We start from the raw sequence: 57,206 nt of genomic DNA, 5'->3' as shown, positions 1-57,206 counted from the left end.
GGGCCGACGGTGAACCTGGTGTTCCTCTTCGCGCCGGGAGGCCCGCGGCCGGTGCGGCCGGCGCTCTACTTCGAGTGGTCCTGAGCGTTCGGGCGGTCCTGAGCGTTCGGGTGGTCCCGAGCGCCGCCCCGCCGGGGTCGGCGGGGCAGCGGGCGCGGCACGGGGTGGGTCAGTAGACGCAGGGAATGCCGCCGTCGGACTGGGCGTCGACGCCGGGGCCCTGCATGGGGAGGTTGGCGGCGGGGTCGGCGGAGGCCGGGCCGGTGGGGGTGGTGGGCTTGTCGCCGGCCACGCCGGTGAAGGTGGTGCCGAGGGTGACGACGACGTGGTCGGCCGGGGTGGAGGCGGACTCGGTGGCGGTGACGCCGTAGCGGGCGGCGATCTGGTCGGCGGCCTCCTTGGCGCCCTTGCCGTAGGTGACGGTGGTGGTCTTGGGCCTGGTGGCCGCGGAGCCGGTCCGACCCTCCTTGAAGCCCAGGCCGGTCAGCGCCTTGGCTTCGGCGGTGGAGGTGACCCCGGCGGCCGAGGAGGCGTTGAAGACGTCCACGGTGACGGCCTTGGCGGCGGTCGGCGTCGACGTCGATGTCGGGGTGGGCGTGGCGGGTGCGGGCGGCGGGGTGGCGGCGTCGGTCGTGTCGTCGGCCGGGGCGGAGGGGGCGGCGGCGTCGGCGTAGCCGAACAGCTGCTTGACCACCTTCTGGATCTTCGCCGGGGTGACCAGGTTGACGTCCTGGCCGTTGCGGGTGGCGAAGCCGTCGAAGGTCAGGGTGTTGAACTCGACGTTGCCGCCGGTCAGCGCCGGGGCCTGCTGGGCGAAGTCGAGGATGTTCCACTCGTTGTCGATGACGAGGTCCTTCTGTATGACGCTCATCAGTTCCTGCATCTTGCCGAGGTCGCCGACGATGCCCTTCTGCTTCAGGTTGTGCACCACGGCGGAGATGAACGCCTGCTGGCGGTGGGTGCGGGCGAAGTCGCCGGAGTTGCCGTCGGGGCCGTCGAGGTTGTGGCGCTGGCGGACGAAGGAGAGGGCCTGGGAGGCGTTGAGGGTGTTGATGCCCTTCTTGAAGTCGGCTCCCGAGCCCTGGCCCTCCATGGCCGGGTCCTTGGTGTCGTGGGTGAGGCAGACCTGGATCGGCTCGACCGCCTTGGCGATGTCGTAGAAGCCCATCAGGTTGACCTCGGCGATGTGGTCGATGGGCTGGTCCAGGAACTTCTGCACGGTGCGGATGGTGGCCGCGCGGCCGATGTCGCGTCCGGCCTTCTCCAGGTCCGCGCCCTTGAGGCCCTTGGCCCGCAGGCCGGCGTCGGCCTTGTCCTTGGCGTTGCCGTAGGCCTCCTTGATCTTGCCCATGCCCATCTGGGAGCCGTCGGCGTTGTAGGTCATGACGTAGTCGTCGCGCGGGACGGACACCGCCTGCACCTTGCCGCCGCCCGCCGGTATGTGCAGCAGGATCAGGGAGTTGGTGTTGTAGCCGCCGACGTCGGAGCTGTAGCCGGCGTGCAGCTGGTCCTGGATGAACTGCGGCGGCAGGTCCGAGCCGTCCATGTTCTTGCGGCTGTCCAGGCCGATCAGCAGCAGGTTCACCGAGTTGTCGAGGTGCTTGGGGGCGTCCTTCTTCGTCTGGGCGATGACGTTGGAGGTGGTCATCCCGTCGGTGAGCTGCTTGTACTCGTACCAGACCACGCCGCTCGCCGCGAACACCGCGAACCCGGCCGTGCAGGCCACCACCCGGCCCGCGACCAGCAGCGGGGACCGGGTGCGGGCCGGGGGCGCGGGAGTGCGGCGGGCGGCGCGGCCGTCGGGCGGCGTGCCCTGGGGGCCGGGGCCCTGGCCGGGGCCGGGGTTCTGGCCGGGGGTGTGCTCGGCGTTGTCAGCCACGGTGCCTCCTCCGGTCCCGGACGACCCGGACCACGATCACCAGGAGGGCCGCCACCGCGGCCTCCGCCATCACGGGAAAGCCGTGCACCACCCATTTCGCGCCGCCGGTGGCCAGGCCCTTGCCCTGGTACAGCTCGCGGTTGGCCAGCAGCTCGGCGGCGGCCGTCACGCCCAGGACGACCAGCGGGGAGGCGGCGAGCACCCACCACCAGCCGTTGCGGGTACTCAGCGCGGCGGCCAGGCCGGTGCCGAGCACCGCGCCCACCGTGAACGCCAGGCCCATGCCCGGGCCGGAGAGTTCGCTGATCGCCGCGCCCACGACCGGCAGGCCGACGGCGGCCAACGCCGGGAGGGCGGGCCCGCCGGAGAAGGGGCGTTTCGGGCGGGTCGTCGGGCGGGCTGCCGAGCGGGCCGCCGGTCGGTTCGCTGCGGCCCGTCGCCGTGAGCCCTGGTCGGGCTGCCTCCGCTGGTCGGGCTGCCGCCGCTGGTCGGGCTGCCGTCCGTGGTCCGGCTGCTGCCGCTGGTCGGACTGTCGTCCACGGTCGGGTGACCGTCCTCGTTGCCCCGCCACGCACTCACCCCCGGTGTTCCCGTGTTCCCGGGCGCCACGGTGGCGCCCGCGCCGGTTGCCCGTCCGTAAGTTCGGTCGTGGCGCTGCCAGTTCTGGACGCCGGTGCCGCTCGGCTGGTTCCCGTGGTGGCCCGGGCGGCCCGTGAATCGGGGCCGGCGCTTCCGTTTTGCCTCTACACCGGTGTAGAGATCGTAGGCAGCATAGATCACGTGCGTCCGGTCGCAAGTCCGTTCGTAGTGGGGCCAGGATAAACTACACCGGGTAGTTTCTGAGAGTCGGCCGGTGGGCCGGCGGATGAGGAGTGGGCCGTGGCGGCGACGGGCGGAACGGGGCGGCCGGAGAAGCGCAACGCGATCACGCAGGCCGCGATGACGGTGTTCGGGCGCGAGGGCTACGTACGGGCCAGCATGGACGCGATCGCGGCCGAGGCCGGGGTGTCCAAGCGCACGGTCTACAACCACTTCGCCGACAAGGAGACCCTCTTCCTGTCGGTGGCCCTGCAGAACTCGGCGGAACTGACCGAGACCGTCCGGGCGTTGATGGCGAAGTACCTCGACCGGGTGGTGGACCTGCGCCGGGACCTGACCGACCTCGCCGTCGAGCGGGCCCGCGCGGTGCTGTCCGCCGGGGAGCACGGCGCGCTCGGCCGGGCGATCCGCGCCGAGGTGGCCAACATTCCGGCGGACGTCCTGGAGGCGTGGCTGGAGGCCGGTCCGATCGCCTCGCTGCGCGACCTCGCGGCGCACTTCGAGGCACTGGCCGGCCGGGGGCTGCTGGTGGTCGAGGACCCGGCGCTGGCCGCCGAGCAGTACACGCTGCTGACCTTCCACGGCATTGCCGAGCGCTCCTTCTGGGGCGCCGTCCCGGTGGCGGACGAGGAGGTGGAGCGGATCGCGGCGGTCGGCGTCGACGCCTTCCTGCGGATCTACGGCGCCCCGGCGCAGGCCCGGGCCTGACGGCAGGGAGCGGCTGGACGGGCCCGACGGCCGGGAAAGCCGGGAAGGCCGGCCGGGCCCCGGGCGGGAACGGCAGCGCGCCGCCCCCGCCCGGGGCCCGGCCGGGTCACTTCCAGTTGACGCCCTTGCCGAGGGTGTACGGGTCGCCCCAGTACTCGGCGCCCGCGACCTTCGACGCCTCCGGGGACATCGCCACCGCGCAGGAGGTGGCCGACTGGCCGTTGGTGAAGCCCTTGGGCAGCGAGTCGCTCTTGCACTTGGGGAAGGAGCCGATGATCAGCAGGTCCTGCGCCTCGGTGCCGTCCGCCAGCAGGCCCTTCATGTGGTCGACGCTGGTGAAGGACAGGTCGGTGCTGCCGGCGTTGGTGACCTTGTAGTGGATGTAGTACGGCACCAGGCCCTTGGCCTTGTCGCCCAGGTTGAGCGAGGCGAGGTCGGCCGGGTCGCCCTTCTCGATCGAGGTGACCGAGAGCGCGATGGTGCCCTTGGTGCTGCCCGAGCTGAACGGGATGGTCACGGCGTCGCCGACCTTGACCGTGGTGCCGGGCGCCGCGGTGGGGCCGGCCGGCGCGGGTGCGGCGGCCGAGCCGGAGGCCGCGCCGCCCGCCGGGGCGGAGGTCGGGGCGGCCGGGGTGATGGCGCCGCTGCTCGGCGACGCGGCGCCGGTGGCGGGCGCGGACGGCGCGGTCGACGGGGTCGTCGCGGTGTCCGAGGACGAGGCGTCGTCGTTGCAGGCGGTCAGGGTGAGCGTGCCGACCGCGGCCAGCGAGGCCAGCGCCAGGGCATGGCGATGGGTGCGGATGAGCTTCATGAGACGTCCCCCGTGTTCGCGGACCACCGTCCGGCGGTCCTACCGAAGGATGTTCATAGCGCAGTCCGGAGGTCGGGTGCCATCGCTTTGGCGCCGTCTTGACTCCACCGTGACGAGTTCCGCGCGGGTCCGTGACAAGGGATATCGAGCCGTGATCCCGGACAGGCCCCCTGGGCCCGGCCGGCCCTACGCCGTTCCGGACGCGCGGGCGCTCAGTACCAACTCGTTGTAGGTGGCGACGGTGGTGAAACCGAGTCGCCGGTAGAGCCGGATCGCCGGGGCGTTGTCGGTGCGGACGTTGAGGCCCAGGTGGTCGGTGTCGGCGGCGAGCCGGTGGCACAGGGCGGTGACGCAGGCCCGGGCGAGGCCGCGGCCGCGGGCCTCGGGGTGGGTGGCCACGTTGCCGAGGACGGCGACCCGCTGGGCGGGGGAGTGGACGTGCACCCCGGCGGCCGCCAGCAGCCGGCCGTTCTCGCGGACGCCGACGTAGCCGCCGCCGGACAGCATCCGCGGGTCGAACCAGGCCTCGGGGTAGGCCGCGGCCAGCAGGGTCCGCAGGTCGGCGAGGTCGGCCGTCGTCAACGGCTGTGCCTCGTACGGGACGTCGCGCACAAGGTCGGCTGCGGCCCGGTCCGGGAGGAGCATCCGGAGCAGCGGGGTGCGGCGTTCGACCGCGTAGTCCGGTGCGAGGGCCCGTTCGGCGCCGTCCGGCAGTCCGGCGGTGAAGCGGCGCGGCAGGAACGGCCGCAGGTCGCCGAGCAGGGCCTCCAGCGGCGGTACGTCGGCGGGCCGGGCGAAGGCGAGCAGGACGGGGGTGTCGCCGCCGCTGTAGAGCAGGGCGACCGGACCGTGGTCGGCGGAGGCGGTGTACCACGCGGTGTTGGGCCAGTGGGTGTCGTCCAGGTCGCCGAGCTCGAAGAGGTGCAGCGCCGGATCGGTGCGGAACCGGGCGGCGAGTGCGGCGCGGTCGTGCAGGCTGATGAGGGGCACCCGGTCGAGGATACGGAGCGGCCCGTCCGCTCGTCGGCGCCGACGAGCGGACGGGCCCGATGGTGGCTCAGCCCAGCAGCCAGCGCTGGGCCGGGTCGGCGGTGTTGCAGCCGGCCGTCGTGGTGTACTGGGCGACCCCGGCGGAGGTGAGGCACTGCCCGGTGGCCGCGTTGCGGATCAGGTACCAGCCGCGGTCCTCGTCGGTCAGCCGCCACTTCTGGTTGGCCTGCATCCAGTCCCCGGCCGGGCGGTTGAGACCGTCCCAGCCGCCGGGGGTGTCCCACAGCTGGACGGCGCCGGAGCGGGTGTCGAGGTCGACGACCTTGCCGTTGCCGCCGTGCGAGATGGCCGTGGTGCCGTCACAGTAGGCCCAGAACGACCAGGTCTGGGCGGTGGACTGGTCGTTCGCCGTGTAGACGCCGATCCGCTGGCCGTTGGCCTCGTTGTTGCTCGGCAGGTCCAGCACACCGGCGGAGCCGTTGTAGACCTTCTGGGGCGTCTGCAGCCCGGGCGCCAGGTCGCACGCGGCGGCCTGTGCCGCCTGCGCCGCCGGTGCACCGACGACGGCCGCCCCCGCGACGGCCGCGACGGCGCCCAGCGAGGCGAGGAGCCTGCGGGTACGGGTGGTGGTGTTCTGCGCGGTTCTCATCGTGGTTCTCCTTCTGGTGGGGTGGGTGGACGGTCCCGCGTCAGCCGCGCGGGACGGGGGTCGGCGTCAGCCGCGCGGGACCTGGAGCGCGGCCCACTGCTTGGGGCCGGGAATGCCGTCGGCGTCCGAGCCGGAGTCCCCGAGCTTGTGCTGCCAGTTGCGGAAGGACTCGCAGTCGGCGTCGGACCACTCGGGGCCGGGGCCCTCGGCGTAGGCGGAGCAGCCTTCGGCGACCAGCCGCTCTCCCATCCGGGTGATCACGTCGCTGTTCTGGCCGTCGTGGAAGAACTCGGCGCCGGGGAAGGGCTCGTAGCCGTCACCGGCGTCGCCGCCGCCACTGCCGCCGTCGGCCGCCGGAGCGCTGCCGCCGGCCGCGCCGTCGCTGGGGCTGTCGGTCGGGGAGGCCTCCTGCCCGAAGTAGAGCGCCCCGGCCCGGTCCTTCCACTCCGGGTCGGCGAGGACGACGCCCTCGGAGAACTCCGGGATGCCGTAGCCGTAGACCCAGTCCGAGCGGCGCTCACGGGTCTTCATGTAGACGCCGTCGCCCTCGGAGCTGCCGCCGTCGTTGGTGTTCGCCTCGACGGTGGTGATGGTGGAGGCGGTGTAGGCCACGCAGATGCCGGTGTGGCTGCCGCCGCCCGGGCCGAAGAAGACCTGGCCGCCGATCACCGGGTACTCGGTGAAGCGGTCGCGCTCCTTGAACCAGGCGACGCCCTCCGCGCAGGAGGCGGTCACCGGGAAGCGGCCGGCGTTGCCGGACTCCTGGGCGCACCAGGCGACGAAGGTGGCGCACCAGGCCTCGCCCTGGGACCACTCCAGGCCGGGGACGGCGGGTGAGAACTTCTGGATGTTGTTCCAGTGCCCGCCTTCGCGACCCTCGTGGTAACCGACCTGGTCACGGGCGACGTTGATCAGGTCCGCCGCGTTCGAGGACATGGGTGTGGACTCCTTGCTGCTGGAAGGCTGGAAGGGTGCCGAATGGCGCCGAAAGGCGCCGGGCGGGGGCTCAGCCCTGGCCGAAGGTCTGCACGTAGCGGCCCCAGTTGCCGCGCTGGCGCGGCGCGTAGCCGATGCCGATGGCGTTGTAGGCGGTGCCCAGGATGTTGTCCCGGTGGTGCGGGCTGTTCATCCACATCTGCATGGCCTCGGCGACGCTGTTGCCCGGGGTGACGTTCTCGGCGGAGGCGCGGGAGACGAAGCCGGCGTCACGGATGCGGTCCCAGGGGGAGCTGCCGTCGGTGCCGTCGTGCTGGGTCAGGTCGTGCGAGGCCATGTCGTTGGCGTGGCGCTGGGCGGCCGCGCTGAGGCGGTCGTCCAGGCGCAGCGCCGGGGCGCCGACGCGGCCGCGCTCGGCGTTGACGGCGTTCAGCATCTCGGTGCGGAAGTCAGCGCCGCCGGGCTGCGGCTGCGGCTGCGGCTGGGGCTGCTGCTGCTGGCCGCCGCCGCTGATGCCGCCGGCCGGGACGAGCTGCCAGCGCTGCGCCGGGTTGCCGTCGTCCTGCCGGGTGAGGGTGAGCGGGGAGCCGGGGGCGGAGGCGGTGAGGAAGAGGGTGCCCTCGTCGCCGCGGGTGGTGCGGATGCGGATCCAGTCGTTGTCGACGGGCTCGAAGCACCAGTGCTGGTTGGGCTGGTTGTGCTCGTTGAACAGCCAGGCCTGGCCGATCGAGTAGTTGTAGTCCATGACCATGGCCTGGCCGCCGGGGTGCTTGCCGGTGGTCAGCTGGGTCTCCAGAAGGAAGCTGCCGTTCTCCTTGGCCCAGAAGGTCCAGCCCTGGGCGGTGGTGCCGTTGGAGCCCCAGGACTGGATGGCGGTGCCGACGGCGGTCTGGCTGGAGCGGACGTCGGCGACCGTTCCGTTGGCGGACTTGAGGGTCCAGGTCTGGCCGTGCTGCGGGAGCGTGGGCATGGGGTGCGCCTCTCGTCTGAAGGTGCCCCGGGCCGGGGACACATGGCGACCCGGGGCCTGACGAGGAAGACGTTCCTTCAATGCGGTAGACGGCCGGTCAACGCGCGTAGCGAGTCGGCCCGTTGACGTGCCGTCTACCGGTCCGGGGAGACCCTGCCTACCGGTTCAGCAACCCCCTGACCTGCGCCGATTCCTCGGCGATCCCCAGCCGCTCGTACAGCTCCAGGGCGTCCGCCAGACAGGCCCGGGCCTGGCGCGGCCGGCCGAGGCCGTCGAGCGCCGTGCCGAGGGTGCGCAGCAGGCCGGCCTCCAGGGCGGCGCTGGTTCGGCGGGCGAGCGGGAGGACGGCTTCGGCGGCGTCGACGGCGAGCAGCCAGCGGCCGGCCTCGGCGTGGATGCGGGCGGCGAGGTCACCGGACGCGGCGGCGAAGACGGTGACCTGGAGGGCGACGAACTCCTCGCGAGCGCCGACCGCGTGGTCGAGCGCCGCCTCCGGGTCGCCGCACAGCCGCAGCACCCGGGCCAGGTAGTAGCGGCCGATCGCGGCCGAGACCGGCCCCGAGGCGCTCATCAGGCGGGCGCTGCGCTCGGCGGCCTCCCGGGCCTCGTCGACCCGGCCGGTCTGGGCGGCGCTGAAGGCGAACTCGCCGAGCGCGCTGCCCTCGGCGCGCTGGGCGCCGAGGCGGTGGAAGAGGGCGGCGGCGCGGCCGGCGTGTTCGGCGGCCTCGGCGTAGCGGCTGTGGGTGCGGGCGTTGCTGCCGAGGGTGATCAGGGCCTTGGCGAGGACGCGTTCGGCTCGTGGCCGGCCCTCCGACCCCTGGGTGCCCGACTCGTCCGCGTCCTCCCCGTCCGACAGGGCGACGGCCCGGCGGATCTCCTCCTCGGACTCGGCGTAGCGGTTGATGTGCCAGAGCATGCTGCCGCGCAGGTAGTGGGCGAGGGCGAGCGGCCCGTGCTCGCCGCGGGCGGCGGCCTCCCGGCCGATGCGTTCGGCGAGGTCGACGATGACGCCGGTCTGGGTGCGTTCCGGGAGCACGGCGCCCATCCGGTCGGCGAGTTCGGCGGCGCGGTCGAGCGGCAGCGCCGGGTCGTCGCAGCCGAGCGCGATGGCGGCGGCGTGCACCTCGGCCTGGTCGCGCATCCAGCGCACGGCTTCCGCGCCGTCGGCGATGGCCCGGCCGGGGGAGGCCACGGTGGCGCCGAGCAGGCAGAGTTCGGCCGGTTCGGCCTTGCGGGCGGCGAGGTCGGCGTTGCGGGCGGTGGCGAGGCAGAAGTCGAGCAGCCGGTCGGTGGCGGCGGTGCGTTCGGCGGCGTCGTCCTCGGCGGCGAGCCGGCCGCGGGCGTAGGCGCGGACGAGGTCGTGGAAGCCGTAGCGGCCGAACCGGGGGGAGTGCAGCAGGTTGAGGTCGACGAGGGTTTCGAGCAGTTCGTCGGCCTCGTCCTCGGTGCGCCCGAGCAGGGCGGCGGCGCAGGGCAGCGGCAGGTCGGGGGCATCGGGCAGCGACAGCAGGCGGAAGGCCCGGGCGAGTTCGGGGTCGAGGCGGCGGTAGGAGAGCGCGAAGGTGGCTTCCACCGTCCTTTCGCCGTCGCTGAGTTCGGCCAGCCGGTGTTCGTGGCGCAGCCCTTCGGCGAGCGCGGCGAGGGTGAGCGCGGGGTCGGCGGCGAGCCGGGAGGCGGCGATGCGGACGGCGAGCGGCAGCAGCCCGCAGGCCCGGACGACCTCCTCGGCGGCGTCGGCTTCGGCGGCGACGCGTTCGGCGCCGACGATGCGGGTGAGCAGTTCCAGCGCCTGCTCGGTCGGCAGGGTGTCCAGGCGCAGCTGGTGGGCGCCGGCGAGGCCGGCCAGCCGGTGGCGGCTGGTGATGAGGACGGCGCAGCCGGCCGAGCCGGGCAGCAGCGGTTCGACGTGGCCGGGTGTGGCGGCGTTGTCGAGGACGACGAGGACGCGCCGGCCGGCGAGCGCCGAGCGGTAGAGGGCGCTGCGTTCGCCGGTGTCGGTCGGGATCTCGGTGGGGTCGACGCCGAGGGCGCGCAGGAAGCCGACGAGGACGGTGCCTGGGTCGGGCGGGGTGTGGTCGGCGCCGCGCAGGTCGGCGAAGAGTTGCCCGTCGGGGAAGCGTTCGCGGACGTGCCGGGCGACGTGCACGGCGAGGGTGGTCTTGCCGACGCCGCCCATGCCGTCCACCGCGGAGACCACGACGGCGCGCCCGCCGGCCGCGGCGAGGCGGTCCAGGAGGGTTTCGACCTCCTCGGTGCGGCCGGTGAAGTCGGGCAGGCCGGAGGGGAGTTGGTCGGGGGCCTGCCAGGTGTCGGTGCCGGCCTCGGCCGGGGCGGCGGGGGTGGCGGTGGGCAGCAGCGAGGCGTCCTCGCGCAGGATGCGCAGCTGGAGTTCGGCCGGGCCGCGGTCGTCCGGCGGCAGCGACGGCCGGGCGTCCTCGTACACGGCGAGCGCTTCGGCCTTGCGGCCCGCCTGGTAGAGGGCGCGCATCAGGACGCTGGTGAGCCGGGGCCGCCCGGGGTGTTCCAGGGCGAGTGCTTCGGCCTCCGCGGTCAGGTCGGTGCGGTCGCCGAGTTCGGCGTCCAGCTCCAGCTCGGTCTCCTTGGCCGAGATCCGCTGCTCGGCGAGGCGGGCCCGGACGGCCTCGGCGTGCGGCCCGGGCAAGCCGGCGAGCGGTTCGCCGACCCAGAGCCGCTGGGCGCTGCGCAGCACCTCCCGGACGTCCCGGGGCGGTGCGTCCGCCTCGCGCAGCCGCGCGGCCTCGGCCAGCAGCTCCTCCCAGGCGGCGGCGTCCACCTCGGCGTGCGGCGCCCGGAACGCGTAGCCGTCGCCGACCCGCACCAGCGGCATCCGGTCCGGGTCGCCGCCGGTGTACGGCCGGAACGCACTGCGCAGCCGGGAGACGGCCAGCTGGACGGCCTTGCGCGGGTCGGCGGGCTCGGCCCCGCCCCACACGCCCTCGACCAGGACCGGGACGGCCACCGTCCGTCCGGTGGCCTGCAGCAGGACGGCGAGCACGGCCCGCTGCTGCGGCCTGCCCAACTCCAGCTCCTGCTCCCCGTACCAGGCCCGCAGCGGCCCCAGCAGTCCGAACCGAAGCCCGGCTCCCCCCATGTCACCCATGTCCCGTCCCGAAAGTCGTTCTGCGCCGGTATCCCGCCACTTCCCCGCCACTTCCGTCCGGACAGCGGCGCCCCCGTGCGCCGGCGGCCTATGCTCTGTCACTGATTGTGCACCGGAACGGGGGTTTCGAGAGGGGGGCTGTGCGGCTCGAATTCCGCGTGCTGGGGCCGTTGCGCGCCCGGTGCGACGACCGTGAGGTAGAACTCGGCCGGCCGCAGCAGCGGGCCGTGCTGGCCGCGCTGCTGCTTTCTCCGGGGCAGCTGGTGCCGACGGAGCGGCTGGTCGAGGGCTTGTGGGGCGAGGACGATACGCGTTGGCCGAAGGATCCGGTCGGCCAGATCGGCACCCATGCGCACCGTTTGCGGCGGGCGCTGGGCGCCCCCGGGCTGCTCGTGGCGGCGGCCGGCGGGTACCGGTTGGCGGTGCCGCGCGAGTCGGTGGACCTGTTCCGTTACGAGGCCGCGGTGGCCGAGGCCGTCGCGCTGCGTCACCAGGATCCGGTCCGGGCTCGGGAGTTGCTGGTGGCCGCGCTCGGGGCGTGGGAGGGCGACCGCGCGCTGGACGGCGTGCCGGGCGCGTTCGCCGAACGGGCGCGGGAGCGGCTGGCGGCCGGCCGGTTCGCGGCGGTGAAGGCGCTGCTCGACCTGGACGTGGTGCTCGGCCGGCACACCGACGCGGTGGAGCCGCTGGCCGCCCTGGCCGCCTCGCACCCGCAGGACGAGGAGGTGCACCGGCTGCGTCTGCTGGCGCTGCACCGGTGCGGCCGGACGGCCGAGGCACTGGCGGTGTACGAGGAGCTGCGGGAGCGGCTGGACCGCGAACTGGGGCTGGAGCCGGCGGCCGCGGTGGTCGAGCTGGCCGATCGGATCCGGCGGGGACAGCCGCCGGTGCCGCTGCGGCGGCTGCCCAGGCCCGGCCAGCTCCCGCCGGACATCCCCGACCTGGTCGGCCGGGCCGCGCTGGCCCGGCAGGCGGAACGGGTGCTGCGGACGGCCGGAGGTGCGCCGGCGGTGGGTTCGCCGGTGGTGGGGCTGTCGGGCCCGGCGGGCAGCGGCACTTCGGCGTTGGCGGTGCACGTCGCCCACGCCGTCCAGGACGGCTTCCCGGACGGCCAGCTGTACACAAAGGGCGGGGAGCCGGGCGCCGCGCTGGCGGCCTTCCTGCGGGCCCTGGGCGAGCGACCCGCCGACGGTGCCCCGGCCGACGAGCTGAGCGCCCACTACCGGGCGGCGCTGGCCGGGCGGCGCGTCCTGGTGGTGCTGGACGGGGTGGCCGACCCGACCCCGCTGCTGCCCCTGGCCGCGGGCTGCGCGGCCGTGGTGACCGGGGCGGACCCCGGGGTGCTGCCCGTCGACGCGGTCCGGCTGGCGGTCGGACCGCTGGAACCGCACGACGCCCACGAGCTGCTGGCGCGGATCGTGGGCGTCGAACGGATCAGCCGGGAGCCGGCCGCGGCGGCCGAGCTGGCGGGCCTGTGCGGCTACCTGCCCGTGCTGCTGCGGACGGCGGCGACCCGGCTCGCGGCCCGGCCCTGGTGGTCGGTGGCGGACCTGGTCAGGTGGTTCACCGAACGGGGGTGAGGGGCGGGGCGCGGAGTCTGTCGGTACGGGCTCTTCCGTACGGGTTCTTCAGTACGGGTTCTTTAGTACGGGTCCGAGCTGCGGATCGTGAACCGGCCGAAGCTCTCGAAACGGGTGTCCTCGAAGACGATGTCGACTCCGCCGTGGTCGGAGAGCGACACGGAGGCCCGCTCGGTGGAGCTGGACTTGAAGCTGTTGCTGGCCCAGCAGACGCGGTTGTTGGCGCCGTAGACGACGAAGTTGCCGTCGCCCTGCATGATCGCCTTCTGGCCGCAGCCCCAGGTGCCGGGGGCGGCCCACACCGCCGTCGGGTACGAGTAGCCCTTGTAAATGACGAGGTTGCCGTCGCCCTGGAGGATCAGCTTGGTGTCGTTGTAGCTGAGGTAGCCGCCCTGGTAGAGGATCCCGGGCTCGTTCAGCGTCGATCCGGCCGAGTAGTCGGCCTGCGCGGTCCCCGCCGACACCATCGTCCCGACCAGTGCCAGCACGCCGGCCGCCGTTCCGACCGCCATGCGTCGCAGCGTCTTCGTCGTCTTCATGTCCCCGTGTCGCCTCTCTCGTGCGTTGACGCCCACGAGGTGTCCGGGGCGCCGTGGGAACGATCATGGCTGGCGTCGGTAGACAGACGATAAACGCCGCGTTGAGGGGCGAGGCCGGGCGAGGTCTGGCGGTGAGGCCTGGCGGTGAGGCCGACAGGGGCGTTTGGCGTGGAGGCGAAGTGGGAGTAGTGTTCTCTAGTCGCTCGACAGGGAGCACCGGACACGCATCGGCGCGGACGGTCCCGGAGCGGCCAATCCCTTGAAACACCACTTCCCGGCTAGAGCTGGGTCGTGTCTGCGTTTTATCGGATTGCGGCTGGATTCGCTTTTCGAAGCGGGGATCGGCTAGAGTTTGAAACGTCGGACGGGGCGTCAAACCCCGGAAGGCACCAGCGAGTTGGATGAACGAAGCCCCGAAAACGGAGCGGAAATCATCTGATAAGCTGGGAACACGAAAGAACGAAGCCCGGAGGGTCCGCTGGAAGGCGGTCCGAAGGAAGCGTCCGTTCCTTGAGAACTCAACAGCGTGCCAAAAGTCAACGCCAGATATGTTGACATCCCCGGCCTCAGGTTTCCTGGGGTTGGAGATTCCTTTTGAAATAACACTAGCGAGGACGCAGTGCGCGGGATCACCCTATTCCGGTGGTTGCCGTGCCGCTCAACGCGAGTGCCGCCCGATTACGGGTAGACATTCACGGAGAGTTTGATCCTGGCTCAGGACGAACGCTGGCGGCGTGCTTAACACATGCAAGTCGAACGGTGAAGCCCTTCGGGGTGGATCAGTGGCGAACGGGTGAGTAACACGTGGGCAATCTGCCCTGCACTCTGGGACAAGCCCTGGAAACGGGGTCTAATACCGGATATGACCCGGGAGCGCATGCTCTCGGGTGGAAAGCTCCGGCGGTGCAGGATGAGCCCGCGGCCTATCAGCTTGTTGGTGGGGTAATGGCCTACCAAGGCGACGACGGGTAGCCGGCCTGAGAGGGCGACCGGCCACACTGGGACTGAGACACGGCCCAGACTCCTACGGGAGGCAGCAGTGGGGAATATTGCACAATGGGCGAAAGCCTGATGCAGCGACGCCGCGTGAGGGATGACGGCCTTCGGGTTGTAAACCTCTTTCAGCAGGGAAGAAGCGCAAGTGACGGTACCTGCAGAAGAAGCACCGGCTAACTACGTGCCAGCAGCCGCGGTAATACGTAGGGTGCGAGCGTTGTCCGGAATTATTGGGCGTAAAGAGCTCGTAGGCGGCCTGTCGCGTCGGATGTGAAAGCCCGGGGCTTAACCCCGGGTCTGCATTCGATACGGGCAGGCTAGAGTGTGGTAGGGGAGATCGGAATTCCTGGTGTAGCGGTGAAATGCGCAGATATCAGGAGGAACACCGGTGGCGAAGGCGGATCTCTGGGCCATTACTGACGCTGAGGAGCGAAAGCGTGGGGAGCGAACAGGATTAGATACCCTGGTAGTCCACGCCGTAAACGTTGGGAACTAGGTGTTGGCGACATTCCACGTCGTCGGTGCCGCAGCTAACGCATTAAGTTCCCCGCCTGGGGAGTACGGCCGCAAGGCTAAAACTCAAAGGAATTGACGGGGGCCCGCACAAGCAGCGGAGCATGTGGCTTAATTCGACGCAACGCGAAGAACCTTACCAAGGCTTGACATATATCGGAAACGGCTAGAGATAGTCGCCCCCTTGTGGTCGGTATACAGGTGGTGCATGGTTGTCGTCAGCTCGTGTCGTGAGATGTTGGGTTAAGTCCCGCAACGAGCGCAACCCTTGTTCTGTGTTGCCAGCATGCCTTTCGGGGTGATGGGGACTCACAGGAGACTGCCGGGGTCAACTCGGAGGAAGGTGGGGACGACGTCAAATCATCATGCCCCTTATGTCTTGGGCTGCACACGTGCTACAATGGTCGGTACAAAGGGCTGCGATGCCGTGAGGCGGAGCGAATCCCAAAAAGCCGGCCTCAGTTCGGATTGGGGTCTGCAACTCGACCCCATGAAGTTGGAGTTGCTAGTAATCGCAGATCAGCATGCTGCGGTGAATACGTTCCCGGGCCTTGTACACACCGCCCGTCACGTCACGAAAGTCGGTAACACCCGAAGCCGGTGGCCTAACCCGTAAGGGGAGGAGCCGTCGAAGGTGGGACCAGCGATTGGGACGAAGTCGTAACAAGGTAGCCGTACCGGAAGGTGCGGCTGGATCACCTCCTTTCTAAGGAGCACATAGCAGCTTCGGGCGAATGTCCCGGAGTGCTCGCTCATGGGTGGAACGTTGACTATTCGGCACAGTTCAGACGGTGTTTCCTAGTACTGCTTCGGCGTGGAAGAGATTCATGGTCTGGGTGTGTCGGGCACGTTGTTGGGTCCTGAGGGAACGGGTAACCGTTGTCTCAGTGGTTGCCGGCCTCACTTGAGGTGGTCTTTGGATCATTGAGGGTGTGTGACTGGTCGTTGTTTGAGAACTGCACAGTGGACGCGAGCATCTGTGGCCAAGTTTTTAAGGGCGCACGGTGGATGCCTTGGCACCAGGAACCGATGAAGGACGTGGGAGGCCACGATAGTCCCCGGGGAGCCGTCAACCAGGCTTTGATCCGGGGGTTTCCGAATGGGGAAACCCGGCAGTCGTCATGGGCTGTCACCCGCTGCTGAACACATAGGCAGTGTGGAGGGAACGCGGGGAAGTGAAACATCTCAGTACCCGCAGGAAGAGAAAACAACCGTGATTCCGGGAGTAGTGGCGAGCGAAACTGGATGAGGCTAAACCGTTTTGGTGTGAGACCCGGCAGGGGTTGCCATTGCGGGGTTGTGGGAATGAGCTTCAGTCGTCTGCCGGCGGCTGGGCGAGTCAGAAACCGTATGGGTAGTCGAAGGACATGCGAAAGGTCCGGCGTAGAGGGTAAGACCCCCGTAGACGAAATCTGTACGGCTTGCTTGCTCATCTCCCAAGTAGCACGGGGCCCGAGAAATCCCGTGTGAATCTGGCGGGACCACCCGCTAAGCCTAAATATTCCCTGGTGACCGATAGCGGATAGTACCGTGAGGGAATGGTGAAAAGTACCGCGGGAGCGGAGTGAAATAGTACCTGAAACCGTGTGCCTACAAGCCGTGGGAGCGTCGTTCATCAGCTTGCTGGTGGGCCGTGACTGCGTGCCTTTTGAAGAATGAGCCTGCGAGTTTGCGGTGTGTAGCGAGGTTAACCCGTGTGGGGTAGCCGTAGCGAAAGCGAGTCCGAATAGGGCGTCTGAGTTGCATGCCCAAGACCCGAAGCGGAGTGATCTAGCCATGGGCAGGTTGAAGCGCGGGTAAGACCGTGTGGAGGACCGAACCCACCAGGGTTGAAAACCTGGGGGATGACCTGTGGTTAGGGGTGAAAGGCCAATCAAACTCCGTGATAGCTGGTTCTCCCCGAAATGCATTTAGGTGCAGCGTCACGTGTTTCTTGCCGGAGGTAGAGCACTGGATAGGCGATGGGCCTTACCGGGTTACTGACCTTAGCCAAACTCCGAATGCCGGTAAGTGAGAGCGTGGCAGTGAGACTGTGGGGGATAAGCTCCATGGTCGAGAGGGAAACAGCCCAGAACACCGACTAAGGTCCCTAAGCGTGTGCTAAGTGGGAAAGGATGTGGAGTCGCAGAGACAACCAGGAGGTTGGCTTAGAAGCAGCCACCCTTGAAAGAGTGCGTAATAGCTCACTGGTCAAGTGATTCCGCGCCGACAATGTAGCGGGGCTCAAGCACATCACCGAAGTCGTGTCATTGCAGCAATACTCCCAACGGAGGCTGTGATGGGTAGGGGAGCGTCGTGTGCCGGGTGAAGCGGCGGTGGAAACCAGTCGTGGACGGTATACGAGTGAGAATGCAGGCATGAGTAGCGATACAAGAGTGGGAAACTCTTGCGCCGATTGACCAAGGGTTCCTGGGTCAAGCTGATCTGCCCAGGGTAAGTCGGGACCTAAGGCGAGGCCGACAGGCGTAGTCGATGGACAACGGGTTGATATTCCCGTACCCGCTTTGAAGCGCCAACGCTGAACCTCTTGATGCTAAGCCCGTGAAGCCGGCCCGGAGTCTTCGGACAATGGGACGTGGTGGAGCCGGTGACCCAACGGGGTAGTAGGTGAGCGATGGGGTGACGCAGGAAGGTAGTCCAGCCCGGGCGGTGGTTGTCCCGGGGTAAGGGTGTAGGCCGTGAGGTAGGCAAATCCGCCTCACATTAAGGCTGAGACCTGATGCCGAGCCGATTGTGGTGAAGTGGATGATCCTATGCTGTCGAGAAAAGCCTCTAGCGAGTTTCATGGCGGCCCGTACCCCAAACCGACTCAGGTGGTCAGGTAGAGAATACCGAGGCGTTCGGGTGAACTATGGTTAAGGAACTCGGCAAAATGCCCCCGTAACTTCGGGAGAAGGGGGGCCATTCCTGGTGACGGGCCTTGCGCCTTGAGCTGGGGGTGGCCGCAGAGACCAGCGAGAAGCGACTGTTTACTAAAAACACAGGTCCGTGCGAAGCCGTAAGGCGATGTATACGGACTGACGCCTGCCCGGTGCTGGAACGTTAAGGGGACCGGTTAGCTCCATTTCGGTGGGGCGAAGCTGAGAACTTAAGCGCCAGTAAACGGCGGTGGTAACTATAACCATCCTAAGGTAGCGAAATTCCTTGTCGGGTAAGTTCCGACCTGCACGAATGGCGTAACGACTTCTCGACTGTCTCAACCATAGGCCCGGTGAAATTGCATTACGAGTAAAGATGCTCGTTTCGCGCAGCAGGACGGAAAGACCCCGGGACCTTTACTATAGCTTGATATTGGTGTTCGGTTCGGCTTGTGTAGGATAGGTGGGAGACTTTGAAGCGGCAACGCCAGTTGTTGTGGAGTCGTCGTTGAAATACCACTCTGGTCGTGCTGGATGTCTAACCTGGGTCCGTGATCCGGATCAGGGACAGTGTCTGGTGGGTAGTTTAACTGGGGCGGTTGCCTCCTAAAGGGTAACGGAGGCGCCCAAAGGTTCCCTCAGCCTGGTTGGCAATCAGGTGTTGAGTGTAAGTGCACAAGGGAGCTTGACTGTGAGACTGACGGGTCGAGCAGGTACGAAAGTAGGGACTAGTGATCCGGCGGTGGCTTGTGGAAGCGCCGTCGCTCAACGGATAAAAGGTACCCCGGGGATAACAGGCTGATCTTCCCCAAGAGTCCATATCGACGGGATGGTTTGGCACCTCGATGTCGGCTCGTCGCATCCTGGGGCTGGAGTAGGTCCCAAGGGTTGGGCTGTTCGCCCATTAAAGCGGTACGCGAGCTGGGTTTAGAACGTCGTGAGACAGTTCGGTCCCTATCCGCTGTGCGCGTAGGAGTGTTGAGAAGGGCTGTCCCTAGTACGAGAGGACCGGGACGGACGAACCTCTGGTGTGCCAGTTGTCCTGCCAAGGGCATGGCTGGTTGGCTACGTTCGGGAGGGATAACCGCTGAAAGCATCTAAGCGGGAAGCCTGCTTCGAGATGAGCACTCCCACCTCCTTGAGAGGGTAAGGCTCCCAGTAGACGACTGGGTTGATAGGCCGGATATGGAAGCCCTGTGAGGGGTGGAGTTGACCGGTACTAATAGGCCGAGGGCTTGTCCTCAGTTGCTCGCGTCCACTGTGTTGTTCTGAAACAACGACCGCCCTGTCGGCGGGTCGATAGTTTCATAGTGTTTCGGTGGTCATAGCGTGAGGGAAACGCCCGGTTACATTCCGAACCCGGAAGCTAAGCCTCACAGCGCCGATGGTACTGCAGGGGGGACCCTGTGGGAGAGTAGGACGCCGCCGAACAATTCTTCTGAAGAACCCCCATCCGGATCCCGGATGGGGGTTCTTCGCGTTTCCGGACCCTATGTGAGTAGGGCCGGTTCGATGGCAATTCGCGGCAGGAGGCCCGATCGGCAGGGTCCGCCCCGGTCACCCCGCCCGTCCCCGACGACTTCGACTGGTCCGACCTCGAAACCTTCATCCACCACCTGGGCTTCGCCGCCGACGACTCCGAGACCGCCCTCAACCTCTACCGCCTGCTCTTCGCCGTCCAGCGCATCGCCTACCGTGAGGCCGCCGGCCGTAACTCCCCCTGGAACCCGCGCGCCTCAACCCCCGCCCCCGGTAGGCCTGCACAACGGAAACGCAGCCCCGGGCGGGAAGCCCGGGGCTGCGTACCGATCACGCGATGGCTCAGGAGCAGGTGTAGCTGCTGGGGTAGCCGGCGTCGTTCCCGATGAGCTTCTTCTCGTCGGTGCTGATCGCCGTGATCTGGAAGTTCTGCGAAACCGAGGACAGCGAGTCCGAGACCACGCCGTTGCTCCACAGGACCGACCGGGAGACCGAGTTGACGAAGGCGAGGCCGCCCACGGTGCCGCTGCCGCCGATGGCCCGCGCCTCGATGGCGCCGTTGGTGATGGTCCTGACCAGCGTGCCCTGGGCGTCCCACTCGGCCTCGGAGTAGGACGTGTCGCTGTTGATGCTGCCGACGATGCGGCCGTCCCGGATCGCCGTCGGCTCCCCCGTGGCGTTGGTGCCCTTCGCGGCGAGCGTGTGCCACTGGCCGTTGAGGTCCGTGACGAAGCCGCCCGCGTCGGTGTACCCGACGGTCCTGCCCTGCTCGTCGATGTCGGTGAGGATGAGGGTGCTGGTGGAGGGGGTGGGCAGTTCGCGGTACGTGCCCGGCGCGCTGGCCGGCCACACCACCACGAAGCTCTTCGTGCCGATCGAGGCGACCCCGGCGATGTCACCGGCATTGTTGATCACCTTGGCCTCCGCGCCGCTCCAGGTCGGGTTGGACGGCAGTGCCGTCTTCGTCCCGGTCGGGCTTACCTTGACGGCCGTGAACTTGTTGTTGACGATGCTGCTGCCCGCCATCAGGCCGGACGCGTTGACGTCCGACGCGTTGGTGCCCGAGGGAAGCCGCAGGACGACCTTCCCGTTGTCCCACAGCGTCGCGAGCCCGTTCTTGATGCCGTACGGGAAGGTGGTGGACATCGTGCCGGTGAGGCCGACTCCGTAGCGGCTGCCGTCGCTTCCGTACAGGATGCCGTCGTTGGTGCCGGTCGGCAGTTCCCATGCCGTCTTCTGCCACACGCAGGCCGCCTGGGTCGCCGCCTGGGCGGTGCCGACCGGGACGAGGCCGAGTGCCGTCGTGATCGCCGCTGCCGCGAGCACGGAGGCGCTTCGTCGCTTGAACAAGGGATCCGCCCTTCTTGGTGGGGAATGAACCTGGAGCTCAGGAGCAGGTGTAGCTGCTGGGGTAGCCGGCGTCGTTGCCGATGAGCTTCTTCTCGTCGGTGCTGATCGCCGTGATCTGGAAGAACTGCGAGGTTGCGGACAGCGAGTCCGAGACCACGCCGTTGCTCCACAGGACCGAGCGGGGAGACGAGTTGACGAAGGCGAGGCCGCCCACGGTGCCGTTGCCGCCGATGGCCCGCGCCTCGATGGCGCCGTTGGTGATGGTCCTGACCAGCCTGCCCTGGGAGTCCCATTCGGCCTCGGAGTACGCCGTGTCGCTGTGGATGCTGCCGACGATGCGCCCGTCCCGGATCGCGTTCGGCGAGCCCGTGCCGTTGGTGCCCTGCGCGGCGAGCGTGTGCCACTGGCTGTTGAGGTCGATGACGAAGCCGCCCGCGTTGGTGATCCCGACGATCCGGCCCTGCTCGTCGATGTCGTCGACGGCGGGTATGTAGTTCGAGGGGACGGGCAGCTCGCGGTACGTGCCCGGCGCGCTGGCCGGCCAGACCACCACGACGTTCTTCGTGCCGATCGAGGCGACCCCGGCGATGTCACCGGCGTTGTTGATCACCTTTGCGTTCGATCCGTTCCAGGCGGGGTTGGACGGCAGTGCCGTCTTCGTCCCGGTGGAACTCACCTTCACGGCCGTGTACGTGCCGTTGACGTAGTCCGTGCCCACGATCAGGCCTGACGAGTTGACGTCCGCCACGGTGGTGGACGAGGAGAGCCGCAGGACCGGCTTCCCGTTGTCCCACAGCGTCCCGAGCCCGTTCTTGATGCCGTAGGGGAAGGTGGTGGACATCGTGCCGGCGATGCCGACTCCGTACCGGTTCCCGTCGCTTCCGTACAGGACGGCGTCGTTGGTGCCGGTCGGCAGTTCCCACGCCGTCTTCTGCCACACGCAGGCCGCCTGGGGCGCCGCCTGGGCGGTGCCGACCGGGACGAGGCCGAGTGCCGTCGTGATCGCCGCAGCCGCGAGCACGGAGGCGCTTCGTCGGTTGAACAAGGGGTCCGCCCTTCTTGGAGGAATGAACCTGGAGCTCAGGAGCAGGTGTAGCTGCTGGGGTAACCGGCCTCGTTGCCGATGAGCTTCTTCTCGTCGGTGCTGATCGCGCTGATGCTGAAGAACTGCCCGACCGTGGGCAGCGAGTCCGAGACCACGCCGTTGCTCCACAGGACGGCCCGGGTGGCCGACGCGACGTACGCCTGGCCGCCGACGGTTCCGTTGCCGCCGATGGCCGTGCCCGATCGGGCGCCACCGCCGATGGTCCGCACCAGGGCGCCCTGGGCGTCCCACTCGGCCTCGGTGTTGGCCGTGTCGCTGGTGATGTCGCCGACGATGCGGCCGTCCCGGATCGCCCTCGGGGTGCTGCGGGGGTTGGTGCCCTTCGTGGCGAGCGCGTGCGACTGGCCGTTGAGGTCCGCGACGTAGCCGACGGAGCCGACCTCCCCGATGACGCGGCCCTGCTCGTCGATGTCGGTGACGGTGAGGTAGCCGGTCGTGGGCAGGGGCAGTTCGCGGTACGTTCCGGGGGCGCCGGCCGGCCACACCACCAGGATGCTCTTCGTGCCGGTCGAGGCGATCCCGGCGATGTCACCGGCGTTGTTGATCACCTTGGCGGTGGCGTCGCTCCACGTCGGGTCGGTCGGCAGTGGAGTCGTCTTCCCGGTCGGGCTCACCGTCACGGCCTGCCTGCCGGTGTAGCCCGCCATCAGGCCGGAGGAGTTGACATCCGTCACGTGGGTGCCCGCGGGGAGTCGCAGCACGACCTTCCCGTTGTCCCACAGCGTCGCCAGCCCGTTCTTGATGTCGTACGGGAAGCGGATGTTCATCGTCCCGGTGAGGCCGACTCCGTACCGGGCGCCGTCGGTGCCGTACATGAAGCCGTCGTTGGTGCCGGCCGGCAGTTCCCACGCCGTCTTCTGCCACGCGCAGGCCGCCTGGGGCGCCGCCTGGGCGGTGCCGACCGGGACGAGGCCGAGTGCCGTCGTGATCGCCGCAGCCGCGAGCACGGAGGCGCTTCGTCGCTTGAACAAGGGGTCTGCCCTTCGTCGTAAGGAATGAACCTTGCGCCGATCGACCCTGACAGGACGTACGGGCTGCGGGAAGCAGTTTGCGTGAGGAGGAAACAACTCAGGTGTGGTGTAGGCGAGTTGGGGATGATCTCCGCTGGCCTGATATCGACGGACAGGTGTGACGCGGGTCACGGCAAAAGGGTGACAGCACGCTGTCGCGGACGGCTGCGACGCTCGACCGCATGACGATCACCGATGAGGACTGCCTGCCCGAAACCCTCGCCTTCAACGCGCAGTTCGAGGCCGCCGCCGCGAGCCGCCCGGCTCGCGGACGGGGGCTCGACCCGGCCACCCTGGCGCTCCTGCGGCGCAACCGGCTCGCCGGGGACGCGCCGCCGCTGCGGCTGCCGCAGGGCCGGGACCGCACGGTCGGGGGCGGAGTGAAGGTGCGGGTCTTCGTGCCGGAGCGCGTCGAGGGCGCGTACCTCCACATCCACGGCGGCGGTTGGGCGTTCGGGTCCGCGGACGGGCAGGACGAGCGACTGTGGCACCTCGCCGAGCAGGCGCGGCTGGCCGTGGTGAGCGTCGACTACCGCCTCGCTCCGGAGCACCCGTTCCCCGCCGGGCCCGACGACTGCGAGGCCGCCGCCCGGTGGCTGGTGCAGCACGCGGCAGCCGAGTTCGGCACCGAACGGCTGCTGATCGGCGGGGAGTCGGCCGGCGCCCACCTCAGTGTCGTGACGCTGCTGCGGCTGCGCGACCGGCACGGCATCACCGGCGCGTTCCGGGCCGCCCAGCTGCTGTTCGGCCCCTACGACCTGTCGATGACGCCGAGCCAGCGCGCCTTCGGACCGCGCCCGCTGCTGAGCAACACCGATGCCCTCCACGGCAGTTACGCCCTGTTCACGCCCGGGATGGGGGAGGAGGAGCGCCGCAGCCCGGAGGTCTCGCCGCTGTTCGCCGACCTGACGGGGCTGCCGCCCGCCAGGATCGTCGTCGGCACCGAGGACCCGCTGCTGGACGACTCGCTGTTCCTGGCCGCCCGGTGGGAGGCGGCCGGCGCGCCCGTGCAACTCGGCGTCGTCGCGGGCGCGATGCACGGCTTCACCCTGTTCCCGCTGGCCGTCACCGAGCGGGAACTGCGGCGGGAGCGGGACTTCCTGGCCTTCGCAGGACGGTAGCGTCCGCGGCATGAACCGAACCGCTCGGCTGTACGCGTTGGTGGAGGAGCTGCGGGCGGCGGCGCCACGGCCGGTGACGGTCGCGGCGCTCGCCGCGCGGTTCGAGGTCAGCACCAGGACCGTCCAACGCGACCTCCAGGCACTGATGGCGGCCCGGATCCCGGTCCGTGCGGTACCCGGGCGGGGCGGCGGCTGGTCGATCGACCCGGGGATGACCCTGCCCCCGATCCACCTCACCGCCGGCGAGGCCTCGGCCCTGACCACCGCACTCGCCGCCGTCGACGCCGCCACCCCGTACGCCGACGCGGCCCGCAGCGCGGCCCAGAAGATCGAGGCCGCCATGGCCGGCCCCGCGGCAGCGGCGGCCCGGGAACTCGCCCGGCGGATCGTCACACTGCCCAGGCCGGGCGACTCCGCGATCCGTACGGCCGTGGAACGGGCCCTCGCCGAGGGCACGGTGCTGCTGCTGTCCTACCGCGACGCGGCCGGGCACGAGAGCGACCGGGCCGTCGAACCGGCCGGGCTGCTCGCCGCCGACGGCCGCTGGTACCTCATCGCCTGGTGCCGCACCCGCCGGGCCGGCCGCGGCTTCCGGCTGGACCGGATCACGGCCGCGGCCCCGACCGGCGAACGGGCGCAGCCCCACGACCTGGCCGAACTGCTCAGCGGCTCGGCCGCCGCGGGTGCCGTACGGCCCACCGCGCTGGGCCCGCTCCCGGTGGCAATAGCCTGACCCGCATGGACGCCTTCGAGACCCGTCTGCACAGCGCCTGGGAGTGGTGGGACGCCGCCATCGAGGACGCCCAGGAGGGCCGGTGGACCCGGACGCCCCTCGAACGCCGGGCGACGGACGAGATCGCCGCCGCGGTTCCGGCGTACCTGGATCCCTCCGCCGACATCCCCTGGCCCGCCCGGCTCGACCGGCTGGCGTCCTGGGCGGGCACGATCCGGCGCGCGGCCCGGGCCGGGGGCTGGCAGCTCCGGCCCGTCGACGGCGTGACCCCGCCCCGGCCGGCGGGCATGGCCGAACTGCTCTGCGCCATCCACGCGGTCGGCGAGCAGGCGGAGGCCTGGCTGCGGCGACTGCCCGTGGACGGCCCGCCGCCCGCCCGGGAGGTCGTCAAGGTCGAGGCCTTCCTCAGCGGACCCGGCTCGGCGGAGGACCTGCGGCAGTTCTTCTACGACTAGCAGACCGGCAGAAGACCGGAGGACTTCCCGCGCCGACGCCGGCCCCGGGGGCGGCCCGGAGCAGGAAGTCGGACCGGCCGACTTCCTGTTCACGGGCGGCCGCGGCGTGGCGAGGTTCCGCGGCTCCGGCTACCCGGCGGGGTGGGGCGCCCCCGAACCGAGCTCGTGCACGATGTCGAGATGGCCCGAGTGGCGTGCGTACTCCTGCAGGACGTGGAAGAGGATCCAGCCGAGCGTCGGCGGCTGCGCCTGGCCGTCGGCGGGGAAGCGGCCCCCGGTGGCGCTGTCGGTGGCGAGGGGCGTTCCGGTGACGATGGCGCGGGTCTGCTGGCCTCCGGCGTGCAGGGCCGCGATCAGCTCGGCCGCGGTCTCGTCCGGGCCGACGTGCCACCGCCCGGAGGCGTCCTTGTCGCCGTGCGGTGCCGGTACGGGCTCGCCGAGGAAGCCCCAGCGCAGCCATCGCCGTTCCATGTGGACCAGGTGCTTGAGCAGTTCGAGCGGGCTCCAGCCCGAGGGCAGGAGGCTGGTGCGCAGGTCGGCCTCGGGCATGGCCGCGATCTTGGCGGCGATCATCGCGCGGAGGTGGTCGAGGTAGCCGAGCAGGAGGTCCTGGGGGTCGGACAGGCGCGGGCTCGGTGCGGGCACGGCGGGTGTTGCGGGCACGGCGGGTGTCGCGGGCACGGCTGGTGTCGCGGGCACGGCAGGTGTCATCGGCGAGGCAGGTGTCATGGGGCGGAATTCTGTCAGCCGGGATCAGCCCCGGAGCAGGAAGTCGGACGGGCCGACTTCCTGCTCCGAGCCCGTCGTCACTGCTTCGGCGTGAGGGGCGTCAGCGGCGCCGTGACGCGGCTCTCCCAGGCCTGCTCCAGGGCCCGGGTGAACGTTTCCGCAGGCTGGGCGCCCGAGACGCCGAGCCGCCGGTCCAGGACGAAGAACGGCACGCCCGTCGCCCCCATCGCGCTCGCCGTGGTCTCGTCCTCGCGCACCGCCTCCGCGTAGGCCTCCGGATCGGCCAGGACGGCGGCCGCCGCCTCGCCGTCCAGGCCCGCCTCGACGGCCAGCTCGACCAGCCGCCCCTCCTCGAACGCCGAGCGCTCCTCGGCGAAGTTCGCCCGGTACAGGGCGTCCAGCAGCTGCGCCTGCCGGCCGTGCTCCTTGGCGAAGTGCAGCAGGCGGTGCATGTCGAAGGAGTTCGCCGCGTCGCGCCCGCCGCTCAGGTACGGCAGGCCCTCGCCGCGGGCGTTCTCGGCGATCCGCGCCTCCGCCGCCTCGGCCTGCTCCAGGCTCATCCCGTACTTGGCGGCGAGCAGCGGGATGACCGGACGGGCCTGGCGCGGGGCGCGCGGGTCCAGCTCGAAGGAGCGGTGGACGACCTCGACCTCCTCGCGGTGCGGGAACGCCTCCAGTGCCTGCTCGAACCGGGCCTTGCCGATGTAGCACCACGGGCAGTTGATGTCACTCCACACTTCGACGCGCACGGTGCAGGGCTCCTTCCGTCGCGCGGGTCCTTCCCGCGTCGACGGCCGGAACAACACGCTCCGGAACCTGAATATTTCTCGTCATGAAATGTTCAGGTGTGGGCCCCGCCGCCAGGTCCCCCGCCGTGGCCGATCCCGAGCAGGAAGTCGGCCCACCCGACTTCCTGCTCCGGAGCGCTGTCCTGCGGGCTCGTCCTACGGTGCCGGGATCCAGCCGGGGAGGGTGGGCAGGATCGTTTCGGCGAGCCGGTTGAGGGCCGCTTCGTCGGGAGAGCGGCCGTCCTGGCGGAAGACGACGAACTCGTAGGCCCGGCCGCCGGGAGCCTTGGGATCCTGCGCGACGACCAGGTTCCGCGTCGCGGGGCCGGCCTTCGCGTCGGGGCCGGGGATGAGTGGCATCGCGTTGGACCAGTAGGTCGCGGCGGGGTGGCCGAGGACGGTGGCCGGCTTGGCGAAGAACTGCGGCATGCCGAGCATGTCCTCGACCGAGGTGTTGCTGTCCATCAGGGTGGCGACGGTGGACTTGAGGCGCACCTCCACCATGACGTCGTTGCCGAAGACGATGGGCGCCGGGTGCGCGGTGGTGACGCGGTCCTCCGGAGTGCCCAGCAGAGCGGGCAGGTCGGGGCGGTTGAGCGCGGCGCACAGCGCCGGGTACCCGGGCCGGTCCGTCGGCCGGGCGGCGTCACAGGCGACCGGCTTCTCGTCCTCCGCCGGGGGAGTGCCGAGGAGGCCCATCCCCCACAGGCCGGCCATCACACCGGCGACCAGCACCACCGCGGCCGCCAGCTGCAGGCCGGCCCGGTCCTTGCGCCGGGCGCCGTCCCGGCCGGCGTCGTCGACGTCGTCGGCGACCTGGCCGGTGCCTTGCGTGGGCTCCGTGCCTTCCGTGTCCGCCGTGACCTGGTCGACGTTGTCGGCCGCGCCGGCCGTGTCGCTTTCCACCGTGGTTCCCCGTTCGAGACGCTCGCCCCCGACCATCCGAGGGCCCCGTGAGCGGGGCTGATCGTAGCGTCGGCCCGGCGGCAGCGAATCCGCGCCCCCCATGTCCGTGACCTGCGCAGACGCTGCCCGACTCCTCCGTACGGCCGGGTCTGCGGAGCAGGAAGTCGGCTCGCCCGGCTTCCTGCTCCGGCGCTCGACGGAGGTGGGCGGCAGGAGAGCCGCGATCCGCGTCCTTCGGAGGCCGGAGCCACCCCTAAGAGTCGTATCCGATCCGGAAGTTGGCGGCGACCCGCCGTCGGGGTGAACGCGGGACATCGGCCCGCACCGGATAGCCTCCTTCGGAGCGGGGGGACGCGACCGGGGGGAACGGGGACATGAACGTCAGTCACACGGACGGGGACGACGAGCGGCTGGCGGCCGAGGGGGAGGTCGCGGTCGCCCGGCTGGCGATCGACTCCGGGGACCTCGCGCACGCCGCCGACCACCTCGCCGACGCGATCCTCAACGACCCGCAACTGCCCGAACTGCACGAGGCACTGGCCGAGTTGTGCGCCGCCGCCGGCGGCCCCGCGGCCGCGCGCGACCTGTTCCCGCTGGACGGCGAGGTGTACCTCGGCACGGTCGCCTGCCGGGCCCATGTGGAGGCCGCTGCCGGGGACTGGGACGCGGCGGTCGGCCTGCTCGCCTCCGCCATCCAGTACGAGCCGGCCCGCCCCTGGGCGCACACCGTCTGGCTCGCCCGCGAGGACCTGCCCGGCCTGGTCGACCCGGACGCGATCGCCCAGGCGGTGGCCCGCGCGGCCGGCGCACTGCCCGACCCGCTCCCCGACGAACTGGCGGACGCGGTACGGCCCTTCGACACCTTCGTGCAGGCCGTCCTGGCCCGCCACGGCGACCACGCGATGCTCCCGGCGATGGCCTCCGGTCTGACCCGCCGCCTCGGTGCCACCGCCCGGGCCGTCGAACTCGCCGAACGGTCCCACCGGTTGGCCCCCGGCTACCTGCCCGCCGTGATGCTCGGCAACGCCCTGCGCGCGGACGGTCGGCCGGAACGGGCGCTCGCCGTCTGGGAGGCCGAACTGGCGCGCTCCGGGCGCGAGATGGACGACTCCGGCAGCTACCTCGCCGTCGACGTCGCCGAACTGTACGGCGCCCTCGGCCGCGCCGCCGAAGGCCTGCCCTGGCTGGACCGGGTGCTCGCCACCGAGCCCGACCACCCCAAGGCCGCCCCGGCCCGGTACGGGCTGCGCCACGCGCTCGACGGCGACCCGGCCCACCTGCTCGGCCTGGCCGACCACCACCGCGCCCACCCCGACCACCAGTACGCCCAGGACCTGCTGGCCCGGCTGAGCCACCAGGAGCCGTGGCTCGGCATGGTCCCCGGCACCTCGGAAGCCACCGTCAACCTGCTGCACCAGGTGCTCGCAGCGGCCGACACCGACCGTGACACCGAGATCGACTGCACCGTCTCCACCCTCGAACCGCCCAGCTCACAGCTGGCCCTGCAGCTCGCCCTGCCGCGCTGCACCGTGGTCTACCAGTCCGTCGGCACGCCCGACCCCCGGCAGCCGCTGACCGAGACCGCCACCCGGATCTGGACCTGGGACGGCACCGACCCGCGGCCCGCCGTCGCCCCGCCCGCACCCGAGAGCGCCGAACTCGTCCGCGCCATCACCGGGATCGTCTGGCCGAGCATCCCCGCGGCCTACGACGAGGCCGTCCGCCTCGCGGGGCTGCCGCTCGCCGACCTGCTCGGCGTCCTCGCCCACCCGCCGCAGCCGCGCGAGGACGAGCTCGGCCGGGCCCTGCTCGCCCACCAGCCCGAACTCTGGGTGCGCGCCGTCCAGGCCTTCACCTGCCTGGGCATCGCCCACCACCGCACCGACCAGCCCTGGCGGGGCTCCGACCGCCGCCGCGTGCTGCGCGACCTGTTGCTCGGGCCCGAGGACTGGGTCGCCGAGGCGGCCGGCTTCGCGCTCGTCGCGATCGGCTGGACGCACCCGGAGACCCGCGGCGACATCGCCGCCCAGCTCCGGACCCTGCTGAACCACTGCGTCGACGCCCGGCACACCCGGGTGGTGACGGTCCTGCGCTCGGTCTGCCGGCTGGTGCTCGCCGCGCCCTGGCTGCCGCTCGCCGACCTCGACCTCGCCCGGGCGGCCATCCGCGCCGAGGACGCCGTCGACGACCGAGCGGCAGACGAGACCGAGGAGGCCGATACGGCCGCTCCCGAGCCCGAGCCCGAACCCAAGCCGGCTGCGGCGCCCGAGCCGGAACCGGCCCGGGCGCCGCAGCGCCCCGGCTTCCTCGGCCGGCTCCTCGGCCGCGGCTGACACCCCACCGGGGAGCCCGGCGCCCCCGCGCTACCCGACGCCCGGCAGCGGGTCCTGGTCGACGTCGAACCGGGCGACCCGCTCCGCCGGGTCGCGGCACTCCGGCCCCAACCGCAGCATCCGCGACTCCGGGTCGTGCAGCGGCCGGTGGCAGCGGCGGCAGGTCACCCGGGTCCGGAGGGTCCGCGCGGTGTCCGTGCCGGGGAGCGGGGCCGGAAGAGGGGCCGGGTCGGGGCTCGTCATACCGGAGACGGTAACGGGGCACACCGGGGACGGTGACGGCCCTGCGCCGTGCAGGCCCCGGGCCGGTAGGCCGGCGGCTGCGTGAAACCATGGCCCCATGGCCACCGACCGCAGCAGCGCAGGAGATCCGGCGCGCACCCTCGCCCTGCTCTGGGGGCTCACCGCCGAGGAGAAGCCCGGTCGGCGCGGGCCCCGGCAGGCGCGTTCGACCGGTGAGATCGCCGCCGTCGCCATCGCCCTCGCGGACGCCGAGGGCGTGGACGCCGTCACCATGCGCCGGGTCGCGCAGGAGCTCGGTCTCTCCCCGATGGCGCTCTACACCTACGTGCCCGGCAAGGCCGAACTGCTCGACCTGATGCTGGACACCGTCTACGCCACGATGCCCCGCAGCACCCCCGCCGACCAGGGCTGGCGGGCCCGGGTCACCGCCGTCGCGGACGACAACCGCGCGCTCCACGCCGCCCACCCGTGGGTCGCCGCCGTCTCCACCAGCCGGCCGCCGCTGGGCCCCGGCCTGATGGCCAAGTACGAGTACGAGCTGCGCGCCTTCGAGGGCACCGGCCTGCCCGACGTCGAACTCGACGCCGCGCTCACCCACCTGCTCGGCTTCGTGCAGACCTGCGCCCGGATGGCCGCCGACGAGCGCGGCGCCCGGCAGGACAGCGCGATGACCGACGAGCAGTGGTGGGCCGCCAACGCCGACCTGCTCGCCCGGGTCTTCGACCCCGAGCGCTACCCGGTGGCCGCCCGCGTCGGAGCCGCCGCCGGCGCGGCGCACGGCGGCGCGTACAGCCCGGACCACGCGTACGCCTTCGGCCTGGCCCGCGTCCTGGACGGCCTGGCGGCCCTGGTCAAGGAGCGGTAGGCCGCCCGTCGTACTCCTCGCGGGCCTCGGCGACGGCGCACATCCGCGCCTCCACCCAGTGCGCGAGCGCCGAGACGTGCTCGGCGGCCTCCTGCCCGAGCGGGGTGAGGCTGTAGTCGACCCTGGGCGGGATCACGGGGTGGGCCACGCGCAGCACCAAGCCGTCCCGCTCCAGGTTCTGCAGGGTCTGCGCGAGCATCTTCTCGCTGACGCCCGACACCCGGCGGCGCAGTTCGCTGAAGCGGTACCCGCGCTCGCGCAGGGCCACCAGCACCAGCACCCCCCACCGGCTGGTGACGTGCTCCAGCACCCCGCGCGAGGGGCAGTCGCGGTCGTAGACGTCGGGTACCCGGTCCAGCAGGGGCCGCTCCTCCTCGACGGCCTCGGCGATGACCTCTTCCATTACCTCCATGCCAGTACCGTACCTCAAAGTGCGTACTATCCAGAAGTAGGTGCCGTTCCTAGGGTGAGTGTCGAAGCAGATCGACAACCCCGCAGGGAGCAGCAGCATGTACGTCGTCACCGGAGCCACCGGACAGCTCGGCCGACTGGTCGTGGAGGGCCTGCTGGCCACCGTCCCGGCGAGCGAGATCGCCGTCCTGGTCCGCTCCGCCGCCAAGGCCGAGGAGTGGGCGAAGCAGGGGGTGCGGGTCCACGAGGCGGACTACAACCGGCCCGAGACGCTTGCCGGGGCCTTCGCGGCCGGCGACCGGGTGCTGCTGATCTCCGGGAACGAGCTCGGCAGCCGGGTGTCCCAGCACGGCGCGGTGATCGACGCGGCGAAGGCCGCCGGGGTCGCGCTGCTCGCGTACACCAGCATCCTGGGCACGGCGACCTTCCGGCTGGGCGACGAGCACAAGGCGACCGAGGACCTGCTGCTCGCCTCCGGCCTGCCGTACGCGCTGCTGCGCAACGGCTGGTACACCGAGAACTACCTGGGCGACGTGTCCGGCACGCTGGAGCGGGGCGTGGTGCTCGGCAGCGCGGGGGACGGCCGGGTGGCGACCGCCCCGCGCCGGGACTACGCGGACGCGGCCGTCGCGGTCCTGACCGGCGCGGGCGACGGCCACGAGAACGCGGTGTACGAGCTGAGCGGCGACGCCGCCTGGAGCCTGTCCGAGCTGGCGGCCGAGCTGGCGCAGGCCTCGGGCAAGCCGGTCGTGCACCGGGACGTCACCCCGGCCGAGCACCGTGCGGTGCTGGTGGGCGCGGGGGTGCCCGAGGGCTTCGCCGACGTGGTCGTGGACGTGGACGCCGGCATCGCGCGCGGCGAGCTGGCCGCCACCCCGGGCGACCTGGCCCGGCTGATCGGCCGCCCGACCGTGCCGCTGGCCGAGTCCGTCCGCACGGCGCTGAGCTCCTGAAACACCCGGCAGGACACCCGGTAGGGCGCCCGGAAAGGCGCCCGGAAAGCGCCCGGCCCGGACCGTCCGGAGTCCAGCCTTCGGGCAATGTCATGACCAAAATACGGAAACGGATATGACAGCCTGCCCTCCCGCCGGTTACCGTCACCTGACGACACGCGCGCGCGGGAGGGCACTCGGCCATGCCACAGACAGACCAGCAGGACAGCGGCCGAGGCCTCTGGTACGGCTTCGCGGCCTACGGCATCTGGGGGCTCTTCCCCCTCTTCTGGCCGCTGCTGGAGCCCGGCGCCGCCGACGACATCCTGGCCAACCGGATGGTCTGGTCCCTCGTCGCGGTGGTCCTGCTGCTCGTCGCGCAGCGGCACTGGGGCTGGATACGCCCGCTGCTGCGCCAGCCCCGCCGGATCGCCATGCTGGCCTGCGCGGCCGCCGTCATCTCGGTCAACTGGGGCGTCTACATCTGGGCCGTCAACGCCGGCCACGTCGTCGAGACCAGCCTCGGCTACTTCATCAACCCCCTGGTCACCATCGCCTTCGGCGTCCTGGTGCTCAAGGAGCGGCTGCGCGTCGCGCAGTGGACGGCGGTGGGCGTCGGCGCCCTCGCCGTCGCCGTGCTGAGCGTCGCCTACGGGCGGCTGCCGTGGATCGCGCTGATCCTCGCGTTCTCCTTCGCCACCTACGGCCTGCTGAAGAAGAAGGTCGGGCTGAGCGGGCTGGAGAGCCTGGCGGCGGAGAGCGCCTTCATGTTCCCGTTCGCCCTCGGCTACCTGGTCTACCTGGAGGTCAGCGGGCGCGGCACCTTCGGGCACACGGTGGCCGGCTCGTACGGCTGGGGGCACTCCGGGCTGCTGATGCTCAGCGGGGTGGTCACCGCGATCCCGCTGCTGCTCTTCGGCGCCTCGGCCGTCCGGGTGCCGCTGACCGTGCTCGGGCTGCTGCAGTACCTGGCGCCGGTGTTCCAGTTCCTGATCGGGGTCGCCGTCTTCCACGAGTCGATGCCGCCCGCCCGCTGGGCCGGGTTCGGCCTGGTCTGGGCCGCGCTCGCGGTGCTCACCTGGGACGCGCTGCGCCAGGTGCGGACCGACCGCGCGGCGCGGGCCGCGGCGCTGCCGCAGCCCGTACCGGCGGAGACGGCCCAGGCAGCCGTCACGCGCTGACGGCCCTCACGCGCTGATGTCCCGGCTGGTGAAGCGCGCCCAGGCCGCCGAGCCGAACACGGCGACGTAGGCGGCCTGCAGGCCGAGGTCCTTCAGCACGCCGTCCCAGTACATCGGCTCCCGCAGGAGGTCCGAGAAGCTGAGCCAGTAGTGCGTGAACAGGAACGGCCTGACCGCGTCCAGCTGCGGGAAGGCGTCGAGGATCTGGACGGTGATCACCAGCCCGACGGTGGCCGCCATCGCCGCGATCCCGCTGCCGGTGAGGGTGGAGACGAACAGCCCGATCGCCACCAGTCCGGCCAGCGAGAGCGCGACCACCCCGGCGACCAGCAACGCGCGCAGCAGCGCGTCGGCGAGGCCGATGGTGTCCCCGGAGAGCAGCGTGACCTCGCCGAGCGGGAAGAGCGCGGCGCCGGTGGCCAGGGCCGCCAGCGCGACCGCCGCCGTCGCGGCCAGGCAGAACACCAGCCCGGCGGTGAACTTGGCGGCCAGCAGCCGGGTCCGCCCGGCCGGGGCGACCAGCAGGTAGCGCAGCGTCCCGGTGGCCGCCTCGCCCGCCACCGAGTCCCCGGCGACCACGCCGACCGTCATCGGCAGGAAGACCGGCAGCGCCACGGCCAGCGCCGTGAACACCAGGAACAGCCCGTTCTGGGTGGTCTGCGCGATGAAGCTCGGGCCACCGCCGCCCTCGTGCGGGCTGTCGGTGTTGAGCTTGACGACCACCCCGATCAGGACCGGCAGCACCGCCAGGATCCCCAGCAGCACCTTGGTGCGCAGCCGGCGGAAGGTCAGGTGCAGCTCGTTGCGGAACAGCGCCAGGAACCCGGCCGCGGTCTGCGGCCGCCGGCCCGTGCGCAAGGGAAGCGCCTCAGCCTGCGACATCGAAACCCTCCCCGGTCAGCGCCACGAAGGCGTCCTCCAACGTGCCCCGCTCCAGCCCGAAGCCGTGCACCCGTACCCCGGCCTCGACCAGCGCCGCGCACAGCCTGGGCAGCGCCTCGTCGCCGCGCTCGCCCACCTCGCCGTCCACCCGCTCCTCGCCGGGCACCAGGCCGGTGACCTGGTGGGCCGCCAGCACCTCGGCGGCCCGGGCCACGTCCGGGGTGCGGACCACCAGCCGGCCCTGCGCCCGGGCGGCCAGCTCGGCGACGGTGCCCTGTACCACCAGCCGGCCCCGGGACATGACCGCCGCGTGGGTGCAGACCTGCTCGATCTCGTCCAGCAGGTGCGAGGAGAGGAACACCGTGGTGCCCTCCGCCGCGACCTCCCGGACCAGCGCCCGGATCTCCCGCATGCCCTGCGGGTCCAGCCCGTTGGTGGGCTCGTCCAGCACCAGCAGCTCGCGCGGCTGCAGCAGTGCGGAGGCGAGGCCCAGGCGTTGCTTCATGCCCAGCGAGTACGCGCGGGCCTTCTTGCCCGCCGCCGCGGCCAGGCCGACTCGCTCCAGCGCCGCGTCGACCCGCCGGCGCCTTGTGCGCGGATCGGCGGTCGGGTCGGCGGCGTCGAAGCGGGCCAGGTTGTCCCGGCCGGAGAGGAAGCCGTACAGCGCCGGGCCCTCGATCAGCGCGCCGACCCGGGGCAGCACGGTGGCGACGGACTGCGGCATCGACTCGCCGAGGACGGTGGCCGTGCCCGAGGTGGGGGCGATCAGGCCCATCAGCATCCGGATGGTGGTGGTCTTGCCGGAGCCGTTGGGGCCCAGGAAGCCGAAGACGGAGCCGCGCGGCACGGACAGGTCCAGGCCGTCCACGGCGAGCTGGCCGCCCCGGAAGCGCTTGGTCAGGCCGCGGGTCCTGATCACGTCATCGGCGGTGGAAGCGGCGGGAGAGGCGGCGGGAGAGGCGGGAGGAACGGGAACGGGGGCCGGGCGCGGCTCGGCGCCCGGACCCCCGGCCGACTCCGTAACGTCCCCCGTTACGGGAGCCTTGGTCATCCGTCAGTTCACCCCGGCGGCGTGCTGCAGGACCGGCAGGGTCACCGCGCCGGCGAAGACCCGGCCGTCGTCGGTGAGCAGGACGTTGACGACCTTGGTGCCGATCAGGGTGCCGCCGTCGACCGGCTTGCCGAGCGACTTGATCAGCCCCTGCGGGTTCACCGACCCGCGGCCGCCGTGCTTGCCGTCGCCCTTCGGCGCCTCGACGCTGCCGGGCAGTCGGGCGGAGACCACGGTCGTCCAGCCCTCGCCGATCACGTTCGCGTCCCCGTTGCCGCTCCCGTTGCCGTGCGCCTTGGCCTCGGAGCCCGCCGCCGTGCCTTCCTTGATCGCGTCCTCCGCCTTCTTCTCCGTCACCTTGGCGCCCTTGGGCACGGTGAAGTCGAAGGTCTTGGCGGCCGGCTCGGCGAAGGAGACGTCGGTGAAGCGGACGTCCAAGACGGTGCTGCCGTCGGTGGACTTCACCGCCACCGCGAGCGGCACGCCGTTGTCGGCGGCCACCGCGATCCGGACCTCGGCGACGGTCGAACCGGACTGGGTCGGCTTGACGCTCAGCTGGTAGGCCTTCTGCCCGGCCACGCTCGCCGTCCCGGTGACGGTGACCGAGGTGGTGCCGGCGCTCGCGGCCAGGAACTGCCGGGCGGCCTCCTGCGGGGTGGTGGGCAGCTCGGTCAGCGGCGCGCCGGGGTGCTGGTCGGCGTGCTTGCGGGCGAGCTGGGCCGCCGCTCCGCTCAGGTGCACGGCGCTGTTGGTGGAGCTGTCCCAGGCCCAGGACTGGTCGCCGTTGCGGACCACGGTGTAGCCGGCCATGTTCTCCATGACGTCGACCCGCTGGCGCTCCGGGCCGTCCACCGCGACCCGCAGGGTCCGGTCGCCGCCCAGCAGGCCGAGCAGCTTGGTCTGCGGATCCGCCGAGGAGCCGGCGCTCTGCCCGCCCTGCCCGGCCGCCGCGGTGATCCCGCCGACCCCGCTCAGCAGCTGGGTGGGCAGGCCGAGGTCGGTGCTGATCGAGACCGTCCCGGACAGGGCCTGGGCCTGGGAGCCGAGCGCCCTGGCGACCACCTGCTCCGCCGTCAGCGACGGCAGGTCGGGGGCGGAGTCGGCGGCCAGCGCGGGCACCAGCCCGACCCCCGCGGCGATCACCGCGCCCACCGCCAGCGGCACGCCGGCGCGCATCAGTACGCGCCGGCGCGAGCGGTACGGCACCCCGCCGTCCGGGCCGTCACCCGTCACCGTCTCATTGGTCATGGCGTCCTCAACTCCTCTGCGAACACGTGCGGTTGCGCCTGCCCCTCCATTAGAGGCCGTCATGCCCGCGCCGGCATCGCCCTGTGGGGCCAGATCGGGTTGGCCTTCTCGGGTACATCGACCCTGAGACGGCCTCAGGGTTGCTCCTCCCGGCGTACGACCGCTGGCGTAGGGTCGCGCCATGGACGGAACCGCCATGGACGCAAGCAACCCCCCGACCGCGAACGCGATGCGCCGCGCCCTGCGCCGCGCCCGGGACGGCGTCGCCCTCGACCTGACCGAGGCCGCCGTACTGCTGCAAGCCCGAGGCGAGGACCTGCGCGAGCTCTGTTCGAGCGCCGCCCGGTTGCGCGACGCCGGCCTCGAAGCGGCCGGCCGCCCCGGCGTCATCACCTACTCCAAGAGCGTCTTCATCCCGCTCACCCGGCTGTGCCGCGACAAGTGCCACTACTGCACCTTCGCCACCGTCCCCGGCAAGCTGCGCCGCGCGGGCCACGGGCTGTACATGTCCCCGGACGAGGTGCTGGAGGTCGCCCGGCGCGGGGCCGAACTCGGCTGCAAGGAAGCCCTGATCACGCTCGGGGACAAGCCCGAGGACCGGTGGCCCGAGGCCCGCGAGTGGCTGGACGCACACGGCTACGACGACACCATCGCCTACGTCCGGGCGATGTCCATCCGCATCCTGGAGGAGACCGGCCTGCTGCCGCACCTCAACCCCGGGGTGCTGAGCTGGACGGACTTCCAGCGGCTCAAGCCGGTCTCCGCCTCGATGGGCATGATGCTGGAGACCACCGCCACCCGGCTGTGGAGCGAGCCCGGCGGCCCGCACCACGGCTCCCCGGACAAGGAACCGGCCGTCCGGCTGCGGGTGCTGGAGGACGCGGGCCGCAGCTCCGTCCCCTTCACCAGCGGCCTGCTGATCGGCATCGGCGAGACGTACCGGGAGCGCGCCGAGTCGCTGTTCGCGCTGCGCAAGGTCTCCCGCGCCTACCACGGCATCCAGGAGCTGATCCTGCAGAACTTCCGCGCCAAGCCGGACACGGCGATGCGCGGCATGCCGGACGCCGAACTGGACGAGCTGGTGGCCACGGTGGCGGTGGCCCGGCACCTGATGGGCCCGACCGCCTGCCTGCAGGCCCCGCCGAACCTGGTGGACGGCGAGTACGGACGGCTGATCGCGGCCGGCATCGACGACTGGGGCGGCGTCTCCCCGGTCACCCCGGACCACGTCAACCCGGAACGCCCCTGGCCGCAGCTCGACCGGCTGGCCGAGGAATCGGCGGCGGCCGGCTTCGAGCTGCGCGAGCGGCTGGCCGTCTACCCCGAGTACGTGCGCCACGGCGAGCCCTGGCTGGACCCGCGGGTGCTGCCGCACGTCCGCGCCCTGGCCGACCCGGCCACCGGGCTCGCCGATCCGGACGCGCCGGTCGTGGGCCTGCCCTGGCAGGAGCCCGAGGACCTGCCGGAGTCGTACGGGCGCACCGACCTGCACGCCACCATCGACACCGAGGGCCGTACCGGCGACCGCCGCGCCGACTTCGAGGACGTGTACGGCGACTGGGAGGTGCTGCGCGAGCAGGTGCTCGCCAAGGGTGCCCCCGAGCGCCTTGCCGGGGACCTGCGCGGAGCCCTGGCGGTGGCCGCCGACGACCCGACGCAGCTGACCGACGACCAGGCACTGGCCCTGTTCCACGCCGACGGCCCGGCCCTGGACGCGCTCTGCCGGATCGCCGACGAGGTGCGCCGCGACGCCGTCGGGGACGAGGTCACCTACTGCGTCACCCGGAACATCAACTTCACCAACGTCTGCTACACCGGCTGCCGGTTCTGCGCCTTCGCCCAGCGGCGCACCGACGCGGACGCCTACACCCTGTCGCTGGAGCAGGTCGCCGACCGGGCCGCGCAGGCCTGGGAGGTGGGCGCCACCGAGGTCTGCATGCAGGGCGGCATCCACCCGGACCTGCCCGGCACCGCCTACTTCGACATCGCCCGCGCGGTGAAGGAGCGGGTGCCCGGCATCCACGTGCACGCCTTCTCGCCGATGGAGGTGGTCAACGGCGCGACCCGCACCGGGCTCTCGATCCGTGACTGGCTGCAGCGGGCCAAGGAGTCGGGCCTGGACACCATCCCGGGCACCGCCGCCGAGATCCTGGACGACGACGTCCGATGGGTGCTCACCAAGGGCAAGCTACCGGCCGCCACCTGGGTCGAGGTGGTCAGCACCGCGCACGAGCTGGGCATCCGCTCCTCGTCCACGATGATGTACGGGCACGTGGACACCCCGCAGCACTGGCTCGGCCACCTGCGGTTGCTCGCGGAGATCCAGCAACGCTCGCTCGGATCCGACAGCAGTGGCGGCTTCACCGAGTTCGTGACCCTGCCGTTCGTCCACACCAACGCCCCGGTCTACCTGGCCGGCATCGCCCGGCCCGGCCCGACCGCCCGGGACAACCGCGCGGTGGTGGCGATGGCCCGGCTGCTGCTGCACCCGCACATCCCCAACATCCAGACCAGCTGGGTCAAGCTGGGCGCCGAGGGCGCGGCCGAGATGCTCCGCTCCGGCGCCAACGACCTGGGCGGCACGCTGATGGAGGAGACCATCTCGCGGATGGCCGGTTCGGCGTACGGGAGTTACAAGTCGGTGCGCGACCTGCAGGCGATCGCCGAGCTGGCGGGCCGCCCGCACCGCCAGCGCACCACCACCTACGGCGAGGTGCCGGCCGAGCGCCAGGCCGCCGCCCGGGCCTCGGACGGACACCTGCCGGAGCTGCTGCCCGTACTGGACTGAGGACGCCAGGGCCGAGGGGCCACGGGCACGGAGGGGCACGGAGAAGGAGGGGCAGGGGGCACTGAAGTTCAAGGGAGCGCGTTGACGCGTTCACACCTTCGAATACAGTGCGAGGGCGCGCGCCGGCCGAGGGCCGCGCGGCCCCCCTACCCCGACGAAAGGCGCCCCGTCGTGATGCCACTGTGGTCACGCGCCCAGCAGCAGGACTACCGCAGCCGGGTGCGGGGCTGCCTGCTCGGCGGGGCCATCGGCGACGCGCTCGGCGCCGGCGTCGAGTTCGAGGCGCTGGAGAAGATCCGGGCGCAGCACGGCCCGCAGGGCGTCACCGGCTACGTCCCTGCGTACGGGCGTACCGGCGCCGTCACCGACGACACCCAGCTCAGCCTGTTCACCGTCGACGGGCTCATCCGCGCCCACATCCGGCGCGACACCGGCAGCTGGCACCCGCCCACCGACCTGCACCTGGCCTACCTGCGCTGGGCCGCCACCCAGCGCGACTGGGGCCCGGACGAGCGCCGCCCGGACCTCGGCTGGCTCGGCCGCGAGGAGTGGCTGTACGCCCAGCGCGCCCCCGGCCAGGGCAGCCTGTCCGGCCTCACCGGGCCCGACGCGGATCGGCTCGGCACGCTGGAGCGGCCCAAGAACCCGCACTCCAAGGCCTGCGGCACGGTGGTGCGCTCGGCCCCGTTCGGGCTGCTCACCACCTGGGAGCCGGGCCTGGTGTTCCAGCTCGCGGTGGAGTGCTCGGTGCTCACCCACGGCCACCCCACCGGCTACCTGGCGGCGGGCGCCTTCGCGGTGATCGTCCAGTCGGTCGCCCGCGGCGGCACCCTGGAGGAGGGCGTCCACCTGGCGCTCGCCCTGCTCTCCGAGCGGCACGCGCACGAGGAGACCACGGCCGCGCTGCGGGCCGCGCTGGACGCCGTTCGGGCCGGTGAGCCGTCCGCGGACCGGGTCGAGGCGCTGGGGGAGGGCTGGGTCGCCGAGGAGGCGCTGGCGATCGCGGTCTACTGCGCGCTGGTCGCCCACGACGTCCGCTCGGGCCTGCTGCTCGCCGTCAACCACTCCGGGGACAGCGACTCCACCGGCGCGATCTGCGGCAACCTGCTCGGGGTGCTGCACGGGGACACCGCGCTGCCGCCGGGCCTGGTGGCCGGGGTCGAGGGGCGCGCCGCGATCCTCGAACTCGCCGACGACTTCGTGCTGGAGCTGATGCACGGCAGCGAGCTGCACGACCGGCGGACCCCGGAGGGCGCCACCTGGGCCGCCCGCTACCCGGTGACCGGCTGAGGCAGGGCCCCGAAGCAGGCCCCGAAGCAGGCCCCCGACAGGGCAGTTGCCCGTAGCGTCGACCGTCGCCGGGGGTGGCGACGGGCACCGCTACGGGCAACTGGCCCGAGTACGGTACCTTCGCGTCGGTTCAGGGGCTGCCGAAGGCGCCCGAGGCCGCGGCGGCGGCGAAGGCGTTCCAGGCCTCGGTCGAGAAGGACAGCTGTGGGCCGTGAGGGTCCTTGGAGTCCCGGACGGCCACCACCCCCGTGCCGGGGACGGCGACCTCCACACAGGCGCCCTGGCCGCCGCTGTGACTGCTCTTCCGCCAACGGGTTCCGTACTCGGGTGGGGTGATCATTTTTCGTGCAGTTCCTTTTCGATGTCGGCTATCAGCGACCGGCTCTCCGCGACACCGAGTGCGGCCGCTCTCAGGTAGTCGTAGAGACCGGTATAGCGGCGCACATCGGCCTCCTTCTCCAGGTAGAGATCGCTCGTCACACCTTCGAAGTAGACAACCGTGGAATCGGCTGACTCCGGGAACTCCAGCAGGGAGAATGTCCCGGTCATGCCGGGGTGGGCGCCGTGCGCGAACGGGATCACCTGGATGGTGATGTTGGGGCGCTGGCTCAGCTCCAGCATCTGCCGCAGCTGCCGGGCCATCACCTCCTTGCTGCCGACCTCGCGGCGCAGCACCGCCTCGTCTATGACGGTCCACAGGCTGCCCAGCTGGTTCTCGCCGTGGACGCGCTCCTGGCGCTTCATCCGGACCTGCACCCGGCGCTGAACGGCGACCGCGTCGGTGTCCGGCTGGGTGCCCTCGACCACGGCCTGGGCGTACTGCTCGGTCTGCAGCAGGCCGGGGACGAAGGAGGACTCGTACGCGCGGATCGAGGAGGCCTCGGCCTCCAGCCCGATGTAGACGCTGTACGGGGTCGGCATGTCGTTGAAGTCGTGCCACCAGCCGCGCTGGCGCGACTCCTTGGCCATCTCCATGAGGCTGGAGCGCATCTGGTCGTCGGCCACGTTGTACACGTCGCAGAGGTCGCGCACGTCCCGCTGGCTGATGCTGCGGCGGCCGTTCTCCAGCCGGCTGATCTTCGACTGGGAGACCATCAGCCGGCCGGCGACCTCCTCCGCCGTCATGCCGAGCCCCTCGCGGAGCTTGCGGAGCTCGGACCCGAGGCGTCGGCGACGCACGGTGGGATTGACGTTGGCGGACACTTCGACCTCCGGCCGGACCTCTGGTGTTCGTTGGAGCGGCAGCCCTCGGAACACTTCGGACATTGGGACCAACCCCCCTGACTCGGAGCAGCATGTCACCTTGGGCCAGGTCGGCGCCGGGGAATCACAGCAGCGCGGTAGAACAGATCATCGGAAAAGTGCTTCCGCGAGACAGCGAAAGACCCCAGGTGGTAATGCGGCTCGGTGACTCGATCAGTGACTGGATCAGTGACTCGGACTGACAGTGCGACGGGTGTACCCGAGAGTCCCGCGCAGCTGCCCCTGGCATGTGCGGGGGCGGGCTGCTGCGGGCTTCGGGGACGGCAGAGGGGCGGTCGCCGGGCGACTTGCGTCGCGGGGCGACCGCCCCTCGGTGCTCTTGGTGCCTCTGGCGGTTCGGGTGGTTCCGGCGGTTCGGGGTGGTGCTTTCCGGCGGTGCTCTCCGGTGGTGCGTCGGGTTGCTCAGCGCCCCCGTGGGGCGTGGGCGGGGCGGTGTGCGCCGTCGGGCGGGCCGTCAGGGGCGTCGGGCGGTGTATCGTGCCCCGGCCCCCGCGCCGGACCCTCCCCGACCCCTCCGGTCGGGCCTGCTCCGGTCGGGCCCGCTCCGGTCATCGGACGCCGACCCGGGAGGCGGCGACCCGCCCGCCCGAACCGCGCCCCGCCGTACGGCTGCCGGAGCGGCCGGTGGCGGTCCCGGAGCCCTGGGCGGAACGGTTCTGCTGTGCCGGCAGGCCGTTCTGCACATCCATCACGGCGTGCGCGACCATCCCACCGAGCGGGTCGTACCGGATCAGGTCGCGCAGCCGGGACCGCGAGGACCGGCCCTCGTTGCCCGGGTACAGGTGCTTGCCCAGCCCCACCGAGTGGGCGAGCGCCGCCAGCGCGGCCGTCCGCGGGTCCGGCGGCACGCCGGTGCGGATCGCGGCGTCCAGCCGTTGCTTGATCGCGGCGTTGGTGCAGTCGTCGGACGCCTGGTACCGGATCGTCGGCAGCACCCCGCACACCTGGCCCGGCACGGCCGTGACCATGCCGCAGCGCTCCAGGTGCGCCAGGTACGTCTGCCGCAGCCCCAGCCGGGGCCCGCCGATCCAGTGCGCCGCGCGGACCGGACTGCCGCGTCGGCGCAGCAGTTCCAGTGCGTGGTCGAGGGTCGGGTCACCGGTCGGTCGTGCCAGTACGACGGCGATCCGGTCTCCCTCCGGTACGATCCGTCCGGCCAGGGACAGCTCGACGAGCTGCGCCCCGGCGAGTCCGAGGTCGAGGGTCTGCGGCTGCGCCGTGGTACCCGTGGTCGGGTCCAAGGCGAGCAGCAAGAGTTCCTCGGGAACAGTTCTGCGGCTCTTGCCCATCCAAGCCTCCCCGCGTGGATGAGAGACAGGGTGACGCCTCTCACACGGGCTTGTCGAGTACGCCTCCGAATCGTGACCTTGCGCTGGAGGCGCGGAACCGGCGGCCGCAGGCCCGGCGTCTGACCGGTGAACAGGCCGCAGTGCGTCCGTGCGACGGCAATAAGCGCCGGTCGGGCGGGGTGTGCGCGATGGGATCGGCCGTCGGTGGCGGAAACTGTACAGATACACGGGGCGGGGCGTCGGCTTCCCGAAATCGGGTTCGCCGGTGCCCCGCCGGGCGTTGAGGAGGCTGGGATACGTGGGCGAGTCCCCCGACAGGGTGCTGAGGGACGGCGAGCGGGAGCAGGACCGGGAACGCGAACGGACCGGCACGGACGCCGCTGCGGCCGAGTCGGCCACGTCCGCCGCGTCCGCCACCGGGACGGCCGACGCCGAGACCGCGGCCGAGACCGGGGCTGAGGCCGAGAGGGCTGACGAGACCCCCCGGGACGACTCCGCGGAGACCACCGACGAGAAGCCCGCGAAGGCGTCCGCCGACGCCCCGACGGCGGCGGCCAAGGGCGGCTCGACCGTACAGCTCCGTGTCCAGGATGTGGACAGCAAGACGACGATGCTGCGGCTCCCGGTGGACAACAAGACCACCGCACTGCGGCTGCCCGAGGAGCTGCTGAAGGCTGCCGGTAACGGGAGTTCCGGTGGTGAGGGGAAGAAGGCGGAGGCCTCGTCGGTGACCGACGGGGTGAAGGAGCCCGCCGAGCGCCCGTCCGGCGCCGACCCCCGTCTCGCGATTCGGACGGCGGTGGCGAAGGCTGTCGAAGAGCCCGAAGGCGCCGGGAAGACCGAACGCGCCGGGAAGACCGCCCCGGCCGAGAAGACCGCCCCGGAGAAGGCCGAGAAGGCCGAGAGGGCCGAAAAGGCCGGGGACGGCGCGGACAAGAAGAACAGTAAGGACGGCAAGGCCGCCGAGGCCGCTGCCGAGGACTCCTCCGAGGCCTCCGAGGCCGACGCCGACGCTGCCGACGCCGTCGAGTCCGCCGCCCCGGCGGCCGGCTCGGTGCCCGAGCCCCCAGCGCCGCGCCCGCTGCCCGAGCCCGAGCCCGTCCCGGACCCCGAGCCCGAGCCCGAACCGCGTCCGAAGCCCCGCCCCCTCCCCACGCCGACGCCCGGCCCGAAGCCGCTGCCCGAGCCGGACCCGCGGCCGGTGCCGCCGGCCCCGCCGCTGCCCCGGCCAGAGCCGATGCCGGAGCCGGCGCCGGAGCCGTTGCCCTCGCCCGAGAACACGGCCGAGGCGATGGAGGTCCTGGCCTCCCTCAACTCCCGCCCGGTCTCGCCGCTGCGCCGCGCCCTCAAGCGGGCGACCATCTGGACGGTCTTCCTCGCCCTGGTGCTCGGTGCGGTCGTGGTGGCCCAGCTGCTGCGCCCGCTGCCGGACGCCAGGGTGAAGATGACCGCCACGGCCAGCTACAGCTTCGGCGGCGATCAGCTCGACCTCGCCTGGCCGGCCAAGGGCCAGTCCGCCGCCGAGGTGGTCGGCATCGGCAGCCTCGGCAGCTCGGGCCAGGAGGCGCCGGCCTCGATCGCCAGCGTCACCAAGGTGATGAACGCCTACCTGATCCTGCAGAAGTTCCCGCTGAAGAAGGGAGAGAGCGGCCCCAAGATCACCGTCGACAAGCAGGCCGCCCAGGAGTCCGGCAACCTCGACGAGTCCCGGGTGACGCTCACCGAGGGTCAGGTCATCACCGAGTACCAGGCGCTGGAACTGCTGATGCTGCCCTCGGCCAACAACGTGGCCCGGCTGCTCGCCCGGTTCCACTCCGGCTCCGAGGACGCGTTCGTCAAGCAGATGAACGACACCGCGGCCAAGTTCGGCATGACCAACACCATCTACGCCGACCCGGCGGGCTACAACGCGGACACCAAGTCCACCGCCAAGGACCAGCTGAAGCTGGCCGAGCAGGTCATGCAGGACGAGATCTTCCGGCAGATCGTCTCCACCCCGGAGACCAACTTCAACAACGTGAAGATCTCCAACACCAACAACCTGATCAACCCGAAGACCGGCGTCATCGGCGTCAAGACCGGCTCCAGCACCCCGGCCGGCGGCTGCCTGATGTGGGCCGCGTACAAGGAGATCGACGGTGTGCGGCGGCTGATCCTCGGCGTCACCCTCGGCCAGCCGGCCGCGTCGCCCAACAAGGGCGACGACATCCTGGCGACCGTGCTGAGGGTCAGCGGCAAGCAGATCCAGGCCGCGCAGAGCGGCGTGACCGGTCAGACCGTGGTCAAGAAGGGCGATGTCGTCGGCTCGGTGGACGACGGGCTGGGAGCCAAGGTCCCGCTCGTCGCGACCAAGGACCTGGTGGTGGCGGGCTTCCCCGGCATCTCCGGCACGATCACCCTGGACGCGGCGAAGATCGGCCACGACGAGCCGGCCGGCAAGGAGGTCGGCGTGTTGCGCGTCGGCACCGGCGAGAACACGTCGGAGGTCAAGGTGGCGCTCCAGTCCGACCTCAAGCCGGCGTCCATCCAGTCCCGGCTGCTGCGCATGCTGTGAGCCGGTGAGCAGCTGACCCGGTGCACCGCCGAGCCGCTGAACCGATCCATTGCCGAACGCCGAAGGGGAGCCGGTCCGCACCGGCTCCCCTTCGGCGTTCGGCCCCTCCAGGCCGCCACGCCCCCCCTACATATCGCGGTCGAGCAGCGCGACCGTGAACCCGCCGAGCGGCGTCACCTGGTCCGGGTCGCCGTACTGGGTGCGGAGCACCTGGGCCTGGTCCGAGGGCACGGCGGCCAGCGGGTCGGTGGTGTCCCCGAGGACCACCAGCCAGATCCGCGACACGGAGCCCAGGCAGTCCTCCGGCTTCGGGCAGGGCGTCGGCGACAGGTCCTCCGCGTCGTCGGCGCTCTGCGCGACGAACACCGGGTACGGGTGCACGCCCGACGGCAGGTAGTGGCTGACGCCGGGCCAGGCCATCGCCCAGGACTGGTCGCCCAGCGGCGCCGCCAGGCCGTCCCCGGAGCGGTAGCCGGACGCTATCGTCCGGGCCGCCGCCTTGAACGGCTCCTCCGAACCGTTGTGCGAGCCGACGTACCGCACCGCGGGCTGCTTGGGCAGCGCCGCCACGGCCGGCACCGCGAGCAGGCCCGCCGCCAGCAGCCCGGCCAGCGCGCCGGCCCGGCGGGGCGCCAGGCCGCGTCGTGCCAAGGTCGCGGCCGCGCCGTACGCCGCCCCGACCCCGCCCCCGGCCAGCACCGCCCAGGCCGGTACCGTGAACAGCAGGTACCGGTCGATGAAGTACGAGGTGTCGGTCAGCCGCGACACCAGCCAGACGCCCACCACCGGCAGCTCGGCGAGCAGCAGCACCTGCCAGGCCTGCAACCGCCGGCCGGGCAGCACCAGGGCCGGGAGCGCCAGCAGGAGGAAGGCGTGGAACACCCGGTCCGAGCCGAGCAGGTGCTCGCCGAACCAGACGAGGCCGCGGAAGGACGGGGTGGGGATCCAGCCCAGCTGCCGGTCCGACTGCCGGCTGCCGAGCAGCATCACCGGCAGCACCGGCAGGGCCGCCACCGCGACCGCCAGCGGGTACTGCCACAGCAGCCGCCGATCCGCCGCCGACCGGGTGCGCCACAGGTGCAGCGCCACCAGGGCGACCTGCCCGGCCACCGTGCTGAAGGAGATCAGGTGCCCCGCGCCGGCCAGCGTCATCGCCACGCAGTACGGCGCCCAGCGGCGCCAGGTCGGCCGCTCCAGCGCCCGCAGCAGGAAGTACCCGGCGCCCGCGATCGCGCAGGTCACCAGCGCGTACGAGCGGGCCTCCTGGGCGTACCGGGAGACCTCCGGCGGCACCGCGAACAGCAGGCCCGCGCCGACCGCCGCCACCCGGCTGCCGAACAGCCGCCGGGCGGTCAGCGCCACGAACGCGGCGGCCCCCGCCATGGCCAGCACGGAGGGGACGCGCAGGGCCACCGTCGAGTCGCCGAACACCGCCGTCCAGGCGTGCATCAGCAGGTAGTAGGCGCCGTTGCTGGCGTCGATGTGCTGGAGCAGCCGCAGCAGGTCGCCCAGCGAGCGGGTGGCCACCGTCGAGGTCGCTATCTCGTCCCGCCACAGGTCCGGTGTCCCCAGCCGGTACCCGCCCACCGCGAGCATCACCACCGCCGGCCACCACCACACCTGCCCCGACAGCCGGACGACCGGGCGTATCGCAGGTCTCATCGGGTCCTTCGTCTCCTTCACACGGCGTGCCAGGGTGGTCCGGGGCGGGCCAGGGCGGGGCGAGCGCGGCCGAACACGGCCGAGCACTTCCCGGCAGGCTACTTGACCCGCCCTGACACCCCGTCGGCACCCGCACCCCCGTCCGCCAGCCCCCTCTCCACGCCCGATCCGGTACGCTGTGAACGGCCTCGGCACAGCCCGGCCACGCCTCAGTAGCTCAGGGGATAGAGCACGGCTCTCCTAAAGCCGGTGTCGCAGGTTCGATTCCTGTCTGGGGCACGAGAACACGCAGGTCGCAGGCCCCCGCCCCACCCGGGCGGGGGCCTGCGGCCGTTTCCGGGGCCGGCCTCCGCGGAAAGTCGGGGCGGGCGTGCTCAGGGGTGGCGTACCCCTCCGGGAGGAGGCGGCGGGGGCGGTGGTCCGTCCACGGAGTGATCATGGAAGCGACCTGGTGCCGACGGCCGGGACGGCCGTGGTTCCTAGGCTCGGAGCAGTCCCTGCCGGAGCGTCGTGCCCGACCAGGGCGGACGAGCCGGGGAACGATGACGACCTACCGATACACCGTGGCCGAGCTGCGCGGGCAGCTGCGCCAACTGCTCCTGAGCGGCGCCGCGATCGCACTGGGGGTGGCCTTCCTGATCGCCTCCGTCAGCGGCAGCGGGGCGCTGGTGGACTCCTTCAGCCAGACCGCGGCGGCCGAGGTCGGCCCCGGCGACATCCAGGTGACCGGAACGGCCGCGGCCGGTGCGCCGGATGCGGCCGCCGTCGAGCGGGCGCGGGGGACCGCCGGGGTGGCGGCGGTGGCGCCGCGGCTGACCGGCACTGGTGCGGTCCTGGCCGCCGACGGCCGTCCGCTCGACCGGACGGCCGTGGTCAGCGCCGTCGCCGAGGACCCGGCGCTGCGCTGGCAGCTGCTGCGGGACGGCCGCTGGCCGGCCGGACCCGGCGAGGTGCTGCTGGACACCGACACCGCGCACCGGCTCGACGCCGCCCCCGGCACCGAGGTGCAGCTGGCCCGGGCCGACGGCTCCGCGAGCACCGCCCGTCTGGTCGGCACCTTGGACGGGCGGGGCGCGCCGAGCTTCGCCGGACGTCCGGTCATCGGCGTCCCGGCGGGCGCGCTCGCCCAGTACGCCACCGGCGTCACCGCCGCCAGGCTCGACGTCCGGCTCGGCCCGGACGCCTCTCGCACCGGCGCCGTCGAGGCCCTGCGGGCCGCGCTCGGCAGCGGCGCCGAGGTGCACACCCGCGAGGCCTCGGTCCGCGAGGCGACCCGGCAGAGCGGCACCCTCTACGGGGTCGTGCTGATCGCCTCGCTCTCCTTCGTACTGATCGCGCTCGCCGTGGCGCGGATGGTCGTCGGCAACACCTTCTCGGTGATGCTGGCCCAGCGGACCCGCCAGCTCGCCCTGCTGCGCTGCGTGGGCGCCGACCGGCAGCAGCTGCGGCGGCTGATCCGCCGCCAGGGGCTGCTGCTCGGAGCGGGCGCCTCGGCGGCGGGCGTGCTGCTGGGGGTCCTGCTCTGCGCGGTCGGGACGGCGGTGGCCGGCACGCTCGACCTCGGGCCGGTGCACCTCTCCCTGCTGCCCGCGCCGCTCACCTGCGCGCTGGCCGGGCTGTTCGGCATCCTGCTCACCCTGCTCGCCGTCCGCGGACCGGCGAAGGCCGCGGCTGCCGTGCCGCCGGTCGCCGCGCTCGGCGGCACGCCCGCGCCGACCGGCGGTGCGGCCCGGGTGCGGGCCGCGGTCTGGATCTCCGGGCTGCTGCTCGCCGGGACGACACTGCTGGTGACCGGTGCCCTGGCGCCGCCGCCGCTCTCGCTGCTCGCGGTCACGCTCGGGGCGATCGCCAGCTTCTTCGGCGTGCTGCGACTCGCCGACCGGGTGCTGCCTGCGGTCGTCGGCCTGCTGGGCCGGCCCGCCCGGCGGCTCGGCGGCACCGCCGCACGACTCGCCGCCCAGCAGCTGCGGCTCAACCCCGGCCGCACCGGGGCGACCGGCGCGGCGCTGCTGCTCGGCGTGACCGTCATGGTCGGCGCGGTCACCGCGCTGGAGGTCACCTCCGGCTCGCTGGTCCCGGCGGTGTCCGCGCGTCAGCCCGGCGTGTTCTCGGCGGCCGCCGGCAGCGGCGGCGCACTGCCCGCCGGGGCGATCGGCTCGCTCGCGGCCGAACGCGGCCTGACCGTCACCCCGGTCCGGTCCGCCACCGTCGACCTGGACGGCCGGCCCACCCTGGTCGCGGCCGCCGACCCCGCCCGGCTCAACCCCTCGACGGACGACCTGGACCGGGCCCGGACCCTCGCCGACGGCGCCGCGCTGAGCGGGCTCGGCGAGTCAGGGTCGCGCCGCGTCGGCGGCAGCGGCGGCTCCGGCAGCAGCGCCGGCGGCATCGAGCTGCGGCTCGAACCAGGGCACAGCAGCCTGCCGTTCACCCTGCAGAGCGGCGCAACCCTGCTGGTGACCCCCGCGACCCTGGACCGCCTCGCCCCCGGCGCGCCCGTCACCACGGCGTGGATCACCCCGGCCGACGGCGAGGACCGCCCGACCGCCCGCCGGGCCCTGGACCGGGCCCTCGCCGACCACCCCCAGGTGACCGTCACCGACACCGCCGCGCAGGCCGACACCCTGCGCTCCCTGCTGGACCGGCTGACCACCGTCAGCATGGCCCTGCTGTCCTTCTCCGTCGCCATCGCCGGCCTCGGCGTCGCGGCCACCCTGATGCTCAGCATCAGCGAACGCTCCCGCGAGATCGGCATGCTGCGCGCCATCGGGATGTCACGCCGCCAACTGCGCCGGATGCTCACCCTGGAGGCCGTCCTGCTCTCGCTGGCCGCCGCCCTGGTCGGCACCGCCCTCGGCATCGGCTACGGCTGGGCCGCCGCCCGCTCCGTCACCTCCACGGTCGGCACGGTGGGCGGCCCGCCGGTCCTGCCGGTGCTGGCGGCGCTGGCCCTGACCGTGCTGACCGGCCTGGCCGCCGCCGTCCTGCCGGCCCGCCGGGTCGGCAGGATGACCGCGGTTGCGGCCATGCGGGCCACCTGACGGGCCGTGGCGGCGGTACGGGCCGTACGGGCCGGGTTCAGGCCAGTTTGACTTGCGCGCGCGGCTCGGCCGGGCGGGCGGCGGCAAGGGCGAGGTCGGCGAGCAGGGTCTCGGTCTCGCGGGCGGTGCGCAGGACGGTCGGGTCGAGGTCGACGACGATCACCTCGCGCCGGTCCTCGCTCGCCTCGGCGATCAGGCGGCCGTCCGGGCCCCAGACCGCGCTACCGCCGCAGGTGTGCCAACCGCCGGTGTGGCCGATGTGGTTGGCGAGCACCGTGTAGAGGGTGTTGTCGAGCGCGCGGGCGGGGAACCAGGTCCGGGACTCGTGGTGGCCGTGGCCCACGCTGAACAGGGCGCCGACCAGGTAGGCGTGGCAGCCGTCGAGGGCGGCGGCGCGGGCGTGCTCGGGGAAGCCGGAGTCGTAGCAGACGCCGAGGCCGAGCCGCCAGCCGTCCAGCTCCACGGTGCAACCGGCCGTCCCGGGGCGGTAGTAGTCGCGTTCGCTCTTGAAGAGGTGCTGCTTGTCGTAGCGGGCGACGAAGCCGCCGTCCGGGCCGAGGACGAGCGCGGAGACCCGCAGGTCCGCACCGTCCTGGACGGCGGCGCCGACCACGGCGGCGGTGCCGGTCTCACGGCAGGCGTCGGCGATCGGGGCGAGGCGCGGATCGCCGGGCTGGACGGCGTACTTGAGCGGGTCGGTGCGGATCAGCTCGGGCTCGTAGCCGGAGAGGAACTTCTCCGTGAAGAGCACCAGGCGGGCGCCGGCCGCGGCCGCCTCGCGGATCAACTCGGCGGCCTGGGCGGCGTTGGCGGGTATGTCGCCGGCGACGGCCTGGGCCTGGACGGTGGCGATCCGCAGCGGGCGCTCGGGGTATCCGGCAGGGGCGGCGGCGAGAACGGGGTCAGTGGACACGGCCGTCACGCTAGCGGACGGCCCCGAAGCGGTGACCGGGCGCCAGCGGAGGTCAGCGGAGGGCCGGGGGGTCAGCGGACGGTCTCGTCGGGCCGGTCGGCTGCCTCGTCCGGAGTGGCGTAGTCAAGATCGGCCTCGTCCAGATCGGCCTCGTCCAGCAGGCCGGCGGGGACGGGCGGCCGCGCGGAGGACACGATGACCCGCTGAACCCTCGGTCTGGTGCGCCAGTTGACCCGCCGTACGTCCCGGGCCAGCGCGCCGGGGCGCCAGAGCTCGATCACGGCGGTGACGGTGCCCAGCACGAATCCGGCGGCCAGCCAGCCGGCCAGCACGTCGCTGGGCCAGTGCACGCCGAGGGCGATCCGGGTCCAGCCGATGGTCAGCACGCTCGCCGCCGCCACCGCGCAGGCGGCGGTCCGGCCGCGCCGGTGGACCCGGTACCAGAGCAGGCCGACCAGGACGGCGCAGGTGATCGCCGAGGCCATGGCGTGCCCGGAGGGAAAGGCCGGGCCGCCGGCGTGCGAGACCGGGTCGGTGAAGGCGGGCCGTCCGCGGTCGAAGGCCGCCTTCAGTGCCCACAGGGCGCCCCAGCCGACCAGGGTCTGGGCGGCCACCCAGCCGGCCAGCACGCGGGCGCCGATCAACCAGAGCCAGACGGCCGCGACGCCCAGGAGTGCACGCATCGTGACGGTGCCGCCGATGTCGGAGAGCGTCTGCACGGCGGCGGTCCACGCCCGGTGCTCCCGGGCGTAGTCGTGCAGTTCGCCGATCCACTCCTGGTCGAAGCGGTCCAGTGGTTGCCAGTGGCTCGTCACCAGGGCCGCCAGGAGGCCGAACAGCGCGGCACAGCCCAACGCGAGCGCTGCGTCCCGAAGGAGACTGCGGTAACGCGCAGTGACGGAGGTCGTGCTGTTGGTCAGGTGCATGGCTGACACCTTCCCAGTGTCCCGCACCGATCAGGAGCTGGGCCGATAGCGATTTGGCATCTTTTGTGGGGAGGTCCTGCGTGCGCCGGGGCGTTTGCGCGGGCGGAAAGCGGGGGCGTGCGGGAACGTGTGCGGCCGTTCGCGGGTTCAACGGAAGGGCGACCTCCGCGTGAGGGTCGAGTGAAGAAATCGTTCCCCGAACGGTCGTGTCGGGAAGCGGACCGTGCCCGGGCGGTCACCGAGCGTCCAAAGTCGGTGTGAAAACCGGCAGGATACTGCATCGCGCGGAAGAATCGGAGTGACTTGGGAATGTTGTCCGGATTCTGTTCGTTGGATTGTTACGTGTGAGCCCCAAGGGCCCGCACTTCTTGCCCTCATGGCAGGCAGGCAGACCTCGGCAACACCAGCAAAGGGAGCAAGCATGGCCACCCGTGCCGTCGTTCGCGACAGGGCCGACCGGACTCGCGCGGCCCGCCCGACCAACCTTGAGGCCGACCGCGACCTGGTCGGCATGTACCTCGACGAGATCGCCAGGACGCCCCTGCTCGATGCCGCCGAGGAGGTCGAGCTCTCGCTGCGGATCGAGGCCGGCGTGTACGCCCAGCACCTGCTGGACGAGGGCGAACTCCCCGACGGCAGCACGCGCGAGGAGCTGGAGGCGATAGCCGCCGACGCCGAGCGCGCCAAGGACGTGTTCATCCGTTCCAACCTCCGTCTCGTCGTCGCCGTCGCCCGCCGCTACCCGCGCAGCGGCCTTCCACTGCTGGACCTCATCCAGGAGGGCAACGCGGGCCTGGTGCGCGCCGTCGAGAAGTTCGACTACGCCAAGGGTTTCAAGTTCTCCACGTACGCGACGTGGTGGATCCGGCAGGCGATCACCCGGTCCATCGCCGACCAGTCCCGCACCATCCGGCTGCCCGTGCACCTGGTGGAGGAGCTGGGGCGGATCCGGCGGGTGCAGCGGGAGAAGTCCAAGGAGCTGGGCCGCGAGGCCGAGCCGGCCGAGATCGCGGCCGAGTTGGACACCACCGAGGCCCGGATCAAGGACGTGCTGGACTGGGCGCGGGATCCGGTCAGCCTCAACATGTCGGTGGACGACGAGGGCGAGACGCAGTTCGGGGACCTGGTCGAGGACACCGGGGCGACGTCCCCCGAGGACGCCGTGATGGTGATGCTCCGCCGTGAGGAACTGGACGACCTGATCGGGCGGTTGGACGACCGCACGGCCTCGATCATCCGCTCCCGGTACGGCATGGAGGACGGCCGCGAGCGCACCCTCACCGAGGTGGGCAAGCAGCACGGCCTCACCCGCGAGCGGATCCGCCAGATCGAGAAGCACGCGCTGGCCGAGCTGAAGAAGATCGCCGACCACGCGGGCTTCGAAGCCGCCTGACCGGCCCGTCGGCGAACTTCCGGCGAACCGGAACTGGCTGCAGAGCCCCACCCGGGCCCTGGTGCGGAGCGCTCCGCAGCAGGGCCCGAGGCGTGCCACGGGACTCTTAGGCTGGAGGGGCGGGACGAGGTGGACCGGGACCGGGACCGGGACCGAGACCGAGTGGACGGAGTGGACGGAGTGGACGGAGTGGACAAGGTGAGCGAGCAGGGGCAGGACGAGCCGGGGCAGGAACAGGACCAGGCCTCGGAGAAGAAGCCCGCGGCCAAGGCCCGGCTGGTCTTCCGGGATCCGCTGGACCAGCAGTCCGGGGACGACACCGACGCCGGCTGGGGCGACGGCCCCGGGGCGGGCGGTGGGCGGGGGCTGGACTGGTACCTGAGCCAGCGCCCGCCGCACCACGGGGGCTGAGGGAGAACCGGGAGTGAGAAGCGAACGGGGGCAGGAGTCGGACCGCGACAGTCAGCGCAGCGGCGCGACCAGTGCGTCGCGGATCTCGGTGAGCAGTTTGACCTCCTTGGCCTCGGCCTCCACCGCCTCCTCAGCGAGGGACTTGCGGCGGGCCGCCATCCTGTTCATGGGCACGATCAGAACGAAGTAGACGACCAGCGCGGTGATCAGGAACTGCAGGGCGGCGCTGAGCACCGATCCCCACAGGATGAGGACTCCGGACGTGACCTCACCGGCCGGACCCGTCTCGCAGGGCCCCTTGAGGCAGGAAGTGTAGGAAGCCAGGTCCTTCGTCCCGAAGGCGCCGACGATCGGATTGATCACGCCCTTGACGAAGGTGTTGACGAGGTTGGTGAATGCCGCGCCGATGACCACGGCGACGGCGAGTTCGACGACATTTCCACGCAGCAGGAATTCCTTGAAGCCCTTCATGCCGCCTCGAACGACGAAGTCGCCACCGGGTTACGGGTGATCTTCCGCAGTCCCGGATTGACAACCCGTCCGGCCCAGCGCGCCCCCGACGGGCGGCGGCAGTCCGGCCCGCGCGGGCCCGAGCGCCAGCGCCGCCGCCACCGCCAGCAGGACCAGGACGGGCACCCCGGCACGCCGTCGGACGGCGCTGCGCCAGCGGTGCCACCCGCCGCAGCCGCGCCGGATCGGCGGGAAGCTGGGCACCTCCTGCCGGGGCGGCACGGTGGGGGCGGGCAGCGGGACGGAGAAGCTCACGGTGGTCATGGACGCACCTCCGGATCGGTCGGCGGGCCGGCCCCGGTGGACCGGCTGGGCCCCACCGTGCACGCTCCGGCCGACGCCGGAAAGCCTCTTTCCCCAGCCTGTGGATAACTCCGCCCCTGTGGACAAATTCGTACACTCACACGAGTGAGTCGACCCTGCCCGAGCTGACAACGACGCCGAAACGGGCCTGGAGCACGCGGAAAGGCCCGCCGGCCCCGCGTGATGCGGGGCCGACGGGCCTTGCCGAGGTCTGCGTGCCGGGCGTCCGGGAGGATCCGGCGCCCGGGTCAGCTCGCGGCCGGAGCCGGGCTGGACGGTGCCGAGGAGCCGGAGCCGGCGGAGCCGGACGCGGCGGGCGTGCCGGACGACGTCGAGGTGGTCGACGACGAGCCGGAGCTCACCGAGCTGCTGGAGGAGGAGCGGCTGTCGGTCCGGTAGAAGCCGGAGCCCTTGAACACGACACCCACGGCCGAGAAGACCTTGCGAAGCCGTCCCTGGCAGTCGGGGCACGTGGTCAGCGCCTCGTCGGTGAACTTCTGCACCGCCTCCAGGCCGTTGCCGCACTCGGTGCACTGGTACTGGTACGTGGGCACTTGTCTTCCTCCTGGCACTCTCGCCTGATGAGTGCTAACGATGGTCAATGATGCGGCATTCCGCTGGATCAGTCCAGCGACTCCGGTGTGACATCGGCCCCGCTTCGGCCCAAGCCCGGCCCGAGCCCGGCCCGGGCCCGCCCGTCGGAACGCCGCCCGCTCAGCCCTTGGCCGCGCCCACCAGCTCGCGCTCCACGAAACCGTCGGCAGCGCCGGCGGCGGAGTCCGGGACGGAATCCTTGGCCGCTCCCCGGGCCACCAGCAGGTGCCGCAGCGAGGCCAGCACGACCAGCCCCAGGCCGGCGCCGATCAGCGGTACCAGGAACCCGGTCGACGGCCCGTGCCCGTCGATGAGCTTGCCCGCCGCCATCGAGCCGACCGCCAGCCCCAGCCCGATGGCGCCGGTCAGCCAGGTGAAGGCCTCGGTCTTGGCGCCGTCCGCGACCAGCGTCTCGACCAGGGTGTAGCCGCTGATCAGGGTCGGCGCGATGGCCAGGCCGCAGACCAGGCCGGCGACGGTGAGCGCGACCAGGTTGGGCATCGCCCACAACGTCGAGCAGCCGAGCACCAGCAGCGTGTAGCTCATCAGCATCCGCTGCTGCACGGGCCGCCGCCAGGCGATCACGCCGTACAGCACGCCGGCCAGCATCGAGCCGCCCGCGAAGATCCCGTACACGGTGCCGCCCGCGTCGTGCTGTCCGACCGAGTCGGCGAAGGCGTTCACCGAGACCTGCATGCCGCCGAAGACCGCGCCGACGCCGAGGAAGGTCCCGGCCAGCAGCCGGACGCCGGGGGAGGCGAGCGCCGAGGCGCGCTTGGTGCCGGGCTGCGGCAGGATCCGGGCGGGGGCGGTGCGCCGCTGGGCGGCGAAGGCCAGGCCGCCGACGAGGGTCAGCGCGGCCTCGGCGACCAGGGCGGCCGCCGGGTTGGCGAGGGCGGCGATGCCGGAGGCCAGGATCGGGCCGATCACGAAGGTGAACTCGTCCGTCACGGACTCGAAGGCGAAGGCGGTGCTCACCCGGGCCGCGGAGCTCTCGGTCGGGCCGTCCGCGGTGAACCGGGCCACCCAACGGGCCCGGACCATCGCGCCGATCTGCGGCACGCTCGCACCGGCCGGGACGGCGGCCAGGAACAGGCTCCAGGCCGGCGCGTGGCCGAGCGCCAGCACGATCAGCGCGCCGACCGAGGCGGCGTGCACCAGGACGGTCGGGACGAGCACCGCGGCCTGACCGTAGCGGTCGGCGAGCCGTCCGGTCTGCGGCCCGATCAGGGCCTGGGAGACGGCGGCGACGGCGGTGACCGTACCGGCGGTGCCGTACGAGCCGTGGGTCTGGGTGACGAGCAGCAGGATGCCCATGCTGAGCATCGCGTACGGCAGTCGGGCGACGAGCGCGGGGGACAGGAAGGTCCAGGCCCCGGGGGTGCGCAGCAGTTCGCCGTACCCGACGCGGGCGGGGGCCTGGGCTGCGGTGGTGTCCGCGGTGTCCGCGGAGGTAGCGACCGTTCGGCGGGCCGTCACGGTCGGTCCTTCCTGCTGCCTGGTAGCGCGGCAGGGCATGGGGTGGCCCCGACGGCGCCGAGAGTCGTCCTCTCGCGCGTCGACCGGGGTAGATACCGGGTCGGCCCGGCGTGGTTGCCGGGGGCCGGACCGCGGCCGCCGAGCGGTCGCGCCAACTCTGCGTCAGGCAGATGCTGGGGTGGTCTAGCGATGGTTATGCGGCGTGGTCCTATCAGCATACAGTTACGCGCGTAGATCCCGCCAACCCACCCCTTGTTCGCAGGCCCTACTAGCCTCGCAAGCCCCACGAGCCTCGCAGGCCCCACGAGCCTTTACAGAGCTCGCGAGCCCCACGGCCCCACAGGCCCCCCGCCTCACCGCCCGTCGAGCCACCCCGCGAGCTTGCCGCCCCGGTCCACGGCCCGCAGCCGCCGCTCCGCCGCCTCGCCGACCTCGTCCGTGGTGACCACCAGCAGCTCGTCCCCGGCCCGCAGCACCGTCGCCTTGTCCGGCACGAAGGAGTTGCCCTCGCGCACGACCAGGGTGACGGCCGCGCCCTTGGGCAGCCGCAGCTCGCTGATCTCCACGCCGGACATCCGGGAGGTGGGGGAGAGCGCGAC

Annotated in this window: 47 protein-coding genes, 1 tRNA gene and 3 rRNA genes (2 of these 51 running past the window's edge); 20 read left to right on the top strand and 31 right to left on the bottom strand. The window is 71.9% G+C overall.

Translation table 11 applies throughout. The annotated features are described in order from the left end of the window. Positions 1 to 84 carry the final stretch of a hypothetical protein gene (locus tag BX285_RS03170; RefSeq protein WP_121174418.1) on the top strand. The gene continues 399 nt to the left of window position 1, outside the view, so the window shows 84 of its 483 coding nt (coding positions 400-483); its start codon lies beyond the left edge, outside the window; it ends in the stop codon at positions 82 to 84. An 85-nt stretch (positions 85 to 169) separates the two neighbouring features. On the opposite strand, the gene BX285_RS03165 is transcribed toward BX285_RS03170, so the two are convergent. Then, entirely contained in the window at positions 170 to 1,879 is a 1,710-nt protein-coding gene (locus BX285_RS03165; protein ID WP_121174417.1) for an LCP family protein, read from the bottom strand. Further along, on the bottom strand, positions 1,872 to 2,222 hold the full coding sequence (locus BX285_RS03160) for a DUF6542 domain-containing protein (protein WP_121174416.1): 351 nt from the start codon (positions 2,220 to 2,222) through the stop codon (positions 1,872 to 1,874). Before BX285_RS03160 ends, BX285_RS03165 begins: the two co-directional genes overlap by 8 nt. Before the next feature lie 536 nt (positions 2,223 to 2,758). Here BX285_RS03160 and BX285_RS39100 point away from each other — a divergent pair. Beyond that, entirely contained in the window at positions 2,759 to 3,406 is a 648-nt protein-coding gene (locus tag BX285_RS39100) for a TetR/AcrR family transcriptional regulator (protein WP_310794175.1), read from the top strand. 106 nt (positions 3,407 to 3,512) lie between these two features. On the opposite strand, the gene BX285_RS36770 is transcribed toward BX285_RS39100, so the two are convergent. From BX285_RS36770 to BX285_RS03120, 6 genes are all read right to left on the bottom strand, one after another. Further along, on the bottom strand, positions 3,513 to 4,217 hold the full coding sequence (locus BX285_RS36770; RefSeq protein WP_097236565.1) for a hypothetical protein: 705 nt from the start codon (positions 4,215 to 4,217) through the stop codon (positions 3,513 to 3,515). A 186-nt stretch (positions 4,218 to 4,403) separates the two neighbouring features. After that, positions 4,404 to 5,207, bottom strand: coding sequence for a GNAT family N-acetyltransferase (locus BX285_RS03140; protein WP_121174414.1), 804 nt, complete (start codon positions 5,205 to 5,207; stop codon positions 4,404 to 4,406). A gap of 67 nt (positions 5,208 to 5,274) precedes the next feature. Continuing rightward, complete coding sequence (locus BX285_RS03135) at positions 5,275 to 5,856, bottom strand: RICIN domain-containing protein (protein ID WP_097236563.1); 582 nt, start codon at positions 5,854 to 5,856, stop codon at positions 5,275 to 5,277. A gap of 66 nt (positions 5,857 to 5,922) precedes the next feature. Next, entirely contained in the window at positions 5,923 to 6,792 is an 870-nt protein-coding gene (locus BX285_RS03130) for a peptidoglycan-binding protein (protein ID WP_121174413.1), read from the bottom strand. Between the two features lie 70 nt (positions 6,793 to 6,862). Next, the gene (locus BX285_RS03125; RefSeq protein WP_121174412.1) at positions 6,863 to 7,762 is read right to left on the bottom strand and encodes a CAP domain-containing protein; all 900 of its coding nucleotides are present in this window, start codon (positions 7,760 to 7,762) and stop codon (positions 6,863 to 6,865) included. Between the two features lie 157 nt (positions 7,763 to 7,919). Continuing rightward, the gene (locus BX285_RS03120; protein ID WP_121174411.1) at positions 7,920 to 10,883 is read right to left on the bottom strand and encodes a BTAD domain-containing putative transcriptional regulator; all 2,964 of its coding nucleotides are present in this window, start codon (positions 10,881 to 10,883) and stop codon (positions 7,920 to 7,922) included. A gap of 140 nt (positions 10,884 to 11,023) precedes the next feature. Between BX285_RS03120 and BX285_RS03115 the strand changes: the two genes are divergently transcribed. Then, positions 11,024 to 12,463: a BTAD domain-containing putative transcriptional regulator gene (locus tag BX285_RS03115; protein WP_183106991.1), complete on the top strand. Its 1,440-nt coding sequence runs from the start codon at positions 11,024 to 11,026 to the stop codon at positions 12,461 to 12,463. 62 nt (positions 12,464 to 12,525) lie between these two features. Here BX285_RS03115 and BX285_RS03110 read toward each other — a convergent pair whose 3' ends face one another. Continuing rightward, positions 12,526 to 12,975: a hypothetical protein gene (locus tag BX285_RS03110; RefSeq protein WP_179852783.1), complete on the bottom strand. Its 450-nt coding sequence runs from the start codon at positions 12,973 to 12,975 to the stop codon at positions 12,526 to 12,528. A gap of 718 nt (positions 12,976 to 13,693) precedes the next feature. Here BX285_RS03110 and BX285_RS03100 point away from each other — a divergent pair. The 3 genes from BX285_RS03100 to rrf all read left to right on the top strand — a co-directional run bounded on the left by BX285_RS03100 (position 13,694) and on the right by rrf (position 18,800). After that, a 16S ribosomal RNA gene (locus tag BX285_RS03100) occupies positions 13,694 to 15,217 on the top strand. A 275-nt stretch (positions 15,218 to 15,492) separates the two neighbouring features. After that, positions 15,493 to 18,612, top strand: a 23S ribosomal RNA gene (locus BX285_RS03095). A gap of 71 nt (positions 18,613 to 18,683) precedes the next feature. Then, positions 18,684 to 18,800 (top strand): 5S ribosomal RNA (rrf, locus tag BX285_RS03090). Together the 16S, 23S and 5S rRNA genes form the textbook arrangement of a ribosomal RNA operon. Positions 18,801 to 19,190: 390 nt before the next feature. Here rrf and BX285_RS03085 read toward each other — a convergent pair. The 3 genes from BX285_RS03085 to BX285_RS03075 are packed head-to-tail and all read right to left on the bottom strand — an operon-like array spanning position 19,191 to position 22,274. Continuing rightward, positions 19,191 to 20,198, bottom strand: coding sequence for a hypothetical protein (locus BX285_RS03085; RefSeq protein WP_147465101.1), 1,008 nt, complete (start codon positions 20,196 to 20,198; stop codon positions 19,191 to 19,193). 37 nt (positions 20,199 to 20,235) lie between these two features. Then, positions 20,236 to 21,243, bottom strand: a complete 1,008-nt coding sequence (locus tag BX285_RS03080; protein WP_147465100.1) for a hypothetical protein — start codon at positions 21,241 to 21,243, stop codon at positions 20,236 to 20,238. A 35-nt stretch (positions 21,244 to 21,278) separates the two neighbouring features. After that, positions 21,279 to 22,274 (bottom strand): hypothetical protein, encoded by a 996-nt coding sequence (locus BX285_RS03075; protein WP_147465099.1) that lies wholly within the window; start codon positions 22,272 to 22,274, stop codon positions 21,279 to 21,281. 221 nt (positions 22,275 to 22,495) lie between these two features. On the opposite strand from BX285_RS03075, the gene BX285_RS03070 reads away from it, so the two are divergent. The 3 genes from BX285_RS03070 to BX285_RS03060 are packed head-to-tail and all read left to right on the top strand — an operon-like array spanning position 22,496 to position 24,622. After that, positions 22,496 to 23,434, top strand: coding sequence for an alpha/beta hydrolase (locus tag BX285_RS03070; RefSeq protein WP_121174406.1), 939 nt, complete (start codon positions 22,496 to 22,498; stop codon positions 23,432 to 23,434). Positions 23,435 to 23,444: 10 nt separating this feature from the next. Continuing rightward, positions 23,445 to 24,167: a YafY family protein gene (locus BX285_RS03065; RefSeq protein ID WP_121174405.1), complete on the top strand. Its 723-nt coding sequence runs from the start codon at positions 23,445 to 23,447 to the stop codon at positions 24,165 to 24,167. A 5-nt stretch (positions 24,168 to 24,172) separates the two neighbouring features. Further along, a complete protein-coding gene (locus BX285_RS03060; protein ID WP_097236554.1) occupies positions 24,173 to 24,622 on the top strand; it encodes a hypothetical protein in 450 nt (149 codons plus the stop codon). Positions 24,623 to 24,751: 129 nt separating this feature from the next. Here the strand turns inward: BX285_RS03060 and BX285_RS03055 are convergent, their stop codons facing one another. The 3 genes from BX285_RS03055 to BX285_RS03045 form a co-directional block, all read right to left on the bottom strand. Continuing rightward, positions 24,752 to 25,321, bottom strand: a complete 570-nt coding sequence (locus BX285_RS03055) for a DUF664 domain-containing protein (RefSeq protein ID WP_259470418.1) — start codon at positions 25,319 to 25,321, stop codon at positions 24,752 to 24,754. 107 nt (positions 25,322 to 25,428) lie between these two features. Beyond that, positions 25,429 to 26,100 (bottom strand): DsbA family oxidoreductase, encoded by a 672-nt coding sequence (locus BX285_RS03050; RefSeq protein WP_097236552.1) that lies wholly within the window; start codon positions 26,098 to 26,100, stop codon positions 25,429 to 25,431. 195 nt (positions 26,101 to 26,295) lie between these two features. Next, positions 26,296 to 27,045, bottom strand: coding sequence for a DUF6215 domain-containing protein (locus BX285_RS03045; protein WP_147465098.1), 750 nt, complete (start codon positions 27,043 to 27,045; stop codon positions 26,296 to 26,298). 374 nt (positions 27,046 to 27,419) lie between these two features. Between BX285_RS03045 and BX285_RS03040 the strand changes: the two genes are divergently transcribed. Then, positions 27,420 to 29,378, top strand: coding sequence for a hypothetical protein (locus tag BX285_RS03040; protein ID WP_121174402.1), 1,959 nt, complete (start codon positions 27,420 to 27,422; stop codon positions 29,376 to 29,378). Between the two features lie 30 nt (positions 29,379 to 29,408). Here BX285_RS03040 and BX285_RS03035 read toward each other — a convergent pair whose 3' ends face one another. Continuing rightward, on the bottom strand, positions 29,409 to 29,621 hold the full coding sequence (locus tag BX285_RS03035; protein ID WP_121174401.1) for a DUF6011 domain-containing protein: 213 nt from the start codon (positions 29,619 to 29,621) through the stop codon (positions 29,409 to 29,411). Between the two features lie 97 nt (positions 29,622 to 29,718). Between BX285_RS03035 and BX285_RS03030 the strand changes: the two genes are divergently transcribed. Beyond that, positions 29,719 to 30,486: a TetR/AcrR family transcriptional regulator gene (locus tag BX285_RS03030; protein ID WP_097236548.1), complete on the top strand. Its 768-nt coding sequence runs from the start codon at positions 29,719 to 29,721 to the stop codon at positions 30,484 to 30,486. Here BX285_RS03030 and BX285_RS03025 read toward each other — a convergent pair. After that, positions 30,473 to 30,889 (bottom strand): helix-turn-helix domain-containing protein, encoded by a 417-nt coding sequence (locus BX285_RS03025; protein WP_121174400.1) that lies wholly within the window; start codon positions 30,887 to 30,889, stop codon positions 30,473 to 30,475. The genes BX285_RS03030 and BX285_RS03025 overlap by 14 nt on opposite strands. Positions 30,890 to 30,995: 106 nt before the next feature. Here BX285_RS03025 and BX285_RS03020 point away from each other — a divergent pair, with 106 nt between their 5' ends. Next, the gene (locus BX285_RS03020; RefSeq protein WP_121174399.1) at positions 30,996 to 31,850 is read left to right on the top strand and encodes an SDR family oxidoreductase; all 855 of its coding nucleotides are present in this window, start codon (positions 30,996 to 30,998) and stop codon (positions 31,848 to 31,850) included. Between the two features lie 182 nt (positions 31,851 to 32,032). Further along, entirely contained in the window at positions 32,033 to 33,010 is a 978-nt protein-coding gene (gene rarD / locus BX285_RS03015; protein WP_121174398.1) for an EamA family transporter RarD, read from the top strand. Positions 33,011 to 33,016: 6 nt separating this feature from the next. Here the strand turns inward: rarD and BX285_RS03010 are convergent, their stop codons facing one another. From BX285_RS03010 to BX285_RS03000, 3 genes are read right to left on the bottom strand one after another with little or no spacing between them, the layout of a single operon-like run. Then, positions 33,017 to 33,892 (bottom strand): ABC transporter permease, encoded by an 876-nt coding sequence (locus BX285_RS03010; protein ID WP_097236544.1) that lies wholly within the window; start codon positions 33,890 to 33,892, stop codon positions 33,017 to 33,019. Then, positions 33,879 to 34,943 carry an ABC transporter ATP-binding protein gene (locus tag BX285_RS03005; RefSeq protein WP_121174397.1) on the bottom strand — a complete coding sequence of 355 codons (1,065 nt, stop codon included), beginning with the start codon at positions 34,941 to 34,943 and terminating at the stop codon, positions 33,879 to 33,881. The genes BX285_RS03010 and BX285_RS03005 overlap by 14 nt, the downstream gene beginning before the upstream one ends. A 3-nt stretch (positions 34,944 to 34,946) precedes the next feature. Beyond that, a complete protein-coding gene (locus BX285_RS03000) occupies positions 34,947 to 36,191 on the bottom strand; it encodes a DUF2092 domain-containing protein (RefSeq protein WP_121174396.1) in 1,245 nt (414 codons plus the stop codon). Positions 36,192 to 36,372: 181 nt separating this feature from the next. Between BX285_RS03000 and BX285_RS02995 the strand changes: the two genes are divergently transcribed. Together BX285_RS02995 and BX285_RS02990 are read left to right on the top strand one after the other, a co-directional pair. Further along, positions 36,373 to 38,979, top strand: coding sequence for a bifunctional FO biosynthesis protein CofGH (locus BX285_RS02995; protein ID WP_259470417.1), 2,607 nt, complete (start codon positions 36,373 to 36,375; stop codon positions 38,977 to 38,979). Between the two features lie 174 nt (positions 38,980 to 39,153). Further along, a complete protein-coding gene (locus BX285_RS02990) occupies positions 39,154 to 40,269 on the top strand; it encodes an ADP-ribosylglycohydrolase family protein (RefSeq protein WP_097236540.1) in 1,116 nt (371 codons plus the stop codon). A gap of 130 nt (positions 40,270 to 40,399) precedes the next feature. Here BX285_RS02990 and BX285_RS02985 read toward each other — a convergent pair whose 3' ends face one another. The 3 genes from BX285_RS02985 to BX285_RS02975 form a co-directional block, all read right to left on the bottom strand. After that, the gene (locus BX285_RS02985; RefSeq protein ID WP_121174394.1) at positions 40,400 to 40,609 is read right to left on the bottom strand and encodes a DUF397 domain-containing protein; all 210 of its coding nucleotides are present in this window, start codon (positions 40,607 to 40,609) and stop codon (positions 40,400 to 40,402) included. Then, entirely contained in the window at positions 40,606 to 41,472 is an 867-nt protein-coding gene (locus BX285_RS02980; RefSeq protein WP_097236538.1) for a helix-turn-helix transcriptional regulator, read from the bottom strand. The genes BX285_RS02985 and BX285_RS02980 overlap by 4 nt, the downstream gene beginning before the upstream one ends. Positions 41,473 to 42,080: 608 nt before the next feature. Next, positions 42,081 to 42,821, bottom strand: coding sequence for a GPP34 family phosphoprotein (locus tag BX285_RS02975; RefSeq protein ID WP_097236537.1), 741 nt, complete (start codon positions 42,819 to 42,821; stop codon positions 42,081 to 42,083). Between the two features lie 610 nt (positions 42,822 to 43,431). On the opposite strand from BX285_RS02975, the gene BX285_RS02970 reads away from it, so the two are divergent. After that, positions 43,432 to 45,375, top strand: a complete 1,944-nt coding sequence (locus BX285_RS02970) for a D-alanyl-D-alanine carboxypeptidase (protein WP_398900897.1) — start codon at positions 43,432 to 43,434, stop codon at positions 45,373 to 45,375. A 126-nt stretch (positions 45,376 to 45,501) separates the two neighbouring features. Here the strand turns inward: BX285_RS02970 and BX285_RS02965 are convergent, their stop codons facing one another. Then, a complete protein-coding gene (locus BX285_RS02965; protein WP_121174392.1) occupies positions 45,502 to 47,037 on the bottom strand; it encodes a glycosyltransferase family 39 protein in 1,536 nt (511 codons plus the stop codon). 206 nt (positions 47,038 to 47,243) lie between these two features. On the opposite strand from BX285_RS02965, the gene BX285_RS02960 reads away from it, so the two are divergent. Both BX285_RS02960 and BX285_RS02955 read left to right on the top strand, forming a co-directional pair. Then, a tRNA-Arg gene (locus BX285_RS02960) sits at positions 47,244 to 47,316 on the top strand. A gap of 263 nt (positions 47,317 to 47,579) precedes the next feature. Beyond that, complete coding sequence (locus tag BX285_RS02955) at positions 47,580 to 50,078, top strand: FtsX-like permease family protein (RefSeq protein ID WP_121174391.1); 2,499 nt, start codon at positions 47,580 to 47,582, stop codon at positions 50,076 to 50,078. 37 nt (positions 50,079 to 50,115) lie between these two features. Here the strand turns inward: BX285_RS02955 and BX285_RS02950 are convergent, their stop codons facing one another. Both BX285_RS02950 and BX285_RS02945 read right to left on the bottom strand, forming a co-directional pair. Beyond that, positions 50,116 to 50,991 carry a carbon-nitrogen hydrolase family protein gene (locus BX285_RS02950; RefSeq protein WP_121174390.1) on the bottom strand — a complete coding sequence of 292 codons (876 nt, stop codon included), beginning with the start codon at positions 50,989 to 50,991 and terminating at the stop codon, positions 50,116 to 50,118. Between the two features lie 71 nt (positions 50,992 to 51,062). Beyond that, entirely contained in the window at positions 51,063 to 51,917 is an 855-nt protein-coding gene (locus BX285_RS02945) for a phosphatase PAP2 family protein (protein WP_121174389.1), read from the bottom strand. A 421-nt stretch (positions 51,918 to 52,338) separates the two neighbouring features. Between BX285_RS02945 and BX285_RS02940 the strand changes: the two genes are divergently transcribed. Together BX285_RS02940 and BX285_RS02935 are read left to right on the top strand one after the other, a co-directional pair. Further along, positions 52,339 to 53,310, top strand: coding sequence for a sigma-70 family RNA polymerase sigma factor (locus tag BX285_RS02940; protein ID WP_121174388.1), 972 nt, complete (start codon positions 52,339 to 52,341; stop codon positions 53,308 to 53,310). Between the two features lie 189 nt (positions 53,311 to 53,499). Beyond that, positions 53,500 to 53,721 (top strand): hypothetical protein, encoded by a 222-nt coding sequence (locus BX285_RS02935; RefSeq protein WP_257032444.1) that lies wholly within the window; start codon positions 53,500 to 53,502, stop codon positions 53,719 to 53,721. 51 nt (positions 53,722 to 53,772) lie between these two features. Here the strand turns inward: BX285_RS02935 and mscL are convergent, their stop codons facing one another. From mscL to BX285_RS02910, 5 genes are all read right to left on the bottom strand, one after another. Continuing rightward, positions 53,773 to 54,192, bottom strand: coding sequence for a large conductance mechanosensitive channel protein MscL (gene mscL / locus BX285_RS02930; protein ID WP_121174387.1), 420 nt, complete (start codon positions 54,190 to 54,192; stop codon positions 53,773 to 53,775). A 30-nt stretch (positions 54,193 to 54,222) separates the two neighbouring features. Next, entirely contained in the window at positions 54,223 to 54,495 is a 273-nt protein-coding gene (locus BX285_RS02925) for a hypothetical protein (protein WP_121174386.1), read from the bottom strand. A 287-nt stretch (positions 54,496 to 54,782) separates the two neighbouring features. After that, on the bottom strand, positions 54,783 to 55,088 hold the full coding sequence (locus tag BX285_RS02920) for an FmdB family zinc ribbon protein (RefSeq protein ID WP_097236528.1): 306 nt from the start codon (positions 55,086 to 55,088) through the stop codon (positions 54,783 to 54,785). 160 nt (positions 55,089 to 55,248) lie between these two features. Continuing rightward, positions 55,249 to 56,607, bottom strand: a complete 1,359-nt coding sequence (locus tag BX285_RS02915; RefSeq protein WP_398899487.1) for an MFS transporter — start codon at positions 56,605 to 56,607, stop codon at positions 55,249 to 55,251. A gap of 353 nt (positions 56,608 to 56,960) precedes the next feature. Then, positions 56,961 to 57,206: the 3' end of a potassium/proton antiporter gene (locus BX285_RS02910; protein WP_097236527.1), read on the bottom strand. Its footprint extends 1,239 nt past the window's final position; the window shows 246 of its 1,485 coding nt (coding positions 1,240-1,485); the start codon falls outside the window, past its right edge; it ends in the stop codon at positions 56,961 to 56,963.

The sequence above is a fragment of the Streptomyces sp. 1114.5 genome (assembly GCF_003635085.1).
Taxonomy (GTDB): domain Bacteria; phylum Actinomycetota; class Actinomycetes; order Streptomycetales; family Streptomycetaceae; genus Kitasatospora.
The sequence above is the reverse complement of the archived record's forward strand: the minus strand, read 5'-3'. Positions and strand labels throughout refer to the sequence as shown.

Bases quoted from the DNA above. Each gene is read 5' to 3' on its own strand.
- BX285_RS36770 (WP_097236565.1), bottom strand. From the start codon at position 4,217: ATGAAGCTCATCCGCACCCATCGCCATGCCCTGGCGCTGGCCTCGCTG.
- BX285_RS03135 (WP_097236563.1), bottom strand. From the start codon at position 5,856: ATGAGAACCGCGCAGAACACCACCACCCGTACCCGCAGGCTCCTCGCC.
- BX285_RS03130 (WP_121174413.1), bottom strand. From the start codon at position 6,792: ATGTCCTCGAACGCGGCGGACCTGATCAACGTCGCCCGTGACCAGGTC.
- BX285_RS03125 (WP_121174412.1), bottom strand. From the start codon at position 7,762: ATGCCCACGCTCCCGCAGCACGGCCAGACCTGGACCCTCAAGTCCGCC.
- BX285_RS03120 (WP_121174411.1), bottom strand. From the start codon at position 10,883: ATGGGTGACATGGGGGGAGCCGGGCTTCGGTTCGGACTGCTGGGGCCG.
- BX285_RS03110 (WP_179852783.1), bottom strand. From the start codon at position 12,975: ATGGCGGTCGGAACGGCGGCCGGCGTGCTGGCACTGGTCGGGACGATG.
- BX285_RS03070 (WP_121174406.1), top strand. From the start codon at position 22,496: ATGACGATCACCGATGAGGACTGCCTGCCCGAAACCCTCGCCTTCAAC.
- BX285_RS03065 (WP_121174405.1), top strand. From the start codon at position 23,445: ATGAACCGAACCGCTCGGCTGTACGCGTTGGTGGAGGAGCTGCGGGCG.
- BX285_RS03060 (WP_097236554.1), top strand. From the start codon at position 24,173: ATGGACGCCTTCGAGACCCGTCTGCACAGCGCCTGGGAGTGGTGGGAC.
- BX285_RS03040 (WP_121174402.1), top strand. From the start codon at position 27,420: ATGAACGTCAGTCACACGGACGGGGACGACGAGCGGCTGGCGGCCGAG.
- BX285_RS03035 (WP_121174401.1), bottom strand. From the start codon at position 29,621: ATGACGAGCCCCGACCCGGCCCCTCTTCCGGCCCCGCTCCCCGGCACG.
- BX285_RS03030 (WP_097236548.1), top strand. From the start codon at position 29,719: ATGGCCACCGACCGCAGCAGCGCAGGAGATCCGGCGCGCACCCTCGCC.
- BX285_RS03025 (WP_121174400.1), bottom strand. From the start codon at position 30,889: ATGGAAGAGGTCATCGCCGAGGCCGTCGAGGAGGAGCGGCCCCTGCTG.
- BX285_RS03020 (WP_121174399.1), top strand. From the start codon at position 30,996: ATGTACGTCGTCACCGGAGCCACCGGACAGCTCGGCCGACTGGTCGTG.
- rarD (WP_121174398.1), top strand. From the start codon at position 32,033: ATGCCACAGACAGACCAGCAGGACAGCGGCCGAGGCCTCTGGTACGGC.
- BX285_RS03010 (WP_097236544.1), bottom strand. From the start codon at position 33,892: ATGTCGCAGGCTGAGGCGCTTCCCTTGCGCACGGGCCGGCGGCCGCAG.
- BX285_RS03005 (WP_121174397.1), bottom strand. From the start codon at position 34,943: ATGACCAAGGCTCCCGTAACGGGGGACGTTACGGAGTCGGCCGGGGGT.
- BX285_RS03000 (WP_121174396.1), bottom strand. From the start codon at position 36,191: ATGACCAATGAGACGGTGACGGGTGACGGCCCGGACGGCGGGGTGCCG.
- BX285_RS02995 (WP_259470417.1), top strand. From the start codon at position 36,373: ATGGACGGAACCGCCATGGACGCAAGCAACCCCCCGACCGCGAACGCG.
- BX285_RS02990 (WP_097236540.1), top strand. From the start codon at position 39,154: ATGCCACTGTGGTCACGCGCCCAGCAGCAGGACTACCGCAGCCGGGTG.
- BX285_RS02985 (WP_121174394.1), bottom strand. From the start codon at position 40,609: ATGATCACCCCACCCGAGTACGGAACCCGTTGGCGGAAGAGCAGTCAC.
- BX285_RS02975 (WP_097236537.1), bottom strand. From the start codon at position 42,821: ATGGGCAAGAGCCGCAGAACTGTTCCCGAGGAACTCTTGCTGCTCGCC.
- BX285_RS02970 (WP_398900897.1), top strand. From the start codon at position 43,432: ATGCTGCGGCTCCCGGTGGACAACAAGACCACCGCACTGCGGCTGCCC.
- BX285_RS02965 (WP_121174392.1), bottom strand. From the start codon at position 47,037: ATGAGACCTGCGATACGCCCGGTCGTCCGGCTGTCGGGGCAGGTGTGG.
- BX285_RS02955 (WP_121174391.1), top strand. From the start codon at position 47,580: ATGACGACCTACCGATACACCGTGGCCGAGCTGCGCGGGCAGCTGCGC.
- BX285_RS02945 (WP_121174389.1), bottom strand. From the start codon at position 51,917: ATGCACCTGACCAACAGCACGACCTCCGTCACTGCGCGTTACCGCAGT.
- BX285_RS02940 (WP_121174388.1), top strand. From the start codon at position 52,339: ATGGCCACCCGTGCCGTCGTTCGCGACAGGGCCGACCGGACTCGCGCG.
- mscL (WP_121174387.1), bottom strand. From the start codon at position 54,192: ATGAAGGGCTTCAAGGAATTCCTGCTGCGTGGAAATGTCGTCGAACTC.
- BX285_RS02925 (WP_121174386.1), bottom strand. From the start codon at position 54,495: ATGACCACCGTGAGCTTCTCCGTCCCGCTGCCCGCCCCCACCGTGCCG.